Origin of the sequence: Streptomyces sulfonofaciens, from assembly GCF_014656295.1 — a bacterium.
Lineage (GTDB): Bacteria > Actinomycetota > Actinomycetes > Streptomycetales > Streptomycetaceae > Streptomyces > Streptomyces sulfonofaciens.
Window position 1 is genome coordinate 1 of sequence record NZ_BNCD01000023.1, and the last position, 57,671, is coordinate 57,671.

Sequence of the window (57,671 nt, forward strand, 5' to 3'; positions counted from 1 at the left end):
GCGTCGTCGTCATCGACTGCACCGACACCGGCGCATCCCCACCCACGGCGACCGACCCCACCTGGATCCGCCGGCTCTTGCGGCGCTCTGCGAGCTTGGTCGGAACGGACGGCATGCCGAGAGAAATCGCAGTCATCTGCTGTGCAACCCCAAGGTGTGGATCAAGGCCCCGTCATGGGCGGGCTCGGGGTCCGAGATTACGGCACAGGCGTACACCGGAGCACATCCGGAGCTCATCCCGGCCCCTGCTTCACTCCTGCGGGGCGGCCGGGCGCCATAGTGCCCGGCCGCCGTGAACCCGCGGCGATCAGGAGATTTTGACCGGGTTAACGACGTCGGCGATGAGCACCAGGATCGTGAAGCAGACGAAGATCCCCGCGACGACATAGGCGACGGGCATCAGCTTCGCGACGTCGAAGGGGCCCGGGTCGGGCCGCTTGACCAGCCGGGCCGTGTGCCGGCGCAGTGCCTCCCAGAGCGCACCCGCGATGTGCCCGCCGTCCAGCGGGAGCAGCGGGAGCATGTTGAACAGGAACAGGGAGAGGTTGAAGCCCGCGACGAGGAACAGCATCATCGCGATCTGGTTCTGCGGCGGGATGTCCAGGGTGAACACCTCGCCGCCGACCCGGGCCGCGCCGACCACGCCCATCGGGGAGTCGGGCTGGCGCGGCGCGCCGCCGAAGGCCGAGTCCCACAGAGCCGGGATCTTGGAGGGCAGCGAGATCAGCGAGTCGACGCCCTGCTCCATCATGTCGCCCATCCGGTCCACCGAGCTGCCGAAGGACTGCTTGACGATGCCGGAGGCGGGGCTGAAGCCGAGGAAGCCGGCGTAGACGTACTTGCCGTTCACGTAGCCGCCATGCCCGTCGACCTTGCTGACCTGGTTCTTTATCAGGTCCGCATGGAGCGTCTCACGGACGCCGTGGCGCTCGACGGTGATGGTGGCGGGGCCGATCGTCCTCCGGATGGTGTCCTGGAGGGTGGACCAGTCCTTCATGGGTTGGCCGTCCACCGCGACGATCTTGTCACCGGCCTTGAGCCCGGCGGCCCTGGCGGGGGCGGGCCTGTCGTCCTTGTGGCAGGTGGAGCGGTTCTCGCTCTGCTGGATGACGCAGTCCGACACCTTGCCGACGGTCGTCGTCTGGGTCTCGACGCCGAAGGTCATCATCACGCCGAGGAAGATCGCGACGGCCAGGACCAGGTTCATGAACGGGCCCGCGAACATCACGATGACCCGCTTCCAGGGCTTGCGGGTGTAGAAGAGGCGGTGCTCGTCGCCGGGCTGCAACTCCTCGAAGGCCGCCGAGCGGGCGTCCTCGATCATGCTGCGCCAGGGCGAGGTGGAACGGGCCTCCACCCTTCCGTCGGCGCCCGGCGGGAACATGCCGATCATGCGGATGTAGCCGCCGAGCGGGATGGCCTTGATGCCGTACTCGGTGTCGCCCTTCTTCCTGGAGAAGAGGGTCGGCCCGAAGCCGACCATGTACTGGGGCACCCGGATGCCGAAGAGCTTGGCCGTCGAGAGGTGCCCCAGCTCGTGCCAGGCGATGGAGATCAGCAGCCCGATCGCGAAGACGACTATCCCGAGGATCATCATCAGTGCCGTCATGTGCGGGCCTCCGCGGTCGCCTTCGCCGAAAGTTCACGGGCCCGGGCGCGCGCCCAGGTCTCCGCTTCGAGGACGTCCGCGACGGTGAGTGAAGTTCCCGTACGGGGGGTGCCGTGTTCGGCGACGACCTCGGTGACGGTCTCCATGATGCCGGGAAACGGCAGCGCCCCGTTCAGGAACGCGTCGACGCACTCCTCGTTGGCGGCATTGAACACCGCCGGAGCCGTGGACGCGAGCTGTCCGACGTGCCTGGCGAGCCCGACCGCCGGGAACGCCTCGGTGTCCAGCGGGAAGAACTCCCAGGTCGAGGCCTTGGTCCAGTCGAAGGCGGGGGCCGCGTCCGGGATGCGCTCCGGCCAGCCGAGCCCGATGGCGATCGGCCCCCGCATGTCCGGCGGTGTGGCCTGCGCGAGGGTGGAGCCGTCGGTGAACTCCACCATCGAGTGCACGTACGACTGCGGGTGGACGACGACCTCGATCCGCTCGAACGGGATGTCGTACAGCAGGTGCGCCTCGATGACTTCGAGGCCCTTGTTGACCAGCGTCGCGGAGTTCACCGTGATCACCGGGCCCATCGCCCAGGTGGGGTGCGCGAGGGCGTCCTCGGGGGTGACGTGCGCCAGCTCCGCCTTGCCGCGGCCGCGGAAGGGCCCGCCGGAGGCGGTGACCACCAGCTTGCGCACCTGGGCGCGGGTACCGGAGGCGAGCGCCTGGAAGAGCGCGGCGTGCTCGGAGTCCACGGGGATGATCTGGCCCGGCTTGGCCAGCGCCCTGACCAGCGGGCCCCCGACGATCAGCGACTCCTTGTTCGCCAGCGCCAGCGTCCGCCCGGCACCGAGGGCGGCGAGGGTGGGGGCGAGGCCGATGGAGCCGGTGATGCCGTTGAGCACCGTGTGGCAGTCGGAGGCGGCGAGCTCGGTGGCCGCCTCGGGTCCGGCGAGGATCTCGGGCAGCGACTCCCCCGCGCCGTAGCGCTCCGCCAGCGCCTCGCGCAGCGCGGGCACCGCCTCCTCCTGCGCCACGGCCACGGTGCGCACCCGCAGGCGGTGCGCCTGCTCGGCGAGGAGCGCGACCCGTCCGCCGGCCGCGGAGAGGCCGGTGACGCGGAAGCGGTCGGGGTTGCGCAGCACCAGGTCGATGGCCTGGGTGCCGATCGAACCCGTGGAGCCGAGGACGACGACGTCACGGCGGGCCGAGGGGCCGCCGCCCGGGTCGAAGACGAGATGCGGGTCCGCCAGGGGGGATGGGGATGGGCTGTCGCTCATGGACCCATTGTTGCCGCTCCGGGTGCGGGGCCCGACAGGGGCCGCCGGCAGCGCGCCGCCCCCCGCCCGATGCCCCGGCGCCCCCGGTACGGCGCGGGTCAGGGGCGTGGGGGCGCATCGAACTGCCGCCATTGCGCTGGCATATGACACTTTTTCAGGTGAGAAATGCCGCTGCCTGCGATTTCTCCCACGCGACCGAAAGGACTTCCTGTTTACGTGACGATAGGTTCGCTCTGCGTCATACGACCGGTTAAGGTCGGCGAACACAGCGCGACCCCGGGAACACGGTCTGCCAACCACCCGGGGCCCGCTGCTCATCAAATGACCGAGACAAGGAGCACACATGCCCCGTCGCCTCGCCGCCGTCCCGCCTCCACACGGGGGCCGGACCAGCGGTTACGCAACTTACATGTCTCCCTTCGGGGACGTCCAAACATCGGGGGTCGTTTGCGGCCGGGTCAACATCCGGCTCGGGGCGTTCCTCGCCCTGCCCGTGCTGCTGGTCCTGCTGATCCGCGACGTCCCGGCCGCCCCGGTGTTCGGCACCGCCGCGCTCGCGACTCTGACGGCGGCAGGCAGCGTCACCTACCGCTATGCCAGGAGCCACCGCTCCTGACCTGCCCGCCGGGCCGCGTCCGCACGGCCGCGACCCGGCACGGGCACCCCGCTGTCCCACCGGCCGGGCGGCCCGCCTTTCGTTGCGCCGACCCGCCAAACCGGCACGGACGACGTGACGAGAGAGCAGCAGCCGTCCGGGCACCCGTGCCGCCCGGGCGTCCCGAAGGAGTCCTCATGCCGAGCCGGCCCACCAGCGATCTGACGTGCTCCTCCTGCGGAAGCACCTTCCGGCGCCCCAGCAACCGGGGCCGCCTGCCCCTCTTCTGCAGTCCCTCCTGCCGCAGCTCCGCCTACCGCGCGCGGACCACCGTCCGGCCCGGGGTGCCACCCGAACACGACGAGGCCGCGGAGGCCCTCGCGGAGGAGACCCTGCGGGACGCCCGGGAACTGGCCGGCGCCGCCCACAGCGGTTCGCGCGACGCCCCCATCGAGCTGGTGCACCGGGCGGTCACCATGAAGCAGGACGCCGAGGACATGCTCGCCGTCGCCGTCCGCAGGGCCCGCAGCCACGGTGTCACCTGGGCGCAGATCGGGACGGCCACCAGCATGGCCGCCGGGTCGGCCCGCGGGCACTGGTCCAGCGATCAGGTCGCCCGGGTCCTCGAACGCCGCAGGCGCAGGGCCGCCGCCCGTAACCTGCCGACGCCCGCGCCGGCCGCGCAGGCGCTGGGCCCGGCACCCCGAACCGGGGCGCAGCGCGGCCCCGGCAGGCGTCCCGCGCCCCCGCGCGCCCCGGCCGGGGGCCAGGAGAGACACGCGGCGGGTCGGCTCGCCCTCGCCATGGGGCACCTGCGCGCGTCCCGCCGCACCTCGGCCCGCTCGCTGGCCCGGCGCATCGGTGTCTCGGCCTCGTACCTGTCGCTGGTCCTGGCCGGCAAGCGGCTGCCGTCGTGGGAGGTGACGGCGAGCTTCGCCGAGGCGTGCAGCGCCGACCCGGACGACCTGGCCCAGCTCTGGTGCCAGGCGCACGGCACCGCGCCCGCTCCGCCGCAGTCACCGGCCGAGGGGCGGGCGGTGATCCGCACCGCGCTGCGCGGCCTGTACCTGTCCGCGGCCGAACCCGATCTGCCGACGTTGGCCGGGCCGGCGCAGGGCCTCGGCCGCGACCAGTTGGCCTGCCTGGTCGACCCGGCGGCGCCGCCGCCGGCGGACTGGACGGTGATCGCCCGACTGGTGTCGGCGCTCGGCGGCCGGGAGGAGGACGTGCTGCGGCTGTGGTGCCAGGCGTCCGCACTGGTGAGCGGGGTGCAGGTGCCACCGCCCGGGACGGCGCCCCGCCAGCCCGCCATCCCCGCGGCCGCCTTCGGGTGACCGCCCCTTCCGGCCCTCGTCCGTCCCGATCCCCCAGCTCAGGAGCCCGTATGTGCCGCGACGATGTCGGTGGCGTCGACGCCAGCCCCCCACTGGAGTTCCACGGTATCGATGTGAGCCTTCCGCTGGAGTTCGGCGCGTTCTGCATGCTGCACGGCGCCCACTACCGCACCTACGCCCTGTGCCGCCTCGGGGATGGCACCGCCGCCCGGCACACCGTCCGCTGTGCCCTGGGGGAGCTGCTGGTGGCCTGGCCGGCCGCCCTCATGCTCAGTCCCGCGGCGGTGGGCTGGCGCCTGCTGCGCCGCGAAACGGCCATCGCGCTGCGCGGCCGCGTCCGCCCGCCCGCGGACGCGGTGCACCGGCTCGTTGCAGGGCCCGCGGCGGACGCGGGGCTGCTGCACCACGGGCTCGGGCTGCCCGCGAAGGACATCGCCGAGCTGATGGGCTGCGACGCCGAGTGCGCCACCTACTGGCTGCTCACCTTCCAGCGGCACCTCGCCCAGCAGTCCGGAGGGGAACTGCGGGCCGCGGTGGAGACGCTGCGGACGGGGCGGACGCCGGTCGGGGCCGGCGGCGTGAGCACGGGCACGGGCACGGGGAAGTAAGGACGGGGCGCTGGCATGTGAACGCGGGCGCGGGCAACGTGGGCGCGGGCGCGGAGTGCGGGGACGTGGGGTACGGCGGGCGGTGCGCAGTGCGCGCCTCGCCTCGCGCCCGCCGCGCGTTCCTTTCGCGCGTGCGCCTCGCCCCGCGCTCACACCTCGCGGCCCGTCCTTGCGTGCCAACGCCTCGCGGCCCGTCCTTGCGTGCCAACGCCTCGCGGCCGTGCTCGCGCCCCGCAGCCCGGGGCTCAGCGGATCCGGCGGTGCACGTTCTCCTTCTGGGACGGGCCGGGGGCGGCGTCCGCGATCCAGGGGCCCTCGCCGCTGGGGTCGACCACACCCTCCTCCAGCCAGCCGTACGCACCCTCCATGACAGCCCTGACCAGGTCCCGGTCCACGGCGTCCGTGTTGGTCCACAGCCGCGCGAAGAGCTCGTCGGCGCGCAGCCTGGCCTGGCGGCAGAAGACGTCGGCGAGCCGGTAGGCCTCATGGCCGTGGTCGCCCTGGGAGCGCAGCAGCTCGGCGCGTACGCAGGCGGCGCTCATCGCGAAGAGCTCCGCGCCGATGTCGACGATGCGCCCGAGGAACCCCTGCTTGGTCTCCATCCGGCCCTGCCAGCGGGACATGCCCATGAAGGTGGCGCGGGCCAGTCGGCGGGAGGCGCGTTCGACGTAGCGCAGATGCGCGGCGAGGTCGGCGTGGCCGGCGGGGTGGAACTGCGGGTAGGTGCCTGGAAGTTGTCCGGCACCGGCGACGAGCCTGGGCAGCCAGCGGGCGTAGAAACCGCCCGCCCTCACACCCGCCCTGGCCTTCTCCGTGAGGGATTTTCCGGGGTCGATGAGGTCGCCGGCCACGGACAGGTGGGCGTCGACGGCCTCCCGGGCGATCAGCAGGTGCATGATCTCCGTGGATCCCTCGAAGATCCGGTTGATCCGCAGGTCGCGCAGTATCTGCTCGGCGGGGACGGCGCGTTCGCCGCGGGCGGCGAGCGAGGCGGCGGTCTCGAAGCCCCTGCCGCCGCGGATCTGCACCAGCTCGTCGGCCATCAGCCAGGCCATCTCGGAGCCGTAGAGCTTGGCGAGCGCGGCCTCGATGCGGATGTCGTTGCGGTCCTCGTCGGCCATCTGCGAGGAGAGGTCGAGCACCGCTTCCAGCGCGAACGTGGTCGCCGCGATGAAGGAGATCTTGGCGCTCACCGCCTCGTGCCCGGCCACCGGCCTGCCCCACTGCTCGCGAGCGCCGGACCACTCCCGGGCGATCTTCAGGCACCACTTGCCGGCGCCCGCGCACACCGCGGGCAGGGAGAGGCGGCCGGTGTTCAGGGTGGTGAGCGCGATCTTGAGGCCCGCGCCCTCGGGGCCGATGCGGTGGGCCGCCGGGACGCGCACCCGGTGGAAGCGGGTCACACCGTTCTCGAGGCCGCGCAGGCCCATGAAGGAGTTCCGGTTCTCGACCGTGACGCCCTCGGCTGCCGCCTCCACCACGAACGCGGTGATACCGCCCCGGTGCCCCTGCGACTCGGGCACCCGCGCCATGACGACCAGCAGGTCCGCGACCACCCCGTTGGTGGTCCAGAGCTTCACCCCGTCCAGTAGGTAGTGGTCCCCGTCCGGTACCGCGGTGGTGGCCAGGCGTGCCGGGTCGGAGCCGACGTCCGGTTCGGTGAGCAGGAACGCCGAGATGTCCGTGCGGGCGCAGCGCGGCAGGAAGGCGTCCTTCTGCTCCTGGCTGCCGAAGAGCTTCAGCGGCTGGGGCACGCCGATCGACTGGTGGGCGGAGAGCAGGGCGGCGACGGCCGGGCTCGCGGAGCCGACGAGCGCGAGGGCCTTGTTGTAGTAGACCTGTGTGAGGCCGAGACCGCCGTACCTCTCGTCGATCTTCATGCCGAGCGCGCCGAGCTCCTTGAGGCCGATGATCACCTCGTCCGGGATGCGCGCCTCGCGCTCGATCCGGGCGGCGTCGACCTTGGTCTCGCAGAAGTCGCGGAGCGCGGCGAGGAAGGCCTCGCCGCGGCGCACGTCCTCCTCGTCCGGCAGCGGGTGCGGGTGGATCAGGTCGAGGCGGAAGCGGCCGAGGAACAGCTCCTTGGCGAAGCTCGGTTTGCGCCAGTGCTGTTCGCGGGCTGCCTCCGCGACCTGCCGTGCCTCCCGCTCGCTCACGGGACGGCCGGTGGCGGATGCGGTCTCGGATGTGGTCGGTGCGGACATTGAGGGCTCACCTCGCCGCGGTCTCGTGACGGCCGACCGGTGGTTACCGGCCGGTTCTACTCGGTCGTATACCCCCGATCGGCTGCGGCTATCGGGTCACGCCGGTTTGCGACACGAGCGGGTGAGCCGACGGCTCGGCACGGCTGCCGCCGCCCCCTGTGCCCCCTCGCCCGGGGGCCGTCGGAGGCCGGGGCCCCGTGGGAGACCAGGAACCCGTCGGAGCCCCGGGGGTCCGGCGGAGGCCCGTCCGACGGAGGCCCGTTGCAGAGGTGAACGGCCTACGGGCCGCTCGGGAAACGCACGCGGACCGCTCCGGACACCCGCGGGCCGCCGCCCCGGAGGGAGACGCACGCGGGCCGCCGCCCGCTCCGCCCGCCGGAGGGCGGGGGAACCGGGCGGCGGCCCGCGGCGGACCCGGAGGGGCCCTAGAGGTCGATGCCCGTCAGCACCATGACCCGCTCGTAGGTGTAGTCGTCCATCGCGAAGCGCACGCCCTCGCGGCCCACGCCGGACCGCTTGACGCCGCCGTAGGGCATCTGGTCCGCGCGGTAGGAGGGGACGTCACCGACGACCACGCCGCCGACCTCCAGCGTCCGGTGGGCGCGGAAGGCCGCCTGGAGGTCGTGGGTGAAGACGCCCGACTGGAGGCCGTACTTGGAGTCGTTGACGGCGGCGAACGCCGCGGCCTCGTCCTCGGCCCTGGCGACCGTGAGGACCGGTCCGAAGACCTCCTCGCAGGAGACCGCCACGTCGGAGGGCACGTCCGCGAGGACCGTCGGCGCGTACGCGGCACCCTCGCGCTTGCCACCGGTGAGCAGGGTGGCGCCGGCGGCCGTGGCCTCCTCCACCCAGGACTCCACGCGGCGTGCGGCGTCCTCGCTGACCAGCGGGCCGACATCGGTGGCGTCGTCGGCGGGGTCGCCGGTCACCTGGGCCTCCACGGCGCGCACGATGCGCGGCACCAGCCGCTCGTAGAGCGAGGCGTCGGCGATCACCCGCTGCACCGAGATGCAGGACTGCCCGCCCTGGTAGTTGGCGAAGGCCGCGATGCGCTGCGCGGCGTGGTCGAGGTCGGCGTCGGAGGCGTAGTCGGCCAGCACCACCGCCGCGCCGTTGCCGCCGAGCTCCAGGGTGCAGTGCTTGCGCGGCACCGAGTCCATGATGGCGAAGCCGACCTTGTCGGAACCGGTGAAGGAGATCACCGGCAGCCGCTCGTCCTGGACCAGCGCGGGCATCCGGTCGTTGGGCACCGGCAGCACGGACCAGGCGCCCGCGGGCAGCTCGGTCTCCGCGAGGAGCTCGCCGAGCAGCAGACCGGACAGCGGAGTCGCCGGGGCGGGCTTGAGGATGATCGGGGTGCCGACCGCGATCGCCGGGGCGATCTTGTGGGCGCACAGGTTCAACGGGAAGTTGAACGGCGCGATGCCGAGCACGACGCCCTTGGGGAAGCGCCGGGTGAAGGCGAGCCGGCCCACGCCGCTCAGGTCGGCGTCCAGACGCTGCGCCTCGCCGCCGTTGTACCGCCGGGCCTCGTCGGCCGCGATCCGGAAGACGGAGATGGCGCGGCCGACCTCGCCGCGTGCCCACTTCATGGGCTTGCCGTTCTCGGCGGAGATGAGCGCGGCGATCTCCTCGCTCCGCTCGGCGATCCGCCGCGACACGTGGTCGAGCGCCGCGGCCCTGACGTGCGCGGGCGTCGCCGCGAACTCGTCCCTGACCGCGTACGCGGCCGCCACCGCCTCCTCGACCTGCGCATCCGTGGGCACGGCCGCCCGGCCGACCAGGCGCCCGTCCCACGGGCTGGTGACGTCGATGGTGGCCTCGCCGGTGGCCTGTCGCCCGGCGAGCCAGAAGGCATGCGTGGAAGTCATCGTGGGGACCCGGCCCTTCCGCGGTGGGATGTCTCTTGGCCTCCACGGTAGGGGCGCGTGCAACCGTTGCCGTTTGTCCGCTGCGTAGCATTGGCGGGCGCCGGCGCACCGGTTTGGCGGAAGGACGACGGTGTTCGCGGGCCTTCGGCGGGTGTGTGGCGGAACAGCCGGGGCGGTGCGCGGCGGGCGGCCCGTGGCGCGCGCGGCGCGAGTTCCGCACGGTGTGCGGCGGGCGGCCCCTGGCGCCCGTGGCGCGAGTTCCGCACGGTGTGCGGCGGGCGGCCCCTGGCGCCCGTGGCGCGAGTTCCGCACGGTGTGCGGCGCAGGGTTCCGCGGGTGTGGGTGTGGGTGTGCGGGGTGTGGGTGTGCGGCGGCCGCCGCTACTCCGCGCCCGCCGTCGCCTTGAGGGCCAGCCAGAGCTCCATGCGCACGTCCGGGTCGTCCAGGGAGCGGCCGAGGATCTCCTCGACCCGGCGCATCCGGTAGCGCAGGGTGTGCCGGTGGACGCCGAGGTCGGCGGCGGCCGCGTCCCACTGGCCGTGGTGGGCGAGCCAGGCGCGCAGCGAGGCGACGAGGTCGCCGCGGCCGTGCGCGTCGTGCTCGCGCAGGGCCCGCAGCAGGCCGTCGGCGAACGCGAGGACCGCGTCGTCGGCGAGCAGCGGCAGCACGGATCCGGAGGCGAGTTCGGCGTGCTCGACCAGTGCGCGGCCGCGCCGCCGGGCCACGGAGAGCGCCTGCTCGGCCTGCCGGTACGCGGCCGGGGCACCGCTGAGCCCGGCGGGCGCGGAGACCCCGGCGACGAGCTCGGCCGTGTCCGCGGGTGCCGTGTCCGCGGCGGCGCCGCGGGCCGCCTCCAGCGCCTCGGCGTACTCGGCGCACGCCTCGGCCGCGGCACCGCCGTCGGCGGCGAGCAGCACCATGCGCCCGCCCTCCGGGACGACGAGCACGGCCTCGCCGGCCCGGGCGGCGGCCGCCTCGACGACGTCGACGAACGCCTCGATCGGGTCGGTGCCCGGCGCCGCCGCGGCGGCCAGCGCGGCGGCGGAGGGCTTGGCCTGGGCCGGCGGCGCGGCGGTCTGGAGGCCGTGCGCGGCGGGTGGGGATGCGGACTCGGCGATGACCATGCGGTAGGGGGCGTCGAGCAGGTTCCCGTACAGGTCGCCGGCGACCGCGCGGGCGTGGTCGGGCTCGCCGGCGAGCAGCATGCGCAGCACCGCCCCGCCGATGCGCAGTTCGGCGGCGTGCAGCGAGCGCGAGCGCTCGGTGGTGAGGGTCAGCAGGGCGATCGCGGAGTGCACGGCGTAGCGGTCGGCGGTGCCGAGCGCGGCGGCGGTGCCGACGGCGAGCGCGGCGCGGGGGCGGCGGCCGGTGCCGAGGGTGTGCAGCTCGACGCGGTCCTCGGCGCCGCTCCTGCGGTCGGTGGTGCCACCGCCGACGACGGCGCTGGCCGGTGCGGGCCTGCGACGCAGCCGCTCCACCTCGGGCGTGAGCCGGGCGGCCCTGCGTGAGGACCACTCCGGTGCCGCGGCGACCACGGCGCCGGACGCGTCGTACAGCGCGGCCCAGCCGTCGACCTGGGCGGCGAGCGCGGTGAGCAACCGCTCCGGGCCGTCGGCCAGCGCCTGCTTGGTCAGCTCGCGCTGCGCGGCGAAGCCGGCGGTGACGGCGCGGTACTGCTCGGCGGCTATGGCGGCGGAGACGGCCTTGCTGATGGCGAGGAACGGGGTGCGGCGGGGCACTTGCAACAGCGGCAGGCCCTCCGCCGCCGCGGCGTCCACCAGGGCCTGGGGGATGTCCTCGTAGTGCACGCCGACCGCGAAGCCGATCCCGGCGACGCCCGCGCGCACCAGGCGGTGCACATAGCGGCGCATCGCGTCGTGGTCCTCCGCGTCCAGCTTCAGCGCGGTGATCAGCAGTAGCTCGCCGCCCTCCATGTACGGCACCGGGTCGGCGAGCTCGCTGGCGTGCACCCACCGCACGGGCACGTCCAGCCGGTCCCCGGCCGCACGCACGGTGAGCTTCAGGGCGGAGTGGTGGACGAGCGAGGCGAGGGTGGGAGGCATGGGGCCAGGGCCTTCGGGGTCTGTGACGGGCCGTGCGCACCGGCGGACCTCGCCCTGGACGCTGACGGGGCCGTACCGGCACGGTGACGCGGTGAACGCCGACGAGGACGTGCTGCCCGGACCTGACACCATCCGGACGCCCGCGCGGCCCTCACTGATCACTTGGCCGTCTCGTATGAACGGTCCCTATCAATTCTGCCTCAGTGTAGGGGGCGGATGCGACGCCCGACGCGGGGCATCCACGCCAACCGATCACCGCATTCGCCCGCTCCGCGGTACCGGAACCGCGCCGCACATGGGGGTGGAGTACGGGAAGCCCCGACACACCCGCGGCGGCCCGGGGCCCGGCCCGGCTCTCCGGCGTATCGGGGCGGGGGGCGTGTACGGGGGCGTGTACGAGGTGCGGCGGGGCGCGGGGGCGTGCGTCGGGGTGGGTGTGCGGGGCGCGCGGGGGGCGCGTGCCGGGGACGGCGCGCGGGGCGTGCGTAGCGGGGCCCCGCGCGGGAGGGGGCGCGGGGTGGGAGGCGCGGTCGGCGCCCTCCCGTCTCCCGGGCGGGGTCAGCCGCGCAGGTCGACCAGGAGCGGCGGGGCATGCTCGCCGTGCACGCTCGTGAGGGAGAGCACGGCGTGGCCGGGCGGCAGCTCGTGCGCCAGTTCCGAGGCGGACCAGCGCTCCCGCTCCACCTGCCGAACGGTCACGGCGTCCGTCGTCACCGCACTTCCGGTGACGAGCTTGCGCAGCGTGTGGATGGCGCGGGTCATCGGCTGGTCGGCGAAGACGGTGTGCTTGGCGACCTCGCGGGTCTCCACCCACTGCGTGCCCCATGCCTCGGCGAAGCGCCGCCCGTCCCAGGTGGTGACGCCCGAGAACGCCATCCGGCAGCCGACCGCGCTGTGCAGGGCGCCGTGCAGCGCCTCCGGAACGTCTCCGATGGTGCGCAGCGCGAGGACCACGCCCGCGTTCACCGACCGCAGCCGCTGGATGCTGCGTACCGTCTCCGTGGTCAGGGCGCGCGTGGCGTCGTCGAGGACGAGGCAGGTGAAGTACCTGCGGTCGGTACGGGCCGCGGCGATCGAGGTGAACTGCGCCAGCACCAGCCGCGTCAGCAGCCGGGCCGCCTCCTCGTGCCGGTGCTCCGGGAGATCGATGCGGACCCGCAGCGGATGGTGGGCCACGGCCCGCATCGAGAAGGTCCTGGCAGCCTTCTCGCCCGCGCCGAAGAATTCGGCGAACGCCGGCCGGTCGAGAAGCGCCAGCCGGTCCGCCAGTGCGAGGCCGGGGTCGGAGGGGCTGGCGGCCTGTCGCAGCCGGGCGTCGAGCTCACGCAGCATCGCATGGTTCCCGGCGGCCGCGAGCGCCTCGCGCAGGGCCGTCAGGGCAGGCGTCGCGCCGTGCAGCAGCTCGGTGAGTCCGGGCACGGAGGGGAAGCGGCCGTAGGCCGCGCGGTACGGGCCGAGGAGCTGGGCCAGGGCGGTGGCGGCGCGCCTGCTGTCAACCCCCTCCAGGTCGCCCACCAGGCCCTCCGCAAGGAAGGCGGCCGCCTCATCGGGGTCCGTGGCACCGGCGTAGAGGTCGAGGTCGTGCACGGACGCGGGATCGCCGGGCCGCACCACGACGTCGAAGGCGGTGTCGGGCCCGAGCGGGGTGCCCGCGGCACAGACGGCGACGACGGCGCACCGGCCGGCGAGCGCCTGGAGGGCGAGGGTTTCGACGACCGGCCTGACCAGGTGCGCGGTCTTGCCGGCTGCCGGCGGGCCGATCGCGAGCAGGGATGTGGAGAGCACCGCGGGCTCGAGCGCCGCGCCCGCTCCGCGGTACTCGAAGGGGTTGCGTTCGCTGTCGGCGCAGCCGCCGATGCGGACCTGGCCGGTCAGCAGGTCGTGCCGGGCGGCACGCTCGGGCAGGTCCCGGCTGCCCGAGGGGTGGGCGAAGGCGCCGGCACCCTGTTCGAGGACGGTGGCGGTGAACGCGGCGAGCTGGTCGGGGGTGCGCTGCGCCGTTTCCCAGCACCGGTTGATCCGCGCGTAGTCGACGTCGTTCATCCGCCCGGCGCGTATCTCGGCGGCGAGCCGGTCCGCGGCTTCGGTGAGGCCCGCCGCGCGCAGCTCGGGCCACTCGCCGGGAGGCAGCACGGCGGCCGGTGCGGCGGAGGACGGGGGCACCGGACCGCCGGCCCCGCCGGGCGCCCTGCGCAGCACCGCCCTCCAGTCCCCGAGCACCGCGAACGGCACCAGTACGGCCAGTGAGGTCAGGCGGGAGACCAGGTCTCCGACGGTCTGCGACTGGAAGAGTTCGCCGCCCGCCACCAGGGCGACCGCGCCGAACACGAGATCCACGACGGGCACCGCCCGCGTCGAGACGACGAGTACCACCAGGACCGCGCAGAGCAGGGCGATCAGACCGCGCTGGGGCTGCGGGCGGCGGGTGACGTACTGCCGGATGCCCTCCGGCCAGTTGCCCAGCCTGCCGAAGACGACGACATCGGCCAGGAAGAACACCCCGTCGACGACGGCGTGGGCGGACTTGGCCTGGATCTGGAACTCCGGCCTCGGCGAGAGCGTCGCCACGTACCACCATGAGTCGGGCCAGAAGAACTTGATCAGTTCTGCCTGGTAGGGGACCAACCCGTTGAACCACAGGGACCACACCAGCCAGCCCAGCAGGAACGAGATGAACATGCCCGTGAGCAGGGCCCTGCCGGAGGCGCGGCCGGTCTTCTCCTGGGGCTGCCGCGGCAGGTGGCCGTGCCGCCACACACCGGGCGCGGCGGCCGGCCGCGGGCCGCTCAGCCATTCGGCGGTACCTGCCGCGGGCGGCGCCAGGGGCGGGTACCCGGGGCGCGGCGGGACGCCCGGCGGCCCGGCCGGTCGCGGCACCGGTACGGCGTGCGTGCCCCGTGTCTCCTGTGTGCCGTCCCTGTCCATCGCCCCTGTCCCCCTGACCGGCCGCTCTCGCTTCGCGGGTCAATCTAGTGCCCGTGCGGGGGGAGTTCACCGGCGACGGCCCCCGAGCCGTGGTGATCCGCCACCGCCCCGGACCGCCGGCCCGCTCGCGCGGGAGGCGGCACCGGGTGGTACCGGGGTGGTACGAGGGGGGTGCGCGCCGGTGCCGTGGCTATGTCCACCACGGACAACCCCTACTCCCGACAACTCCCCCGTGGAGCATGCCTCCACCCCGCCCCGGGCCCTAGCCTGCGAAGGAAACCGGAAGACGACAGCGCCCACAGAAGCAACGGCAACCAACGACGGCAACCAGAGCAACGACTGCGGCACGGCGGGACGACGTCCCCGGGCCGCGGTTCCGCGGGACCCCGGACTTCCCCGGGCGCTAGAGCCGGGGAACCCCCTGCATCCGGGGAACCCGGAGAACAGTGGTACGACGGAACCCGGGGAATCCGGGGAACAGGGATACGACGGGTCGTGGTGGGCCCCCGGACCGTACCGGCGGATCCGGCCGGCCTGCCGGCACCCTGCCGGGCCGGCGGACACCGTCCGCCCCACCGGTACACGCCCGACCGGTGGACCGTCCGGACCCGGCGACCGCCGGACCGCCGGACACCAGTCACGGAGCCGACCCGCCCGCGAGCCGACCGACCAGTGACCGACCGACCGGCCGACCGACCGACCGGCCGACCGACCACGAGCGACCGACACCAGCCGACCGACACCAGCCGACCGACCACCAGCCGACCGACCACGAAGAAGCACCAGCAGTCCACAGCGTCCGCACCACCCCCACAGGAGCCCCTCATGACCGCACTTCCGCAGGAGCGCCGCGTCGTCACCGCCATCCCCGGCCCCAAGTCGCAGGAGCTTCAGGCCCGACGTACCGCCGTGGTCGCGGCGGGCGTGAACTCCGTGATGCCCGTCTTCGCGGCCCGCGCCGGCGGCGGGATCATCGAGGACGTGGACGGCAACCGGCTGATCGACTTCGGTGCCGGCATCGCCGTGACCTCGGTGGGTGTCTCCGCCGAGGCCGTCGTGCGGCGCGCCACCGCGCAGCTCGCCGACTTCACGCACACCTGCTTCATGGTCACGCCCTACGAGGGCTACGTGGAGGTCGCCGAGCGGCTCGCCGAGCTGACCCCGGGCGACCACCCGAAGAAGTCGGTGCTCTTCAACTCGGGTGCCGAGGCGGTGGAGAACGCCGTCAAGATCGCCCGCTCGTACACCAAGCGCCAGGCGGTCGTCGTCCTCGACCACGCCTTCCACGGCCGTACCAACCTGACCATGGCGCTGACCGCGAAGAACATGCCGTACAAGGACGGTTTCGGCCCCTTCGCACCCGAGGTCTACCGCGTCCCCGTCGCCTACCCCTACCGTTGGCCCACCGGTCCTGAGAACTGCGGCCCCGAGGCCGCTGCGCAGGCCATCGACGAGATCACCAAGCAGATCGGCCCGGAGAACGTCGCCGCGATCATCGTCGAGCCGCTGCTCGGCGAGGGCGGCTTCATCGAGCCGGGGAAGGGCTTCCTGCCGGCCCTGCGGGACTTCGCCACGCAGCACGGCATCGTCTTCGTGGCCGACGAGATCCAGTCCGGCTTCTGCCGTACCGGCCGCTGGTTCGCCTGCGAGGACGAGGGCATCGTGCCGGACCTGATCACCACCGCGAAGGGCATCGCCGGCGGCCTGCCGCTGGCCGCGGTCACCGGCCGCGCCGAGATCGTGGACGCCGCGCACAGCGGCGGCCTGGGCGGCACCTACGGCGGCAACCCGGTGGCCTGCGCGGGCGCGCTCGGCGCCATCGAGACCATGAAGGAACTCGACCTGCCCGCCCGCGCCCGCCGGATCGAGGAGGTCATGAAGCCGCGGCTCACCGCGCTTCAGGAGAAGTACGACGTCATCGGCGACGTCCGCGGCCGGGGCGCGATGCTCGCCATCGAGCTGGTGAAGGACCGCACCACCAAGGAGCCGGCTCCCGAGGCGACGACCGCGCTGGCCAAGGCCTGCCACGCGGCGGGACTGGTGGTGCTGACCACCGGGACCTACGGGAACGTGATGCGCTTCCTGCCTCCGCTGGTCATCCCCGAGAACCTGCTGAACGAGGGTCTCGACATCCTGGAGCAGGCCTTCGCGGAGCTCTGAGGGCCGGATGGGCGCACGGGCGGTTCGCGGGCACCGCGAACCGCCCGTGGCATCCCCGGCGTCCGCCCCTCGGCCTCCACCAGCGACGTCCGTCCAGGGGCCCCGCATCCGACGTCCGACCGCGGCCTCCGCATGCGGCGTCCGTCAGGGGCCTTTAACCGCGACGTCCGCCAGGGGCCTCCACCTGCGGCGTGCGCCCGCAGCCGGCTTGCCGCCGCTGCCGCCCGCATGCCGCTGCCCGCCGCCGCACCACGGGACGTCGGTCAGAGGCTGTGAAGATGGTGTGCGAGGGCAATGACGGGCCGCCCGTCGCACTGTCGGACCAGCCGCCCGCTGTCGTAGGTTCTCTGCAGATGAGAGAGACACCCCGTCCACAGGGGACTGCGGACGGTTCCGGATCGTGGCCTCCCCAGCCGCGTTCCGGCTGTGCCCTCGCGCACACATCCGGAGCTTTCGGCTCCGGAACTCCTCACCGATCGGACGGCCGCTCGCCCCAAACCCCCCGGGGCGCGCGGCAAACCGATCAGAACGGCCACCCCGGAACCATCCCCCCTGTTCCGGGGTGGCCGTCCGCATGTCTTGGCCTGCTGCTGTTCGTGGTGCTCACCTGGCAGGTGGCCGCCGACGGCCCACTGCGCCACCTCGACGAACGCCTCGGCCGTGCCGCCCGCGGGAGCCTGCCCGGCCCGCTCGCCGAACTCCTCGCCGACCTCGGGAACGCGACGGTCGCCGTGCCGTTGCTCGCGCTGGTCCTGGTGGGTGCGGCGCTGCGCGACCGCGGCCGCGGGCTGCCCCGCTGGTGGCTGGCGCCCCTGGCCGCTGCCCTGGCGATGGCCGCGGTGCCCGCCGTCGTCGTGCCGCTGAAGGCACTGGTCGACCGGCCGGGCCCGCCGCACTCGGTGCCCGGCGGGTACTTCCCCTCGGGCCATGCGGCCACCGCCGTGGTCGCCTACGGCGCGGCGGCGCTCCTGCTCCTGCCGTCACTGCGCAGCGCCCTGCTGCGCCGGCTGCTGCTCGCGGGCACCGCCGTCCTGAACGCGGCCATCGGCGCCGGCCTGGTGGTACGGGGCTACCACTGGCCCCTGGACGTACTGGGCAGTTGGCTGCTGTGCGCGGCCCTGCTCGCGGTGTGGACGCACACCGCGGGACGAGTCCCCCGCGGCCCGCGCTCCGGCCTGGGCGGAACCGCACTCCGGTGCGACGGGCCCCGGCTTCCCGGTGGGCTCCGCACGGCCGACCGCTCGGCAGGCGGCACGGCCGACGGCCCGGCAGGCGGTCCCGCCGGTGGCTCCGCGGACGGCACCGCCTACAGCTCGGCCGAGTAGCCGTAACCCCCGTCGCCGCTCTGGTCGTCGTCGTGGACGGCCGCGGATATCCCTATGCCGATGAGGATCATCACCACCACACCGAGGATGATCCCGATGATCCCCAGCACGAACCCGGCCTGCGCCTGGCCCCCGTTGGTGGCCTCGCCCCGTTCCGCGCGCCGGCGGGCCTTCACCCCGAAGGTCACGGCGAGGATGCCGAGGACCAGCGGGACGATCCCGTAGAGGAAGAACAGGCAGACGGAGAGGATGCCGAGGACCAGCGCCGAGGTGCCCAGGCCGTTCTGGGGCACGGCCATGCCCGCCCACCCGTATCCGGGATACCCGGCCGGGTAGCCGGGACCGCCCGGATGGCCCGAACCACCCGAACCGCCGGGATAGCCGGGGCCGGCCGGGTGCCCGGGGCCTCCGGGGCCCGGGTAGCCCGGCGCGCCCGCTTCGCCGACGGAACCCGAGGGATAGCCGGGGTAGCCGGGGTAGGCGTAGCCCGGGTAGGCGTAGCCGCCGGGCCCCGAAGGAGCGATCGGCGGGGGCGGTACGGCGCCGGGCGCACCACCGGGCGCGTGCGGCGGCGGGAAACCGGGCGCGGCCGTACCGCTGTCGGAGGGCAGATGCCCGGCGATCGTCTGCTGGTCGTGCACCGCGGCTCCGGGCGCGGCGGGCTGCTGCGCGGGCGGCGGCCACGCCGACGCGTGCGCGGCCCCGGACTGCTGCGGGACGCCGAACGGCTGCGCCGCCGACGGCGCCGCGGCGGACGGCGCCTCTCCGGGCACGGACGGTGCGGATGGTGCGGATGGCTGGTGCGGCGCCCCCGTCCCCTGCGGCCCTGCCCCCTCGGGGCCCGGGGGTTCCGTGCGGTCCGGGCTGCCCGCACCATGGCCCGCGGTTCCCGCCTCATGGCCCGCGGTTCCCGCATCGTGCCCCGGGGGGCGCGAGTAGGGACCGGGGGCGCCCGTGTCGCTGCCGGGGCCGCCCGGCGCGCTGCCGTACGGGGACGGCGGGGCGGTGGAGGGCGGTGCGGCGGGTGGCTGCTTCTCCAGGGACGCCCGGTGCTCCGGCGGCGCCCAGGGATCGCTCCGCTCCCCCGGCTCTCCGGCCGGCTGGTCTCCCTCTGGCATGGACAAACCCCCCTCTCGTTCGTCCCGCCATGCTACGGGCCGCCCCCACCGCGGGTGACCGGCCGCCTACGATGATCCCGCACCACCGATCAGCCGATCACCGCGCCCTGACCGGGCGCTCTGTCCCGGGAGGGGACCTTGACCGACCTGCACGCCTTCATCGCCGGCCTGCCCAAAGCCGAACTGCACGTCCACCACGTGGGCTCCGCCTCCCCGCGCATCGTCTCCGAACTGGCCGCGCGCCACCCCGGCACCAAGGTGCCCGCCGACCCCGAGGCGCTCGCCGGCTACTTCACGTTCACGGACCTCGCGCACTTCGTGGAGCTCTACCTCGGGGTGGTGGACCTGATCCGCACTCCGGAGGACGTCCACCTGCTCACCTACGAGATCGCCCGTGACATGGCCCGGCAGAACGTGCGCTACGCCGAGCTGACCGTCACCCCCTGGTCGTCGACCCGCCGCGGCATAGACGAGCACGCCTTCATGGCGGCCATCGAGGACGCGCGGACGTCGGCCGAGGCGGACTTCGGCACCGTGCTGCGCTGGTGCTTCGACATCCCCGGTGAGGCGGGGCTGCCCGCCGCGGAGGAGACCGCGCGACTGGCGCTGACGGACGGGCTGCGACCGGAGGGCCTGGTGTCGTTCGGGCTCGCGGGACCGGACGTCGGCGTGCCGCGGCCCCCGTTCAAGCCGTACTTCGACCGGGCCATCGCCGCGGGCCTGCACTCCGTGCCGCACGCCGGGGAGACCGTCGGCCCCGAGGCCGTCTGGGACGCCCTGCGCGAGCTCGGGGCCGAGCGCATCGGGCACGGCATCGGCGCCGCACAGGACCCGGCCCTGCTCGCCCACCTGGCCGAGCACCGGATCGCCCTGGAGGTCTGCCCGACCTCCAACGTCGCCACGCGCGCCGTGCGCACCCTGGAGGAGCACCCCCTCAAGAAGCTCGTCGACGCGGGTGTCCTGGTCACCATCAACTCGGACGACCCGCCGATGTTCGGCACCGACCTCAACAACGAGTACGCGGTCGCCGCCCGGCTGCTCGGCCTCGACGAGCAGGGCGTGGCCGGGCTCGCCAGGAACGCGGTCGAGGCGTCGTTCCTCGACCCGGCGGGCAAGGCCGCGCTCGTCGCCGAGATCGACGCCTACACCGCGGCGTGGCCGGGTACGGCGAACGCCTGAGCCGACGCCCGCCCGCGTCCTCCGCGGCCCGGGCGCGGATCACAATGGAGCCATGCACACCGTGACCGCCGTCGCCCACCGTGGCGATCCGTACCGCTTCCGCGAGAACACCCTGCCGTCCCTGGGCTCGGCCCTCGACCGCGGCGCCGACGCGGTCGAGGTCGACGTCCGCCTCACCCGCGACGGCGTCCCGGTGCTGCTGCACGACGCCACCCTGGAGCGGCTGTGGCGGCACGACGCGCCGCTGGCCGCGCTGCGCGCCGCCGAGGTGGCGGAGCTGACCGGCGGCGGGGTGCCGACGCTGGCCGCGGCCCTGACGGCGGTGGCGGAGCGGGACGCCGCGGGCGAGGGGGCGCGGGTGCTTGTCGACCTGCCCGACGCGTCGTCCGCCACGGCGCGCAGGGTGCTCGGGGTGGTGCGCGACTGCGGGGCCGCGGACCGGGTCTACTACTGCGGGGGCGCGGAGGCCATGCTGGCGGTGCGCGCCGCGGACCCGGGCGCCGAGATCGCCCTCACCTGGACCAGCCTGGCCCCGCCGCGCCCCGTGCTGCTGGACGCGGTGTCCCCGCGCTGGCTCAACTACCGCTTCAGTCTCGTGGACGGGGCACTGGCGGCCCGGGTGCACGCCCACGGTCTGCTGCTGTCCGCCTGGACGCCGGACACCCGCAGGTCGATGCGCAGGCTGCTCGCCCTGGGCGCCGACGCGCTCACCACCAACCGCGTCGAGATCCTCCAGGCGCTGCGCACGGGCCGGGACGGGGCCGGCCCGTCCCGCGCGCGCGACGCCGGTTAGCCGCCCGGGGAGGACGCCTGGTGCACCGGCTCGGCGGCCGGGCGGGCACCGGTGTGCCCCGGGGGCGGCTTCGCCCGGGCGTCCACGACCTCGCCGGGCCACAGCCCGATGCACAGCGCCGCGGGTGGCCCCCGCGGGCGCGGCGCGGTCCGGGCCGCCGGCCGCGTACGGGACGCGGCCGAGGGCGACGCTGCGCAGGCTCCGGCACCACGGCCTGGTCGAGCGCCACGCCTGCGCCGAGTCCCCGCCGCGTGTCGGGTACGCCCCCACCGCGCCGGGCATCTCGCTCCTCGGCCCGATCGGTGAGTGGGCGCCTGGGCCTCCGCGCACGGGGACGAGGTGATGGCGGCTCAGACGTCGCGGAGGAGCGCGCCGCACACGTGGCGCACGCCTCGCACAGGAGGCAGGGGGCGGACGGGACGCAACACGACGCACGCGACGGACGCGACGGACGCGACGGACGCGACGGACGCGACGGACGCGACGGACGGACCCTAGGGGACTCCCGGAGAACAACTCCGCACCGCTGCCCCTTCGTCCCCGAGTGGCATCGGGGGCGGCGCCCTCCGTGGTGAGGATCCGCGGAGTGGCGCGGCTCAGCAGGATGGGTGCGCCGGGCGCGGACTCCGTGACGCGCCGCCAGGGCACCGCCGCTCCGCCCCCGTGCCGGTTCAGGGCGGGCTCGACGACCAAGGTCGTCACGGCGGCGGTGGTGCTGCAACTCGCCGCCGAGGGCCGGATCGACCTCGGGGCACCGGTCCAGCGCTACCTTCCCGGGCTGCTCACGGGCGCCTTCGCGCCCATCGCCGTACGCCAGTTGCTGAACCACACGAGCGGAATCCAGGCGGGCGACGGGCTCGGCGACACCTTCGACGAGTTCTACGCGCACCGCTTCGAGAGCCTGCCGCCCGAGCGGGTGGTGGCGTCGGCCGTCGCCAAGGGACCCGCGTTCGCCGCGGGGACCCGGCAGCAGTACCTCAACATCAACCACACGATCCTGGGCCTGCTCGTCGAGAAGGTGACGGGCCGCTCCTTCGCCGCGGAGGCCGAGCGCCGCGTCCTCGCGCCGCTCGGCATACGGAACACCTGCTTCCCCGGCGCCGACCCCCGCATCCGGGGCCCGCACAACCAGGGCTACCAGGCCGTCACGCGGCCGGACGGTACGACCGCGTTCGTGGATGTGACCGACTGGAACCAGACGGACCGGTTCGCGGCGGGCGACATGATCTCCACCACGGCCGATCTCGAACGGCTGATCGTCGGCCTGTTCCGCGGCCGTGTCGTACCGGAGCCGCAGTTGTCGGAGATGTTGTTCCGGACCTCCCCGGCACCACGATGAGCGCCGGTCTGGAGCGGTTCGTGACCCCTGACGGGCGTCGGTTGCGGGTGAAGTCCGGCGCCCGCTACGGCTTCAGCGCGGCCGTCGGCGCCACCCGCGACCTGTCCAGGACGCTGGTCTACTCGGTCGGCGCGACCGACGCGAAGGGCGACGGGATGAATCCGGTGGCCGAGCGGATCGTGATGGCGGCCCTGGAGCGCTGAGGCGGGTCCGCGGCGGCGGCGGGCCCGCACGACCGCCGCCACCGTCCGGATCACCGCGTCCCGGTCGTCCCGGTGGCCACGGTGGCCCCGGTGGCCCCCGCAGGGCGCACGCGCGCGGGGCACGCACGGACGGAGGGCGCCCGCGAGGGGCGCACGCAGGCGGGGCACACGCGGAAGGCGCCGCGCCCCGCCCGTGTGGCCCTCCTCACACCTCCAGCGACGTCATCACGTGCTTGACGCGCGTGTAGTCCTCGAAGCCGTAGGACGACAGGTCCTTGCCGTAGCCGGACTTCTTGAAGCCGCCGTGCGGCATCTCGGCGACCAGTGGGATGTGGGTGTTGATCCAGACGCAGCCGAAGTCGAGCGCCTTGGACAACCGCATGGCGCGCCCGTGGTCCTTGGTCCACACCGACGAGGCGAGCCCGTACTCGACGCCGTTCGCGTAGGCGATGGCCTGGGCCTCGTCCGTGAAGGGCTGCACGGTGATGACCGGCCCGAAGACCTCCTTCTGGATGATCTCGTCGTCCTGCTTCAGCCCCGAGACGACGGTCGGAGCGTAGAAGTAGCCCTTGTCGCCGATCCGGTGGCCGCCGGCCTCGACCTTGGCGTGCGCGGGCAGCCGCTCGACGAAGCCCTCGACCTGTGCGAGCTGGGCGGCGTTGTTGAGGGGGCCGTAGAGCACGTCCTCGTCGTCGGGCTGCCCGGTCCTCGTCTCGGCGGCGGCCTTGGCGAGTGCCCGGACGAACTCGTCGTGGACGGCCTCGTGGACCAGGACGCGGGTGGCGGCCGTGCAGTCCTGGCCGGCGTTGAAGAAGCCCGCCACGGAGATGTCCTCCACGGCCTTGGCGAAGGCCGCGCCGTCGAGGTCGTCGAAGACGACGACGGGCGCCTTGCCGCCGAGCTCCAGGTGGACCCGCTTGAGGTCCTGCGCCGCGGCACCCGCGACCTCCATGCCGGCCCGTACGGAGCCGGTGATGGAGGCCATCGCCGGGGTGGGGTGCTCCACCATCAGACGACCGGTGTCGCGGTCGCCGGTGATCACGTTGAAGACGCCCTTGGGCACGATGGAGCCGATGATCTCGGCCATCAGGACGGTGGAGGCCGGCGTCGTGTCGGACGGCTTCAGCACGACCGTGTTCCCGGCCGCGAGCGCCGGCGCGAACTTCCACACGGCCATCATCATGGGGTAGTTCCACGGCGCGACCTGTGCGCAGACGCCGATGGGCTCGCGCCGCACGAACGACGTCAGGCCCGCCATGTACTCGCCGCCCGAGCGCCCGTCCAGCATCCGCGCGGCGCCCGCGAAGAAGCGGATCTGGTCAACCATGGGCGGGATCTCTTCGGTGCGGGTGAGGCCGATCGGCTTGCCCGTGTTCTCCACCTCGGCGGCGATCAGCTCCTCGGCGCGCTCCTCGAACGCGTCGGCGATCTTCAGCAGGGCCTTCTGGCGGTCGGCGGGGACCAGGTCGCGCCAGGCCGGGAACGCGGCCTCGGCGGCGGCCATGGCCGCGTCGACGTCCGCCCGGCCGGACAGCGGCGCGGTGGCGTAGGCCTCACCGGTGGCGGGGTTGACGACCTCGGTGGTGCGTCCGTCCGCGGCCTCGCGGAACTCCCCGTCGATGTAATTGCGTAGCGTGCGCAGCGGACGCACCTCGGTGGTCATTGCCGGCCCTCCTGTCGGATGTCCAGATCTCCAGATGTCCAAAGGGTGAGACGCCCTCGGCCTCCACCCTAGTCCGTATGGTCCCGGGGCCCCCGGGGCGCGGGCGGCGCACATGAGAGCGGCGGGTGCCGCGCGGTCCCTACCGCTCCCCACCGGTCCGTGACCGGACGGCCTCCTCGCCCGCGGCCCCCTCCTCCCTTCGGGTGAATCCGGTGTCCCCCCGATTGCCCGGCGCGGGCCCGTGCGGGCTGGGCCGGACGGGGGACGGGCGGCCGCGGAGCTGCCGGGCGGGGCGGCGGCCGCGTGTTAAGTTCACGCCGTTTCGGGGGGACTGACGGCTCTGCGCGGAAACTGAGGTGTTCGTCATGGTGGCCCCGCCGGACAACGACGTGCTCAAGGCGCATGCCCTGACCGTCGCGTACCACGGCTCCCCCGCCCTCGCCGAGGTCTCGCTCGCGGTCCGGGACGGCGAGGTCCTCGCGGTCAGCGGCCCGCGCGGCAGCGGCAAGACCACCTTGCTGCGGTGCCTGTCGGGGCAGCTTGTGCCGGACCGGGGCGAGGTGTGGTTCCGCACCACGGGCGTGCACACCCTCGGCCGCCCTGCGCGGGAGCGGCTGCGGCGGGAGCGGTTCGGCTGGGTCGGCCCCCGGCACGATCTGGTGCCCGAATTGACGGCCTGGGAGAACGCCGCGCTCCCGCTGCTGCTGTCCGGCATCGCGCACCGCACGGCGAGAGCCGCCGCACTGGAGTGGCTGGGCCATCTGGACGTCGCGTCCTGCGCACGCAGGCGCCCCGCCTCCCTCACGCAGGCCCAGCGGCAGCGGGTGGCCGTGGCCCGCGCCCTGGTCGCGGGCCCCTCGGTACTCTTCGCGGACGAGCCGACCGCACCGCTGCACCACTCCGACCACGACCATGTGCTGCGCACCCTGATGACCGCGGCCCGTGCGCGCGGCATCACCGTCGTGCTGGCCACCTCCGACCAGGAGACAGCAGCGCTCGCCGACCGTGCGGTGGCCCTGCTCGACGGGCGCGCCGCCGACGCGGTGCCCCATGGTGCCGGGGCGGAGGGCGAGGCCGCGTGCTCGCTCTCCGTCTAGCCCGCGGCGCCCGCCCCGCCGTCCAGCTCCGCAGGCTGCTGGTGGCCGTGGCCTCCGGCGGCACCGGCTTCCTGCTGCTGTGCACCCTCGGATATGCGCTCGGGCATCCGCAGGCCCCGGCCAACGCGCTCTTCCGGTTGCTGTGGTGCCTGGCCCCGCTGGTCGCCACCGTGGACTTCGCGGTGGCCGTCGCGCGCAGCGACCCCGGCACCCGCCCCAGGGCCTCCCTCTTCGCGGTCGGCCTCGGCCCGGTACGCCTGATGGCGCTCTCCGCGCTCTCCCTCGCGCTCACCTGCGCGGCGGGCTCGGTGCTTGCGCTGCTGCTCTTTCTCCAACTGCGCGGCAACCTGACCGGTCTGCCCTTCGACGGGGCCGCCGACGTGCTGCTTGCCGCGGACCGGCCCCTGCCGGCGGCCGCCGTCCTCACCCTGCTCGCACTCGTCCCGCTCGCCGCCTCGGTCGCCGGTGCGCTGGCGCTGCGGCCCCGGCCCGGCCCCGCACGCGGCAGGGGCGGCAGCAGCGGCGACAGCGGCAGGGGCGGCGGCGAGGACCCGGACGCCGAGGACCGCCCGCCGGCGCCCGCCTCCCGACCGGCCGGTCTCACCACCGGCGTGGCACTGCTCGCTGCGGGGCTCGCGGTCGAGGCGTACGCCGGCGGCACGGACGGGCGGACCGGCGGCACCCCGCTGCCGAACGGCCTCGCCCACGGCTCCCTGGGCGTGCTGCTCGGCTGGGGCCTGACGGCGCTCGGCCTCGCCCTGGCCGGGCCGGCCCTCACCCATCTGGCCGGGCGGCTGCTCCAGGCCGCCCGGCCCAGCGCGCTGCGGCTGCTCGCGGGCCGCATCCTCCAGCAGGAGGCGCGGCGGCTCGGCCGACCGCTCGGTGTGGTGTGCGCCGTGGCCTCCGGCGGTTACGCGGCCGCCACCCTGTACGCACGGGAACAGCCGGGCACCGGACCGATGAGCCTGCTCGGGGCGGGGCTCGTGGCCGGGTGCACGCTCGCCACCCTGCTGATGGCCGCGGTGGAGGTGCGCCGCTCCAGGGCGGACACCACGGCGGCCCTGCTCCGGCTCGGCGCGCCCGCCGGTCTGCTGCGCACCGCGGTCGCCCTGCGCGCCGCGGCCCTGCTCGCCGTGTTCCTCCCGCTGACCTGGGGGGTGTCGGCGCTGGCCGCGCTGCCGCTGGGCGGTTGAGCGGCTTCAGCGGGGCAGCGGGGCAGCGGCTGAAACCGGTTCGGCCGGCCCGGGCACGTGGCGCCGGGGCCCGCGAGTCGGATCGGGTACTGGCGACCTGGAGCGGTGCCCGAGCGCCCCGGGCACGGCTGCGGGCTGCGGGCTGCGGGCAACGAGGCCCCTGGCGCTGGCGCCGGGGTCGGACTGCGGGGCCCGGGAGGCGAGGGCGGACTGCGGGGCCTGGTACGAGGGGCCTGAGGTGCCCGTCGCCGGCGGCTGACACGAGCCGGTGCTCACCGGGGGCCTGGTGCCGGGATGCCGGCTCCCGGTGCCGGGCGGAGGCGGCCGGGTGCGGGGGCCGCGGCCCGTTTCCCGCGCCCCCTGCGGACGTTCCCCGGGCGGTGCTGTCCGTGACGGCAACCGCTCCCGCCGAGGCAACCGCTCCCGCCGAGGCAACGGGTCCTGGCAAGGCGATGGATCCGCGGAGGCGACGGGTCCCGCGGCAAGGATGAGTTCCGCGGCAGCGATGAGTTCCGGCCGGCTCCGCGGTCTACAGGTCTGCAAGGCCGTACCGCACCGGCCGCGCGGCGTGTCCCTCGCCGCCGCCGGTGCATCGACACACGTCCGGGAGGACCCCGTGTACCAGCAAATGATCTTCGTCAATCTCCCCGTGGCCGACCTCGGTGTCACCAAGAAGTTCTTCACCGAACTCGGCTACACCCTGAACGAGCAGTTCACGACCGATGACTGCGCCTGCGTCATGATCAGCGACACGATCGTCGCGATGATGCTCGCCAAGGAGCGCTACCGGGACTTCACCCACAAGGAGATCGCGGACGCCACCAGCACCTCGGAGGTGCTGCTCTGCCTCAGTTCCCCGAGCCGCGAGAAGGTCGACGAACTCGTGGACCGCGCGATCGCGCTCGGCGGCACCGCCAGCGGCCGCACCCAGGACATGGGCTTCATGTACGGCCGCGCCTTCGACGACCCGGACGGGCACACCTGGGAGGTCATGTGGATGGACCCGGCGGCCGTCGAGGGCTGAGGACGCCGGTTCCCGCACGGGCGCGGCGCCGGCGGGGCCGCCGCGCCCCACAACCGGCCACAGCAACCGCGCCCCGGCACCTCGGCGCCTGCGGGCCGGTGACGCCGCTACGGCGCCGAAGCCCCCGGATCCGCACGCCGGCCGCCGGAGGGGGGAGCCGCCGTGTGGGGGTTCCGCCAACCCCGCGCCGGGCCGCTGCCTAGCATGGGCGGGTGCAGCCGACTCCCGAGACCAGCCCCGCCGCCGCGCCGTCCGCCGCGCCCCGCCCGGGCACCGCATACGAGACCGACCGCGAGATCGAGACGCTCACCGAGTTCGACTCCGTGGTGGCCGAGCGCACCGCCCTGACCGGCTACCGCGTGCAGGCCGTCGACCTGACGGAGCGCACGGACGTGCTGCTGTCCGCGGACGTCTCGGGCGCCGTCTTCCTCGGCTGCCCGATGGACCCGCGCGCGGCGGCACAGGTGCGCGGCGCCGGCGCGCTCGTGTTCCCGCCCGTACCCGGTCTGCCCTTCGACCCGTACCGCGGCCTGCTCTACACGCCCGACGAGCTGTTCGAGGGCCTCTCGGACGGGTACGAGGCGACGCCGGACGCGCGGGCGTACGCCTGGTTCGGGCGCACCAGCTCCGACGGGGACATCTTCTCGTCGATGCTGCGCGCCGTGCACGACGACTCCGTCTCGGACGCGCTGGACGAACTCGTCGTGGGCGCCCGGGTGGTGGGTGTGATGGGCGGGCACGCCATGGCGCGCGGGACGGACGAGTACGCCGGTGCGGCGCGTCTGGGCAGGACCCTCACCAGGGCCGGGTTCACGGTGGCCACGGGCGGTGGACCGGGTGCGATGGAGGCGGCGAACCTCGGCGCGTACGCGGCGCCCTTCGACGACACGATGCTGGCGGAGGCACTGGAGCTGCTCGGCAAGACGCCCTCCTTCACCCCTTCGGTGGGCGACTGGGCCGCGGCCGCCTTCGAGATACGGTCCCGCTGGCCGTCAGGCGGCGCCTCGATCGGCATTCCCACCTGGTTCTACGGGCACGAGCCGCCGAACGCCTTCGCGGCGCACATCGCCAAGTACTTCGCCAACGCCGTCCGCGAGGACGGCCTGCTGGCCCGCTCGAACGCGGGCGTGGTCTTCCTGCCGGGCGCGGCGGGCACCGTCCAGGAGATCTTCGACAACGCCACGCCGAACTACTACGAGTCCCGCGGCGAGCCCACCCCGATGGTGCTGGTCGACCGCTCGCACTGGACCGAGCGGCTGCCCGCCTGGCCCCTGCTGCGGGCCCTGGCGCGGGAGCGGTCGATGGAGCACCGGATCGCGCTGGTCGACTCGGTGGACGAAGCACCCCTGGCACTGGCGCGGATGGCCTGAGGCGGCTGCGGAGCCGGCCGGTACGGCCCGGTCGCGCGGCGCCACCCGCCCGCTGACGCCCGGCAGGCGGCAGCCGGTACGGCGACGACCCGCCTGCCCGCAACGGCAGGACGAGGGCGGGCGGGGGTTGAGGCCCGGCGAGCCGCGGCGGCTCACTCGAACGATGCCCGCGCCAGCCAGAAGTCCAGCAGGTCCCGCTCGCCGAGCACGGTGACCGGGCCCGTGTCGGGGGACCGTCTTCGGTAGAACGCGAGCAGCACCTCGGTGAGCGGGCCCCGCAGTGTGACGGTGGCCGTGCCGTGGCCGCGGCGCCAGGCGAAGCCGTCCTCGTGGAGGTCGATCAGCCATTCGGCGGCCAGGCCGGGCGGCGCGTCGGTGGCGTGCAGGTGCAGGGAACTGCCCGCGCCGCCCGCCGGGACCACGCTCCTGCCGTCTCCGGGCACGGCGGTCATCTGGACGAAGCGCACGATGTCCAGCCACTCGTCGAGTGCGTCCGCGGCCACCTCGGGCGCCAGGGCGTACGGGAGCCCCGCGGCGAGGGTGGCGTCGGCCCGGTGCAGGGCCAGTTCGTGGGTCGTCCGGCGGGCCCAGAACCCTGCCGTGCGGTCCGGGGACCAGCTCCACACGTCCGCGTCGGCGCCGGCGGCGCGCAGGGTCTCCGCGGTCATCTCCGCGGACTCGGCGAGCCAGTCGTCGAACGCCTCCGGCCCCTCCTCGTCCGGGCCGTGCGCACCGGGCACGTCCCCCGCCTCGATGTCCCCGGCGGCCTGGGTGCGGACCAGGACCTCGACCCGGCGGACGGCGGCGCCGGTGTGCCGCGCCAGTTCCCCGATGGTCCACGCCGGGCAGGTCGGCACCGGTGTGGACAGGTCGACGCCGCTGGTCAGCACGGCCCGCAGCAGCCGGGTCTGTTCGACCACCTCGGCGCAGTAGCGCTCGTGCCCGAGCCCGTGCCGCAGGCGCCCGGCGCGCAGTCCACCGTCCGGAAATGTCATGCACGCACCTTACGCGGACGTTCAGGACGGCACGACGAGCCGGTGCACGGCGGCACGGGCCCTTCAGGGCAGGACGACGACGTCCTCGCCGTCGAAGACCACGCCCACCTCCGCCCCGGTCTCCGGCGCGTCCCGCAGCGCGCAGGCCGCGTCCAGGCGGGGGCCGTCGTCACACGGGGCGAGGCGGAGGGCGACGTGGCTGCCGCGGAAGGTGCGGGCCGTGACCGTACACGCAAGGCCCGCGGCGGCCGGTACGAGCCGGACGCCCGCGGGGCGCACCAGCAGCCGGCACCCGCCGGACGGGGTGCCGGCCGGAACGGGCAGCTTGCCCCAGGCGGTGTCGGCGACCTCACCGGTGACGGTCGCGTCGATGACGTTGTCGAAGCCGAGGAAGCGGGCGACGAAGGCGTCGGCGGGCCGCCGCCACACCTCCAGGGGGGTGCCGGACTGGGCGACGCGGCCCTGGCGCATCACCACGACCCGGTCGGCGAGCGCGAAGGCCTCGCCCTGGTCGTGGGTGACGGCGAGCACGGTGGTGCCGAGTTCGGCGAAGAGCTCGCGCAGCTCCACCACGAGGCGTTCGCGCAGGGTGCGGTCGAGCTGGCCGAGGGGCTCGTCGAGCATCAGCAGCCGGGGCCGCGGGGCCAGCGCCCGGGCCAGCGCGACCCGCTGCTGCTCTCCGCCGGAGAGCGTGGCCACGGCGCGCCGTTCCGCGCCGGCCAGGCCGACGAGCTCCAGCAGCCGGGCGACGCGCGCGGGGCGCTCCCGGCGCGGGACGCCGTGCATCCGCAGCCCGAAGGCCACGTTGCCGCCGACGTCGTGCTGCGGGAAGAGCTGGTGGTCCTGGAACATCAGGCCGACACCGCGCCGGTGCGCAGGCACCGCCCCCTGGTCGCGGCCTTCGAGCAGTACCCGTCCCGCGTCCAGCGGCTGGAGTCCGGCGACGGCACGCAGCAGGGTCGACTTGCCACTGCCGCTGGGCCCGAGCACGCACACGACCTCGTGCTCGGCGACCGTGAGGTCCACTCCGTCCAGGGCTGTGTGGGCCCGGTCCCGGCCGAAGCGCACGGTGGCGCCGTCGAGTGTGAGCATCTAGAACTCCCCCGTGTTCTCGGTCCCGGCGCGTTCGAGCAGCAGCAGCGCGAGGGCACATACCACCATCAGCACCACGGAGAGCGCCATGGCCTGTCCGTAGTTGAGGTCGCCCGCCCTGCCCAGCAGGCGTGCCACGGCCACGGGCAGCGTCGGACGGTCAGGGCGGGCGATGAAGACGGTGGCCCCGAACTCGCCGAGGGAGACGGCGAACGCGAAACCGGCGGCCGTCAGCAGGGCCCGGCGCACCATCGGCAGGTCGACCTCGCGCCAGGCCCGCAGCGGTGACGCGCCGAGCACGGCCGCGGCTTCCCGCAGCCGGTCGTCCACGGCACGCAGCACCGGCAGCATGGTGCGCACCACGAAGGGGGCGCCCACCAGGGCCTGGGCGAGCGGCACCAGGATCCAGGAGGACCTGAGGTCGAGGGGCGGCCGGTCGAGCGTGACGAGGAAGCCGAAGCCGACGGTGACGGCGGAGACCCCGAGCGGCAGCATGAGCAGCGCGTCGAACCCGCGCAGCAGCGCGCCGGCGCGCCGGCTGAGGGCCGCGGCGGCCAGCCCGCCGACCAGCAGGGCGATGGCGGTGGCGGCGAGGGCGTACTGAAGCGAGTTGGCGACGGCGTCGATCGGCGGCACCAGGAAGGCACCGCCGTCGGCCGAGGCCAGCGCGCGGTAGTAGCCGAGGCCGTAGCCGTCCGTGGTGCGCAGGGAGCGCTGCACCAGTACGCCGAGCGGCAGCAGGAGCAGGATCCCGGCGGTGGCGAGGACGCCGCCGAGCAGGGTCCACTGCGCCGCTCCCCGGGGGCGGCGCGCGGTTCCCGCGGCGTCGACGAGGTGCAGGGCCCTCTCGCGGCGGCGGACCGTGCGCGCGTGCACGGCCAGGATGGCGCCGACCGCGACGAGTTGGAGCAGGGTGAGCACGGCGGCGGTCGGCAGGTCGAAGACCTCCGCGGTCTGCCGGTAGATCTCGACCTCGATGGTGGAATGGGCGGGGCCGCCGAGGATCTGCACGATGCCGAAGGACGTGAAGGTGAACAGGAACACGATGAGGGCGGCGGCCGCCACGGCGGGCCCCAGCGCGGGCAGGGTGACGGTGCGCCAGGCCCTCCGCCGCGAGGCGCCGAGCACCCGCGCTGCCTCCTCCTGACGGGGGTCGAGCTGCGCCCACAGGCCGCCGACGGTGCGCACCACCACGGCGTAGTTGAAGAAGACGTGGGCGAGCAGGATGGCCCACACGGTGGTGTCGAGACGGACGCCCCACAACTGGTCGAGGAGCCCGCCGCGGCCGAGCAGCGCGAGGAAGGCGCTGCCCGCCACGACCGTGGGCAGCACGAACGGGACGGTGACCAGCGCGCGCAGCAGCCGCTTGCCGGGGAAGTCGAGCCGCGCGAAGACGTAGGCGGCGGGCAGGGCGAGCAGCAGTGTGAGGGCCGTGGAGGCGAGGGCCTGCCAGACGGTGAACCAGAGCACGTGCCCGATGCCGGACTCGGTGAGCACGGCGCCGATCCACCCGACGTGCCAACTGCCGCCGGCCCGTAGACCTCGTGCGACGATCCCGGCGACCGGGTAGGCGAAGAACACCGCGAAGAACGCGGCGGGCACCGCCATCAGCCCGAGGCCGGCGGCGGTGGACCGGTGGGAGCGCCGCCCTCGCGCACCGGACCGGCGGAAGCGGTGCGCGCGCCCACCGGACCCGCGGGGACGGTGCTCGCGCCCACCGGGCCGGCGGCCGGGTGCGCCCGCGTCAGGCCGGCCGGCGCTCCCGCCGGTCACTTCAGGAGGAGCGACGTCCATGTCCTGACCCACTGGTCGCGGTGCGCGGCGATCTTCTCGGGCGCCATGGTCTGCGGGGTGTCGACCTGCACCGCGTACTTGCGGTACAGCGCCGGCGCCTGGGCGGTCTCACGTACCGGGTCGACGAACATGTTCAGGGGCATGTCGTCCTGGAACTCCTTCGATATCAGGAAGTCCAGGAGGGCCTTCGCGCCCTTGGGGTTCTTGGCGTGGCTGAGCAGGCCGGCGTACTCGATCTGCCGGAAGCAGGTGCCGGTGGCGACACCGGTCGGGGCGGTCCTGGGCTGGGGCGAGGCGTAGATGGCCTCGGCGGGCGGTGACGAGGCGTAGGAGACGACGAGGGGACGGTCACCGCCCGCCTTCCTGCCGCCGGCGGAACCGGAGAACTCCTCGTTGTACGCCTGTTCCCAGGTGTCGACGACCTTGACGCCGTTGGCCCTGAGCTTCTTCCAGTAGGCCGGCCAGCCCTTGTCGCCGTACTGTGCGGCGCTGCCGAGCAGGAAGCCGAGGCCGGGCGAGGAGGTGGAGACGTTCTCCGTGACGAGGAGGTTGCGGTAGGCGGGCTCGGCGAGGTCGGCGAAGGTGTTCGGGGGCTTGAGGTGGTGGGCGGTGAAGTACCTCTTGTCGTAGTTGACGCAGATGTTCCCGGTGTCGATGGGGGTGACCCAGTGCCGGTCGTCGCCCGCCCAGAACTCGGGGCGGACGAGGTCGAGTCCGCCGGCCCGGTACGGCTGGAAGAGGTGGTTGTCCAGCGCGCGGCTCAGGAGGGTGTTGTCGACGCCGAAGAACGCGTCGCCCTGGGGGTTGTCCCTGGTGAGGATGGCCTTGTTGACGGCCTCGCCGGCGTCGCCGTCCTTGAGCACCTTGACCCGGTAGCCGGACTTCTTCTCGAAGTCCTTCAGCACGCCCTTGGAGACGGCGAAGGAGTCGTGGGCGACGAGGGTCACGGTCGTGGGTCCGGGGTTCGACGAGGCGTCACCGGAGTCGGAGCAGGCGCCGAGGGCGGCCATGCCGAGCCCGGTGGCCAGGGCCACGGTCGCGGCCTTCTTGATGGTGCTCAAAGCATTCCTCCTGGCCTGACCAGGAGAAGACGCGGCCCCGCCCGCGCCGGCCGCGGCCGGCGCCCCCCGGCTCGGGGGCGGTGGCGGGACGCAACGGCTGGAGTGGTGACCGAACTTCCTACCCGGGGCACGGGTTCGCTGGGGAACGCACCCTGGCCCCCGACGGCGAGGTTCAGAGGGTCTGCGGCAGTGCGCGCCGGGCACCGGAGGTGTCCGTGCGCGTGCCGCACTCTCAGCGCTGTGGCGCTCCCCTGTCGGAATGTGCAGATGTGTGCTGTGCGGATGTGTGTACGGGGCCAGCGTACAAGTTCAGCGTTCGGCGCCCGCGAGTTGTCCACAGGCCCCGTCGATCTCCTGGCCACGGGTGTCACGAACGGTGACGGGCACGCCGTGGGCCGCGATGGCGGCGACGAAGGCCCTCTCGTCCTCGGGGCGTGAGGCGGTCCACTTCGAGCCGGGCGTGGGGTTGAGCGGGATGAGGTTGACATGGGCCCGCTTGCCCTTGAGGAGCCGGCCGAGGCGGTCGCCCCGCCATGCCTGGTCGTTGATGTCCCGGATGAGGGCGTACTCGATGGAGACCCGGCGGCCGGACCTCGCGGAGTACTCCCAGGCGGCGTCGAGGACCTCGCGGACCCTCCAGCGGGTGTTGACGGGCACGAGGGTGTCGCGGAGTTCGTCGTCGGGTGCGTGCAGCGACACGGCGAGGCGGCAGGTGAGGCCCTCGTCGGCCAAGCGGTGCATGGCGGGCACTAGGCCGACGGTGGAGACGGTGATGCCGCGCTGGGACAGGCCGAGGCCGTCCGGTTCGGGGTCGGTGAGGCGGCGGATGGCACCCACCACGCGCGAGTAGTTCGCGAGGGGTTCGCCCATGCCCATGAAGACGATGTTGGACAGCCGCCCGGGGGTGCCTGGGCCGCCCTTCCCGGCATCCTGGCCGGTGCCGATCTCGCCGTCACGCAGGGCCCGTATGCCGTCGACGATCTGGTGGACGATCTCGGCGGTGGACAGGTTGCGCTCCAGACCGGCCTGGCCGGTCGCGCAGAACGGGCAGTTCATTCCGCAGCCCGCCTGTGAGCTGATGCACATGGTGACCCGGTCCGGGTAGCGCATCAGCACGGACTCGACGAGCGCGCCGTCGAACAGCCGCCACAGCGTCTTGCGAGTGGTGCCGTCGTCGCAACTGACGTGCCGCACCACACTCATCAGGTCGGGCAGCAGCACCTCCTGGAGCCGGCTGCGCGAGGCCGCGGGGATGTCGGTCCACTGGGCGGGGTCGTGCGCGAGGCGGGCGAAGTAGTGCTGCGACAACTGCTTGGCGCGGAACGGCTTCTCCCCGATCGCTGCGACCGCCTCCTTGCGCTGGGCGGGCGTGAGGTCGGCGAGGTGCCGCGGGGGCTTCTTGGCCCCGCGGGGGGCGGTAAAGGTGAGTTCTCCGGGTGCAGGCATGGTGCCGTCCAGTGTCGCAGATCCGGCCGGGTGTCCGGGATGCGCCGGACCGGGGGCCGCCGGTGCGGGCGCGGGTCAGCCCGGCTGTTCGGGGGCGTCGGAGGGCGGGCGCCCCGGTGGGACGGGCGCGGCCGGGGTGCCCGCCGGGCAGCGGGCCCCTCTACCGGTGCACCGCCTGAAGCACCTGCTGCCCGCGCCGGTCGGCGTAGTCGGTGGACAGCTCGTGCGGGTAGCCGAAGACCGCCGCCCAGGCGATGGTCTGCGCTCGCGGGCGGCGTTTAAGTGCAGCCGGGCGCCGGTCAGGTGGGAGCCCGCGCCACCACGGTGGTGCCGGTCGGGGCTGATCACCGCTTCCGCGTTGTCCGGTTCCCCGCGGACGGCGGCGAAGAGCCGCTTCTCGCGCGCGGAGGAGTCCCGTGCCCTCCCCCGCTGCGGCCCGGTCCTCCATCGGCTGCTCCGTCTTCGCGGCGAGGGCCGCACTCAGCTTCTGGGGGTCGGCGCGGACCTCCGAGCGCCCGGGAGGAGCGCTCCCCGTGCCACATGCGGAGGCGGTCGCGGGGCCGGTCCGGGTGGGGCATGGTGGACATGGTCCGTGCATCCCCGCCGCACCCGGGTGTTCAGCGCCCGGTGGGCAACACGGAGTACGCGCGGGAAGGGCCCGCCGCCTCGCGGGCAACGGGCCTTTCGCCGGGGTCCGGGTCAGGCGGCTCCCACGAAGACCGCCATCAGCAGCCAGACCACCGGCGCGGTGGGCAGCAGGGAGTCCAGGCGGTCCATGATGCCGCCGTGGCCGGGCAGCAGGGTACCCATGTCCTTGATGCCGAGGTCGCGCTTGATCATCGACTCGCCGAGGTCGCCCACGGTGGCGCTCACGGCGACCGCGAGACCCAGCAGCAGGCCCTGCCACCAGATGCCGCCGTCGATCAGGAACTGCATGCACAGGGCGCCCGCGACCATCGCGAAGGCCACCGCGCCGACCAGGCCCTCTCGGGTCTTGCCCGGGCTGATCCGCGGGGCGAGCTTGTGCGTGCCGAAGCGCCACCCGACCGCGTAGGCGCCGGTGTCGCTGACGACCGTCAGGATGAGGAACGTCAGCACCCGCCGGGGCCCGTCGTCCGCGCTCAGCAGCATGGCCACGAACGTCGCGAGGAACGGCACGTAGAAGGCGGCGAAGACACCCGCGGTGACGTCCCTGAGATAGCCCTCGGGCGGCTGCGTCATCCGCCACGCGAGGACCGCGAGGGCGGTGAGGGCCACCGCCACCCAGGCGCCCTCGGTGTCACGGACGTAGCCGGCCACCACCATCGCGGTACCGCCGACGGCGAGCGGCACCAGGGGCGCGTGGATGCCCTTGCGCTCCCGCAGCCGTGAGGTGAGCTCCCACAGCCCCACCACGACCGCGACGACGATCACCCCGACGAAGACGGCCTTCACCACGAACAGCGCCGCGAGGATCACCACGCCGAGCCCGACTCCGACCCCTATGGCCGCACCCAGGTCACGGCCGGCGTTCTTCTTCTGGCGGCTCGGGGCGGGATCGGGGGCGCTGGGCATGGGCTCCTGCGGCTTCGGCATCGGCTGCGGCGGCACATCGCGGAAAGCATCGTAGGCAGGACCCGTCGGGGCCGCCCGTTCGGTGCTGCCGGGGTCGGGCGGGAGCCGTGGGCCGGCGTACCCGGGACCGGACGGTGCCCCGGACGGAGCCCCCCAGGAAGAGTCGTTCATCAGACCTCGAGCAGCTCGGATTCCTTGTGCTTGAGCAGCTCGTCCACCTGGGCGACGTACTTCGCGGTGGTGTCGTCGAGCTCCTTCTCCGCACGCCGCCCCTCGTCCTCGCCGACCTCGCCGTCCTTGATCAGCTTGTCGATGGCCTCCTTGGCCTTGCGGCGGACCGAGCGGATCGAGATCTTGGCGTCCTCGCCCTTGGTCTTGGCGACCTTGATGAACTCCTTGCGGCGCTCCTCGGTCAGCTCCGGGAAGACCACCCGGATGATGTGGCCGTCGTTGGTCGGGTTGACGCCCAGGTCGGAGTCGCGGATGGCCTGCTCGATGTTGCGCAGGGCGCTCTTGTCGAACGGGGTCACCACGGCCATCCGGGGCTCGGGCACGGAGAAGGAGGCCAGCTGGTTGATCGGCGTCATCGCGCCGTAGTAGTCGGCCACGATCTTGTTGAACATTGCCGGGTGCGCACGGCCGGTGCGGATCGCTGCGAAGTCCTCCTTGGCGACCACGACGGCCTTCTCCATCTTCTCCTCGGCTTCGAGGAGGGTCTCTTCGATCACCACTTGCTCCTGCGTGTCTTGAGCTGGCCCGGCTTCGCACGGGCTGCGGCCGGCTGCGTCGTGTCTGTCCCTGCACGGTGTCCTGACGGCAGGGGTTTGTCCATCCCCTCACGGGGCCGTTCCCCGGCCGTGCACCCGGCTGCCCGGGTTCGGCGCCGGGTACCCGGGCGCGGGCCGTCTCAGGCCCGCGTGCCCTGATCGCTCACGAGCGTGCCGATCTTCTCACCCCTGACCGCCCGCGCGATATTCCCTTCCTTGAGAAGCTCGAAAACCAGAATGGGGAGCTGGTTGTCGCGGCACAGGGTGACGGCGGTGGCATCGGCGACCTTCAGGTCGCGGGTGATGACCTCGCCGTAGCCGAGGGCGTCGAACTTCACCGCGTCGGGGTTGGCGTTGGGGTCGGAGTCGTAGACGCCGTCGACGCCGTTCTTGCCCATGAGCAGGGCTTCCGCGTCGATCTCCAGGGCGCGCTGCGCGGCGGTGGTGTCGGTGGAGAAGTACGGCATGCCGGTCCCGCCGCCGAAGATCACCACTCGGCCCTTCTCCAGGTGCCGCACCGCCCGCAGGGGGATGTACGGCTCGGCGACCTGCCCCATGGAGATGGCCGTCTGCACCCGCGAGACGATGCCCTCCTTCTCCAGGAAGTCCTGGAGGGCCAGGCAGTTCATGACCGTGCCGAGCATGCCCATGTAGTCCGAGCGCGCCCGGTCCATGCCGCGCTGCTGCAGCTCGGCGCCGCGGAAGAAGTTGCCGCCGCCGATGACGACGGCGATCTGCGAGCCGTCGCGTACGACGGCGGCGATCTCCCGGGCGATCTTGTGCACCACGTCGGGATCGACGCCTAGCCCTCCGCCGCCGGCGAACGCCTCACCGGACAGCTTCAGCAGGAAGCGGCCGGGCACTTTGCCGTCGTCGCTGTGCTCACCCTGGTCGGCCTTGGTGGTCATGGTGATCTCCTCGTGGTGCGCAGACGAAGAAGGCCACTGCCGGTGGGTGATCTTGACATCCCATGCGCGGCAATGGCCTCCTCGTCGGATCTGCGTTCGTCCGTCGCGTACGCCCTGGCTTGTCCGCCGTACGCGGGCGACTGCTGGGTCGACCCTAGCGGGGTCTTCCGCGTGTCGCGTGACGGACTCAGATGCCGACCTTGATGCGCGTGAAGCGCTTCAGGGTGACACCGGCCTCGTCCAGGACCTTCTGGACGGACTTCTTGTTGTCCTTCGCGAACGGCTGGTCGAGGAGGGTGACCTCCTTGAAGAAGCCGTTGACGCGTCCCTCGACGATCTTGGGGAGCGCCGCCTCGGGCTTGCCCTCGTTGCGGGAGGTCTCCTCGGCGACGCGCCGCTCGCTCTCCACGACCTCGGCCGGCACGTCCTCACGGGAGAGGTACTTCGGCGAGAAGGCGGCGATGTGCTGCGCGACGTCCTTGGCGACCTCGGCGTTCTCCTTGTCGAGCTCCACCAGGACACCGATCTGCGGCGGCAGGTCAGGCATGGTGCGGTGCATGTACGCCGCCACGTAACCGCCGGAGAACAGGGCGAAGCGGTCCAGGACGATCTTCTCGCCGAGGTTGGCGTTGGCCTCGTCGACGTAGGCCTGGACGGTCTTGCCGGGCTCGATCTCGGAGGCGAGCAGCGCGTCGAGGTCCCCCGGGGAGGTGGCCGCGACGTGCTCGGCGAGCGCGTTGGCGACGGACTGGAACTTCTCGCCCTTGGCGACGAAGTCCGTCTCGCACTTCAGCTCCAGGAGGACACCGGAGGTGTGGTCGTCGGCGATCCGGGAGACCACGGCGCCGTTCTCCGCGGAGCGGCCCTCTCGCTTGGCCACACCCTTCTGGCCCTTGACGCGGAGCAGCTCGACGGCCTTGTCGACGTTGCCGTCGGACTCGTCCAGTGCCTTCTTGCAGTCCATCATGCCGGCGCCGGTGAGCTCGCGGAGCTTCTTGACGTCGGCGGCGGTGTAGTTCGCCATGAGTCTGTGAGTCTTTCTCGAAGTCGGGGCGATCGGGGGTCCCGGTGCGGGCCGCACGGACCCGCGGGCCGGCGGCGGGGCGGTGGCCGGCGGTGCCACCGCTCCCGTCCCCGGTGACCGGACGGTCGTCAGGCCTGCTCGGCGTCCGCGGCCGGCTTCTCGGTCTCGGCAGCCTCGGCGGGCTGCTCCGCGGCGGCGGGCTGCTCCGTGGCGGGCTGGTCCGCGGCGTCCGCGGCCTTCGCACCGGCCTCGTCGGCCTTCTTCTCGCCCTCGAGCAGGTCGCGCTCCCACTCGGCCAGCGGCTCGCCCGCGGCCTTCTCGCCCGGCTTGCTGTCACCGGTGGCCACGCCGGAGCGGGCGATGAGGCCTTCGGCGACGGCGTCGGCGATCACACGGGTGAGCAGCGTGACGGAGCGGATGGCGTCGTCGTTGCCCGGGATCTTGTAGTCGACCTCGTCGGGGTCGCAGTTGGTGTCCAGGATCGCGACGACCGGGATGTTCAGCTTGCGGGCCTCGCCGACGGCGATGTGCTCCTTCTTGGTGTCCACGATCCACACGGCGCTGGGCACCTTGGACATCTCGCGGATACCGCCGAGGGTCTTCTCCAGCTTGGCCTTCTCACGGGAGAGGACCAGGAGCTCCTTCTTGGTGAGGCCGGAGGCGGCCACGTCCTCGAAGTCGATCTGCTCGAGCTCCTTGAGGCGCTGCAGGCGCTTGTAGACGGTCGAGAAGTTGGTGAGCATGCCGCCCAGCCAGCGCTGGTTGACGTAGGGCATGCCGACGCGGGTGGCCTGCTCGGAGATGGCCTCCTGCGCCTGCTTCTTCGTACCCACGAACATGACCGTGCCGCCGTGGGCGACGGTCTCCTTGACGAACTCGTAGGCGCGGTCGATGTACGACAGCGACTGGAGCAGGTCGATGATGTAGATGCCGTTGCGCTCGGTGAAGATGAAACGCTTCATCTTCGGGTTCCAACGGCGGGTCTGGTGACCGAAGTGGACGCCGCTCTCCAGCAGCTCCCGCATCGTGACGACGGCCATGGCCGTGTTCTCCTTGGTTCTCGGTTGTGCTTCCGCCGGATGGCGGTCGCGCCTGACGCCCCGGCGCGCTGTGCCACGAGGGACCGAGGAGCGCGGACATCGCCGGTGGAGGGCGGATGTCGGGGCGTGCGAAGTCGATCCGGTGGCCCGGATCGCCATCAGAAGTGTACGGGAACGGTGACGCGGCGGGTGACGCCGTTGTCCACAACCCGCGAGTAGTCCACAGATCCTGGCCAAGATCCACCGGCGGGGAGGCCGGGGTGGGACCTTGAGGGGGACCGATGCGGGGACGTGAGCGGGGGCGAGATCGGTGATGCGGGGTCGTGGGGCCGTGCGGGTCGGGGTGGTGGCGGTCGTGGTGGCCGCGGTCTGCGCCGGGGTGGCGGGGGCAGCGCCCGTGGGGGTGTGCACAGGAGCGGGCTCCGGAGCGGGGGCGCGTTCCGCGGCGGGCGCGGGGCCGGTCGTCGCGGCGGACGCCGGGCGGAGCGCGGAGGCGCAGAGGGCGCCAGAGCCGACGGGCACGCCCCAGCCGACGGGCACGCCCGAGCCCGTGCGCGCGGGCGCCGGTGCGGCGGATGTACCGGGCCGGTCAGGAGCGGGCACCGGGGCGGCGGACACAGCGGACCGGGCAGGGGCGGGCACCGGTGCGGCGGACGCACGGGGACCGCGCGGACCGGCGGGCGTGAGGGGCACCGGGGGCGTGACGGATGCCCCGCATCCGCCGGGTGCCGGATACGCGAGGGATACGGGGAGGGTGTCGCGGGCGGGGTCCGCCGAGACGTCGGCGCTCGGCACCGGGCCCCTGCTGCCGATCGAGGCGTCGGGTCCGGGCGCCAGGGCCGTGCCGCGGGCCGAGGCGTCGGCATCCGGCGCCGACAGTGCGCCGCACCTCGGCGGCGTGCCGCGCGTCGGCAGGGTGTGGCCGGTGGGGACGCGTCCCGTGGTGGTGCGGGGGTGGGAGCCGCCGGCAACGCCCTACGGCCCGGGCCACCGTGGCGTGGACCTCGGCGCGCCGGCCGGCTCCGCCGTCCGTGCCGTCGCGGCCGGCCGGGTGGCCTTCGCCGGCCGGGTCGCGGGGCACGGCGTGCTCTCGGTGGCGCTGGACGGCACGGGTGACCCGGCCCTGCGTACGACGTACGAGCCCGTGCGGGCGACGGTCCGCAAAGGGGACAGGGTCGCGGCGGGCCAGGTGGTGGGCGCCCTGGAGGCCGGCCCCTTCCACTGCCCGGCCGTCTGCCTCCACTGGGGCCTGCGCAGGGCGGACTCCTACGCGGACCCGCTCTCGCTGCTGTCCCCTTCGCTGCTGCACCCGGGTCCCTCCCGCCTGCTCCCGGTGATCGGCGTACCGGAACCGGCGCAGGAGGGCCCGGGCTGTCCCGGGACCCGTCCCCGCTCGCCGCGCACGCCGCCGAGCGCCATGCCCACCGCGGCCTCGGTGATCGCGCCCGGGTCCTCGCCGCGGGCGTGCTCGATACGGCGTACGGCGGCGTCGACGATGCCCTGCAGCAGCATCGCGGCCAGCCGGGGCTGCCCATGGCCCATGGCGTCCAGCGCCTCGACGATCATGGCGATCAGATCCCCGTGCGCGGCGCGGATCTTCTCCCGGGCCCCGTCGTCCAGCTCGCTGGCGGAGATCGCCACCACGGCCCGGTGCCGCTGGTCGCCGACCAGGGCGAGCTGCCGCCGGACGTAGGCCTCGATCTTGCCCTCGGGAGTGTCCGCCTGCTTCATGGCGGCCTCGATCTCGGCCGCCCAGACCGGGAAGTCGACGGCGCAGAGTTCCTCCACCACGGCGGCGCGGGAGCGGAAGTACTCGTACACGGAGGACCGGGCGAGGCCGGTGCGCTCGGCCAGGGCGGGGAAGGTCAGGGCCTCGGTGCCGCCTTCGGACAACAGGGACCGTGCGGCATCCAGCAGGGCGCTGTGCTGCATCGACCGGTGCTCGGCCACGGAGGCCGCTCGAATCCTTGGCACGCCGCACACTCTACGGACGCCCGCGCAGCCCGCCCGGCCCCGGTGCACCCTGCTCGCGGTCTGCGCCTCTCCGCCCCACCCGCCCCACGGCGGTCGTCCGATCCCACCCCGCAACGGGCCGCCCGGGCCTCGCACACGGGCCGCGGCGGAGTGGCGGAGCGGACGCCGGACCCGGCTCCCACCACCGCCCGCCTCCACGCCCTGGGTATCCGCGCCCCGGACCCGCGCCTCGTGCCCCGCACCTCGTGCCCGCGCCCCGCTTCCCCCGCCGCGGTGCCCGGCACCGGGCACCCGGCCCGCTGCCGATCCGTCGGCGACCGCCTCCGGCGCGCACCCGCACGGGCAGCCCGGGACGTCGCCGTCCGGTTCCGGCTCAGCGGCCGAAGCCGGCCAGCTTGGCCCGCAACTGGAGGACGGACTTGGTGTGGATCTGGCTGACACGGCTCTCGGTCACGCCCAGGACGTTGCCGATCTCGGCGAGCGTGAGGCCCTCGTAGTAGTAGAGGGTGACGACGGTCTTCTCCCGCTCCGGCAGGGTGTTGATCGCCCGGGCCAGGAACCTGCGCAGCTCCCGGTCCTCGGCCACCTCCACGGGGTTGTCGGCTGCGGTGTCCTCCAGGGTGTCCATCAGGCTCAGACGGTCCCCGCCCTCGCCGCCGACGTGCAGCAGTTCCTCCAGTGCCACCACGTTGGCCAGTGACAACTGGCTGAAGACGGCGTGCAGCTCCTCCAGCGGGATACCCATCTCCGAGGCGACCTCGCTCTCGGAGGGGGTGCGGCGCAACTGGGCCTCCAGGGTGGCGTAGGCGCGCTCCACGTTGCGGGCCTTCTGGCGCACGGACCGCGGGATCCAGTCGAGTGCGCGAAGCTCGTCGATCATGGCACCGCGGATACGGGTGATCGCGTAGGTCTCGAACTTGATGGACCGCTCGATGTCGAACTTCTCGATGGCGTCGATGAGGCCGAAGACGCCCGAGGAGACGAAGTCGGCCTGCTCGACGTTGGGGGGCAGCCCGACGCTCACCCGGCCGGCGACGTATTTGACCAGCGGTGAGTAGTGCAGGATCAACTGTTCGCGCAGGCGTTCGTCACCCGTCTCCTTGTACGACCGCCACAGCTCGTCAAGCGACGAGGGCGCGGGCGGCCGCTCGCTGCCGCGGGCAGCGGGGGGAACTGCCGCCCGGTCGGACCCGGAGGTGTGCTGGGGCATTCGTCGCCTTGTGCCGTTCTGCCGTGAGCTGGGTGGGACCGAGCTGGCTGCCGGTCCGATTCCGGGTGGTCGGTGCGGAGATGAGGGTCCTGTACCGGAATCCTTTGTGAGCGTAGCGTGACTGTAGCGTCGCGGTGCGCGAAGGCCAGGGGATTGCCTTGACGCAGATACGTTCCGCTGGACGCCTCTCGGTGACGGCCGGCGACCGTCAGCCATGGGCCCCGGGACGTCAACTGCGGGAACTGACAAGGCTGTCGGGGTCGGACCCAACGACGCCGTTCGTTGGATCACGGCCCGTCGCGGGCGGTGTTCGGCCCGGCGTGCTTCTGGCGTGTCAACTGCCAGCCATCGCCATGTCGTTCGACGAACCCCAGTGAGCGGAGTTCGTACAGTCGGGCGATGGCGTCATCCGGGGTGGTGGCGGCCGAACGGGCGATGTCCTGCGGTGCCGCCGCGCCCCGGGCCGGGAGTGCGGACAGCACACGGGCGACCGCGGGGGCGAGCAGGTCCCGGGGCCGGACGGGGCCGCACCGCGGCGGGGCCAGTTCGCCCATGTCGCCGACCAGCTCGGCCACTTCCGCGGCATCGGTGACCAGGACCGCCTCGCCGCGCAGCAGTTCATGGACGCCGGCCGAGAGCGTGCTGGTGGCAGGGCCCGGCACACCCATGGTGAAGCGGCCGAGCCGCTGTGCGCTGCGTGCCGTGGAGAGGGCACCGCTGCGCAGGGCCGCCTCCACCACGACGGTGCCGCGGGTGAGGGCCGCGATGACCCTGTTCCGCAGGACGAAGCGGCTGGGAGTCGGATGGTCCCCCGGCGCCAACTCGCCGATCACGAGCCCCTGTTCCGCGATACGGGTGATCAGTTCGGTGTGGCCGCGCGGATAGGCGCGGTCGACTCCGCACGCGAGCACGGCGACGGTGGCACCGCGAGCGCCGAGCACACCCCGGTGTGCGGCGCCGTCCACACCGTAGGCCCCGCCCGACACCACGACCCAGCCGCGCTCGGCGAGCTGCGCGCCGAGGAGCGCCGCCATGTGCGCGCCGTACTCGGTGCAGGCACGGGCGCCGACGACCGCGACCGAGCGCAGCGCCCAGATCCGCAGGGACGGCCGGCCGCGTACCCACAGGCCGATCGGGCGGGCGTCGCCGAGGTCGTCGAGCTGGGCCGGCCACTCCAGGTCGCCGGGGCAGACGAAACGGGCACCCACGGCACGGGCCGCGGACAGGTCGTCCTCGGGGCGTGCGCCGGCGGCCCTGGAGCGCAGGCCCGCCCATCGGGTGGCGCTCACGCCGGGCAGCGGATCCCTGTCGGCGCCGAGCCGCTCGGCCACGGTGCGGGGTCCGAGTTCCCTCAGCCAGCGTCCGGCCGTCTCGTCGCCGGGCTCCATGACGCGCGTGAGGGCGACTCGCGCCAGGCGTTCGGCGTCGCTCACGGCCGCCATGCCCCGACGCCCTCCGTGCGGGCGCCCCTGCGGACGCCGGTGCGCAGTTCCAGGGCCCAGTCGACGTCACGGGCCGTGGGGCGGTCGCGTCCGGCGAGGTCGGCGACCGTCCAGGCGACGCGCAGCACGCGATCGAGTCCGCGTGCGGTGAGCAGCCCCCGTTCAAGGTCCTCCTCGGCCTTGCCGAGCGCGCCCGGTGCCACCTGCCACCGGGTGCGCAGCTCGTGGCCGGGGACCTCGCTGTTGGTGGTCCACGGTGTGCCGGCGTAGCGCGCGGCGGCCCGCTCCCGGGCTGCTCCGACCCGCTCGGCCACCACCGCGCTGGGCTCGGCGCGGGCGTGCATCCGCAGCAGCTCGGAGCGGGTGACGGGCTGAACGGTGACTCTGAGGTCCACGCGGTCCATGAGCGGGCCGGAGAGCCGGGCGCGGTAGCGGCGGACGGAGGAGGGGCGGCACTCGCAGCCGCCGTCCGAGGAGCCGTACCGACCGCAGGGGCAGGGGTTGGCGGCGAGGGCCATCAGGAAGCGGGCGGGCAGCCGCAGCATGCCGGCGGCCCGGGCGACGACCACATGGCCGGACTCCAGGGGCTGGCGCAGTGCGTCGAGCGCGGTACCCGAGAACTCCGCGGCCTCGTCCATGAAGAGCACGCCGCGGTGCGCGAGGGAGACGGCTCCCGGCCTGGGCAGTCCCGTGCCCCCGCCGACCAGGGAGGCCATGGTGGCCGAATGGTGGGGCGCGCAGTACGGCGGCCGGTCCACCAGGGGCTGGCCCGCCGGCAGGGTGCCGGCGACCGAGTGGACGGCGGTGACCTCAAGGGCCTCCTTGGGCGTGAGCGGAGGCAGCAGGCCGGGCAGCCGCTCGGCGAGCATGGTCTTGCCCGCGCCCGGAGGGCCCTTGAAGAAGACATGGTGGCGTCCGGCCGCGGCGACTTCGAGGGCGGCGCGTGCCAGGTGCTGGCCCGCGACGTCCGCGAGGTCCGGTGGCTGGTCGCCGCGGTCCACCCCGGTGCCGAGGCCGGCGCCGGGGACGGCGAGACCGGCCAGGTAGGGGTCGGGACGGGCCGGCTCGATGGTCTCCTCCTCCTCGGGCACCGGCTCGTCGGTGAGGACGGCGATGAGCTGGCGCAGGCTGCGGACGCCGAGCACGGAGACGCCGGGGACGAGCGCGGCCTCCGCCGCGTTGCTCTCGGGGACCACCACCTGCTCGTATCCGGCGTCCGCCGCGGCGAGGACAGCGGGGAGCACGCCGCGGACCGGGCGGGCGCGGCCGTCGAGGCCCAGCTCGCCGATCATGACGATGTCCGCGAGCACCCGGGGGTCGATCCGCTCGGCGGCGCCGAGCACCGCGCAGGCCACGGCCAGGTCGAAGCCGCTGCCCCCCTTCGGTACCGATGCGGGGCTCAGACCCACGGTGAGCTTCTTCTGGGGCCACTCGGCGCCCGCATTGACGACCGCGGCACGGACCCGGTCACGGCTTTCTGTGAGGCTCTTGTCGGGCAGGCCCACGAGGGTGAACGCGGACACTCCCGGTTCCAGGTCGGCCTGCACCTCCACGACCACGCCCTCGACTCCGACCAGGGCGACCGAGCAGGTGCGTGCGAAGCCCATCACGCCACCCCTCGCACATGCTCGACCACGGGTGCGCCGCGGTCCGGCAGCAGGACGCCGACGACGTCGATGCGCAGGCCGCCCGGGGGTGGGCCGCCGTGCTCCTGCAACCAGCGCTCCGCCAGGGCGCGCAGGCGCTCCGCCTTGGCGGGTGTGACCGCCGCCATCGGGTGCTGGAAGGCACCGGCACGGCGGGTCTTGACCTCGCAGACCACCAGCGCGTCGCCGTCCTCGGCGACGATGTCGATCTCGCCGGTGCGGCCGGCTCGCCAGTTGCGCTCCAGGATCGTCATGCCGGCCTCGGCGAGCCGCCGCGCGGCCAGCGACTCCCCGTAACGGCCCATCGCGCCGCGTGCGCTGTTGGGTCGGGAGCCGCCCGGGACCGCGCCCGGGCCGCGCGGTGAGCCGCGCAGCGGACCGCCTCCCACCACACCCCGGGACCCCGCCTCGCATCCCTCGGCACCGGGAGCCGGAAGCTCACCCGCTCCGGCGGCACGGGGGCGGGAGCCGCGAACTCCGGTGGCGGGGGCCCCGACGCCACGGGTCCCGACGCCACCGGTCGGCGCGCCGTGGACCCCGGTGTCGCAGAAGCCCGTATCGCGGACCTCGGCGGCACGGACCGGGACGCCTTCAGCCCGGCCGGCCCCCGCGCCGCGCACGGGAGCAGCGCGCATCCCCGCGGTACCCACCGGCTCCGGCTCGCCAGATGCCCCGACCGCGCCAGGTGCTTCGGCCTCGCCCGGCCGCCACGCGACCCCCGGCTGCCGCGCCGGCTCCGTCCGACCCGCCCTCGCTGCGCCCCGCCGCGCTCCCGTGCCGGCGCTCGCCTTCGATGTCGGCTCCGTGTGCGCCTGCGGAATCACCTCGGCGTTCGCCTGCGGGGCCGCCTCCCGGCTGCTCCCCGGCTCCGCCCCGGGACACTCCTCCGGCCTCGCCCGGGCAGGCGCTCCCGGCTCCGCCTGGGAATACGTCCGCGCCTTCGCCTGGGGATTCGTCTGTGCGTGCATGTCGGCACCTCCTGGCGCCCACCCTCACGCATGCACCCGAACCGTGTTGATCTTGGTGGACAACCTCCGGCATGTGGATAACTCCGTCACCCGCCCGGGGGAACCAGGCCCACCGAACCCCCTACCGAAACCCGGCCGCGGGCGCCCGAGGACGCCGGGCGAGTCCAAGCACCCGGAAAGCCGGCGCCACCGGGCGCCGGGGACCACTCCACCCGGCGGAACGTTCCGGCGTCGGATACAACGCACGGCACCAGGCACAATGCCCCGGCACCCCGCACTTACCGGCCGCCACCCCAGCCACACCGCAGAGCACCCGGCAGGCGGCAGACGCCACACGCCACACAGCACACAGCACACAGCACACAGCAGCGACTGCAACGCGCGGCGTCGAGGCGGCCACCGCACGCCGCACCGGCCGCAAGAGCCCGCTCAGCCCCCCGGCAGTTCGAGGTCGCTCTTGTTGAGCTCCTCGACGTTCACGTCCTTGAATGTGAGAACGCGCACCTGTTTGACGAAGCGGGCCGGCCTGTACATGTCCCATACCCAGGCATCCGCCATGGAGACCTCGAAGAACACCTCACCCTGGACCGAGTGCACCTGCATCTCGTAGTCGTTGGTGAGATAGAAGCGTCGCTCGGTCTCGATCACGTATTTGAACAGACCGACGACATCGCGGTACTCCCGGTAGAGCTTCAGCTCCATCTCGGTCTCGTACTTTTCGAGGTCCTCGGCGCTCATGGCAGTTCCCCTTCAGCCGTGCGTCCCCTCATTGTGCGCCAGCTCTTACGAACCCTCAGACGATTTCGGTGTCGAGGATCAGGGGACTGGCCGGGGGACCCTCGTCGAGCAGTCTGCGCAGCAGCCCGGCGAGTCTGGTCGGATACACCGTCTCACGTGCTTCGGACAGTTCCCGGCACGTCCACCAACGCGCGCCCAGGACGCTGCGCTGCTCAAGGTGTGTGAGTTCGGTCGCACGGGTCACGGTCTGGGTCGTATGGGCGAGGTAGTACCACTCGTCCTGGTCCCAGCGGCGTCCCGCGAAGGGGAACGAACAGACCCTGCGCCACAGCACCGGGCCCAGATCGACGTCCGTGATGCCGGTCTCCTCCGCGAGTTCGCGCAGGGCGGCCTGCTCACGGCTCTCGTCGCCTTCCAGGCCGCCGCCCGGCGTGAACCACCAGTCGTCGGCCGGGTCGCCCGGCTCGTGTCCGTGCAGCAGCAGGATGCGGTCCCGCGGATCGAGGAGGACGACCCTCGCCACCCGCCGCAACGGACCACCTCCCGGCAAGCCCGACACGTCCGGCAGGCCCGCCGAACGCCCGGCCGGAACCCCGGCGGCACCGCCGGCCGGAACTCCGGCACCGCCGAGCGGGGCATCGGCGCCACCGGCCGGAGTATCCGCACCACCGGCCGGCGTGCCGGCGCCAGTCCCAGCCGGTCCGCGCGCCGCCTCCTCAGCGGACACCGGCCAGCTCCTCGCGGTTCGGCCTGCCGGTGCCGTTCCGCCCGCCCAGGCGGCCGGCGACGGGGCCCCAGGCGGCGCCGCCGAGGATCAGTACCGCACCCACCACGACCATGCTGAGCACGGTGGTGAGGGGCCCGGGCCGGGAGAGGCCGCCGGGGAAGCCCGCGAAGCCGGTGGGGCGGTCCAGCGTGCCGCGCAGCGGCCAGACCACGGCGTCCACCCTGGCGTCCACCGCACTGCGCGGCACGGAGCCGTTGCCGGCGTCCTGGAGGTGCACGCTGGAGTCCAGCGAGCCGCGGCGCTCGTCGCCGAGGACGAACAACCTGCCCTGCGGGACGGTGGTGGCCGGGATGCCGCTCACGGAGGCGGGCTGGCCCTTGGCGAGGTACGGCTCGGCGATCTCCTTGCCGTTGACCGTGAGCTTGCCGTGGGTGCAGCAGGCCACCTTGTCGCCGCCGACCGCCACGACCCTCTTCACCAGCGGGAGGTCTCCCCAACTTGAGTCGGTGAAGACCACCACGTCACCGCGGTGCACCTGGCTGCCGTCGATGCGCTGGGCGAGCACCCGGTCACCCGCGTCGATAGTGGGGGTCATGGAGCCGGTGGGCACGGTATAGGGCTGGTAGACGATGGCGCCCCATATGAAGCCTCCCAGGAAGAGCACACAGCCAAGGGCCACGGCAAGCCCCGACAGCGTGCTGCCGAGCCGTCCGTGGCCCTCGTGCGTACGACGCGTACCGCTCATCCCAGTGCTCCACCCAGTTCGGAGAATCGATCCCGCGGGCGCCGGGCGGCCGCGGGAGATCGGCGATCTGGGACGGCACCCTACCGGGCGGTACTGCCCCCAGAAACCCTGGTGTCATCGGTGGTCGCAGCCCCGCCGTCAGCCGCGGCCGGGGCCCCGGTGCCCCGGGAGGTCGTCCGGCGCCTGCGCCACAGCACCAGCGGCACCGCGCCCGCGAGACCCAGCGCACCGGGCAGTGCCGAGGCCGCGGTCCCGATGCCGGGCTGGTCGAAGGTGTCCGGAACCGGCAGCGTCGACCAGCGCTCGGGCGGCCAGGCGATGACGACGGCACGACCGACGACATTGCCCACCGGCACGAAGCCGTGGTTCTTGTCGTTCTGGTGGTACCGGGAGTCCAGGGAGTTCTGGCGGTGGTCGCCCATGACCCAGATTTTGCCCTTCGGCACCGTGACCTTGAACTGACCGCCCTGGTTGTCGGAGCTGCACGGGGTGTTGCCGGCATAGATGTACGAGTCGTCGAGCGGCTTGCCGTTGACCTTCAGCGGGCCGGTGCCGTTGCACTCGATGGTGTCGCCGCCGACCCCGATGACCCGCTTGATGAGGTCCTTCTCGTCGGCCGAGGGCATCAGGCCGATCCAGCTCAGGACGGTCTGCACGGCGTTCGGCTTCGGGGTGGGCTCGCCGCGCAGCCAGTTGTCGGGATCGTGGAAGACGACGACCTCGCCGCGCTGGGGCTCGGCGCCGAACCAGGGCGTGAGCTTGTCCACCAGCACCCGGTCACCGATCTGGAGGGTGTTCTCCATGGAGGCCGACGGGATCGAGAACGCCTGGACCAGGAACGTCTTGATCAGCAGTGCCAGTACGAGCGCGATGACGACGAGGAGCGGCAGCTCCTTCCAGAAGGAGCGCGGGGTGTTGTCCCTCTCACGGGCGTGCGAGCCCGAGCGGCGGTGGCCGTCCGAGCCCCCTTCGTCAGACGCGGGTGTCATGCCGCCTTCCCCGGTTCCCCCCGGTTCCCCGCCCCGTCCTGCATCGGGCGCGTCGAACGTACCCGGAGCTCCGTACGCGGGCCCGGACGGTCGCCCATCGGGTCCGTGCGGCTGCGGTCCGTGAGCACCCGGGAGTCCACCGGTGCCCTCCGGCCGCTCCTCGGGGCCTTCGTGTCCGGACCGTGTGCCGACCGCCACATCCCCCACATCCACTCCTCACTCCGTGCCGCCGCCTGCCCCGGATGCGGTGCAAGCCCACCACTCCCATAACGAGCGGGAGTTCCGCAGGGGTCGGGAGCGGGATCATTCCATCGGGATCCGCGGGGGCCACCTTATGCGACGTCCCTGTGGCCGCGGTCGATGCACCGCTCGCGTCGTGCACGGACGCGTAGGTGCGGGGTTCTTCCAGGCCACGCCAGTGGCCGACGGGCCAGGCGATGACCCTGGCGCGCCCCACGACGCTGTCCAGGGACACGGTGCCGCTGAAGGCCTCGCTGCGGTGGTAGCGGGAGTCGGCGGAGAGGGCTCTGTGGTCGCCCATCACGAACAGCCTGCCCGGGGGCACCTTCACGTTGAAGGCGAAGTCGGAGGGTTTGTTGCCGGGATGGAGGTACGGCTCGTCGAGGGGGAAGCCGTTGACGGTGACGCGGCCTTGCTGGTCGCAGCACCTGACGGTGTCGCCGCCGACCGCGACGACGCGTTTGATCAGGTCGTGTTCGTTGTCGGAGGGCAGCAGGCCGATGAAGGACAGGACCTGTTTGACCTGTTTGACGCCGACAGGGGCGTCCTTCTTCTTGCCCTGCTCCTGGTCGAGCCAGTGGCTGGGGTCGTGGAACACGACGACGTCGCCGCGCTGGGGCTCGGCACCGAACCACGGGGTGAGCTTGTCCACCAGCACCCGGTCGCCGATGCGGATGGTCTGCTCCATGGAGCCCGAGGGGATCACGAAGGCCTGGACGAGGAACGTCTTGAGGACCAGGGCTATGAGAACGGCCACTCCGACGAGGAGCGGTATCTCCGTGAGGGCCGAGCGGCGCCTGCGGCGTCTGACCTTGCGGGCGAGCTTGCGGCGCTCGGCCCTGCCGGGGCCCGGGGGACCGTCCCCCGCGCCCGTCCCGGTGGCCGCGGCGGTGCCCGAGTGGCGGCCGGGACGGGCCCGTCCGCGGTTACCCATGGACGCCGCCCCAGTGGCCTGCGGGCCAGGCGATCCACTCCGCCCTGCCGATCACGGCTCCCACGGGGAGCATTCCGCCGCCCGGCGCGCCGAGGCGGTCGCGGGAGTCGCTGGAGAGGCTCCGGTGGTCGCCGAGCAGGAACAGGGTGCCATCGGGGACGGTCACGTCGAAGGGCGCCCGTGAGGGTGCGTCTTTCGGGTACAGGTAGCCCCTCTCGTCCACCGCCTCGCCGTTCACCTCGATCCTTCCCTGGCTGTCGCAGCAGACCACGTGGTCTCCCCCCACTCCGACGACGCGCTTGACGTAGTCGCCGCCGCCGAAATATCCCGTGCCGTCGAAGACGACGACGTCCCCCCGCTGAGGCTCCGCACCGAAACGGTACGCCACCTTGTTGACGAGTACACGATCCCCGACGCGCAACCCCGGCTCCATGGAGCGGCTCGGGATCTCGAACGGCTGCAGGACGAAGGCGGTGGCCGACAGCAGGAGCAGCACGCACAGCAGGACGGCGAGCGTCCGGCCGCCGCCGGGCAGCCGTCCCGTGAGAGCGGCTGCGGACATACGCGCGAAGCGCGACCACTGCGCCGCCGGACCCTCTGAAGAGGGCGGGCGGGAGTGGTCGCGCTCCGCGTGGTGTGCCTCGGTGTCCATCGGGGCCAGATGGTATCCGGCCCGTCAGCGGGACTGCGGGGCCGCTCAGCTCTCGCGCTTCTCCTTGATCTTCGCGGCCTTGCCGCGCAGGTCACGGAGGTAGTACAGCTTGGCGCGCCGGACGTCACCGCGCGTGACGAGCTCGATCTTCTCGACGATCGGGGTGTGCACCGGGAAGGTGCGCTCGACACCCACGGAGAAGGAGACCTTGCGGACCGTGAAGGTCTCGCGGACCCCGGCGCCCTGGCGGCGGATCACCACGCCCTTGAACTGCTGCACACGGGAGCGGTTGCCCTCGATGACGCGGACGTGGACGTTCACGGTGTCGCCCGGGCGGAAGGCCGGGATGTCGCTGCGCAGCGACGCGTTGTCGACGGAGTCGAGCAGGTTGGACATGACCGTCTGCTTTCTTCGCCGATGCCACAGGTCATCGACGGGATTCGATGAGATGGTGAGTGCGGTGCTCGCCGCGGCGGACGTCGTGTCCCCCTGTGGCAGGGGCGCACACCCGGCGAAGTACAACAGCGTGCCATTCTTCCACGTGGCCGGGCTGCGCCCAAATCGGAGCTACCCGGGCCGCGCCGCGCCGCCGGCCGGCCCGGGACCGCCGTCCGCGGCGCCTGCCGGCCGGGGGGCGCGCACGTACCGCCCGTCGTCCCCCGGCCACCAGCCCAGGGCGGCGAGGGTGGCGCGGTCCTGCTTGTCGAACGCCGCGGGGTCGCAGCGCTCGACGAGGTCCGGGCGGTGCTCCGCGGTGCGGCGCAGGGCCTCGTCCCTGCGCCACCTGGCGATCCTGCCGTGGTGCCCGCTGAGCAGCACCTCGGGAACGCCGCGGCCGCGCCACATCGGCGGCTTGGTGTAGACGGGTCCCTCCAGGAGGTCCGCCATGGCGCCGGGTGCGAAGGAGTCGTCGCGGTGCGACTCGGCGTTGCCGAGGACGCCAGGCAGCAGCCGGGCGACGGCCTCCACCATCACCAGGACGGCGGCCTCGCCGCCCGCGAGGACGTAGTCGCCGATGGACAGTTCGAGTACCGGCATCCTGGTCCCGTACTCGTCGATGACACGGCGGTCGATGCCCTCGTACCGGGCCGGCGTGAAGATCAGCCACGGCCGCCGGGAGAGGCGGACGGCGGTCTCCTGGGTGAAGGGGCGTCCACTGGGCGTGGGTACGACAAGCGCGGGCCGGGCGGCACCCTGCTCGTAGCCGTCGGCGGTGACGGTGTCGATGGCCTCTCCCCAGGGGCATGTCTTCATGACCATGCCGGGGCCGCCGCCGTAGGGGGTGTCGTCGACCGTGTTGTGCCGGTCGTGGGTCCACCGCCGCAGGTCGTGCACGTGGACGTCGAGCGGGCCGCGCGCACGGGCCTTGCCGACGAGGGAGACGTTCAGGGGGTCGAGGTACTCCGGAAAGATCGTGACGACGTCGAGCCGCATCAGGTGCCGTCCGTCTCGCGCGAGGAGGCCGTTTCGGCGCGGTCGTCGACGAGCCCGGGCGGCGGGTCGACGACCGCCCTCTGCCGTTCCAGGTCGATCTCGGTGACGATCTCCTGGACGAAGGGGATGAGCACCTCGCCGCCGTCGGGCCGGGCCACGACGAACAGGTCCTGCGAGGGCAGGTGGGAGATCTCGGTGATCCGGCCGATCCCGGTGCCGTCCGCGGTGACGACGTCGAGGTCCACCAACTGGTGGTCGTAGTACTCGTCGGGGTCCTCGGGGAGTGCGTCCGGGTCGATCTCGGCGATCAGCAGGGTGTTGCGCAGCGCCTCGGCGGCGTTGCGGTCTTCGACGCCCTCGAAGCGGAGCAGCAGCCGGCCGCTGTGCACGCGGCCCGTCTCGATGGTGAGGGGTCCTGTGCCGGGCGGGTCGGTGGCGAGCACGGCGCCGGGGGCGAGCCGCAGCTCCGGCTCGTCGGTGCGTACCTCGACGGTGACCTCGCCCTTGATCCCGTGGGCGCGGCCCACCCGGGCGACTACCAACTGCACGTGTCCGGATCTCCTGATCGTGTGCCTTGCGGCCCTGCTTCGTGGACGGCTGCGGACGACTGCGGGCCGGGGACGGCCACAGCGGCCCGTCCCCGGCCCGAGCCGGTGCTGCCTTGTATCAGTGAACCTGGTCCACATCGACGAGGTCGACACGGATGCCACGGCCGCCGATGGCGCCCACGACCGTGCGCAGCGCGCGTGCCGTGCGGCCGTTGCGGCCGATGACCTTGCCGAGGTCGTCCGGGTGCACCCGGACCTCCAGGACGCGCCCGCGGCGCAGGTTGCGGGAGGCCACCTGTACGTCGTCGGGGTTGTCGACGATGCCCTTCACGAGGTGCTCGAGAGCCTCCTCAAGCATGCTCAGGCCCCGGTGGACGCGGTGCCGGACGGGGCCTCGGACTCGTCCGCCTTCTTGTCGGCCTTCTTCTTCTGCGTGATGGCCTCGCCCTTGGCCTCGTCGTCACCGCCGAGGGCCTCGAAGGTGGGCCTCGCGGCCTTCTCCGCGGGCTGGAGCAGCGGCGCGGGGGCGGGCTCGCCCTTGAACTTCTGCCAGTCGCCGGTCTTCTTCAGGATGGCGAGAACGGGCTCGGTCGGCTGGGCGCCCACGGAGAGCCAGTACGCCACGCGGTCGGCGTCGACCTCGATGCGCGACGGGTTCTGCACCGGGTGGTACAGGCCGATCTCCTCGATGGCCCGGCCGTCACGGCGGGTACGGGAGTCGGCGACGACGATGCGGTAGTGAGGCGAACGGATCTTGCCCAGACGCTTCAGCTTGATCTTGACTGCCACGGGAGTGGGTTCTCCTGGTTTGACGTGGTGGGGCACAGCGGGATGCCGCGTGGGGCTGCGGTACCCGAGTAACCCGATGGACGCGTCAGCCGGAGGAGAGAGGGATCCTGTGCGACTGTCGAGTACAGCCAGCCATTGTGCCACACGCAGCGGGACCGCCGAACCGGCGGGCGGTGCGGCACCGCGGCCGCGGCACGGGCCGCGGGCGGCCCCCGGCGACGCCGGGCGACGCCGGCCGGGGCGGCCCTCGGTGAGCGGGGCAGCCGTGGGGGAAGCTGCCGCCGCCGCACTCGGCGGAAGCACGGGGAGCTCCGCCGGGTGCCGTCAGCGCGCGGAGGCGCCGACCACCTCCGGGATCCGGAAGGGCTTGCCGCAGCCACCGCAGACGATGGGGGCCTGCGCCAGCACGGACGGGACGACGCGGACATTGCGCCCGCAGTCGCACACGGCCTTGACCCGCACGCCGCCACCGGACGAGCCGTGCCGGCCGGCGGGACCGCGGAAGCTGCTCGCCGAGTCGCGCTCGGTGGCTGCCGAGTGGGCCTTGAGGGCGCGCTGGAGCCGCTCCATTGTCGGGCGGTAGCGCCTTCTCGCCTCGGGTTTGAGGCTCACCAGGGAGAAGCCGCTGCTCGGGTGGGGCTCCTCCGGGTGGTCGAGGCCCAGTTCTTCTGCGATGGCCAGGAATCTGCGGTTGTGATAGCGGCCGGCGCGGGAGGTGTCACGCACCCCGCGGGCGGCGGCGATGCCATGGACTGCCTCATGGAGCAGTCGCTCGAAGGAGAGTTCGGCGCCGCAGGCGGACGACGACTCTCCGATCAGTGATTCGGGCGCGGCAAGATCTGGCAGCTCGGGATGGTGCCGCTGAATTTCGGCCCATGCCCCTGCCAGCTCTGCGGCGAGAACAGGTGGTGTCGTGCTCACGTCGTGAGAACGATCCGAAGTGCCTCTGTGTTCCGATTCCGGGCCATCCCAAATATTTTGCACGTACCACTCAGTATGTGTTGATGCGCAGCGACGGGGGCGGGCGCTTTGATCTGCGGATATGTCGCACAGCTCGTACTAAGGCCGTACGTAGTGAGACGTAGGAAGCAGCGCATGGGCAAAGTCCGGGCGCCGGGACGTTCGACACCGGGCCCACGGAACGGGCATGGCTGTGGCGTCGCAGCACGCAACCGCGGCCCAATCAGTAGGCGCGTCCCACAGGGGACCCTACCGGGCTCCCCATCGGCGTCCGGAACCGGCCCGTCCGCCCATCCGGAACCGACCCGTCCGCTGCCACCGGCCACCGCGGCGGAGTCGGCGCGCGCCCTTGTGCGGGGCATGACGATTCCGGCCGACGGGGGGTGGCCCGGACGGGAACGCGGGCGGCGGGGGGCCGGGGTGTGGCCGTCAGTGCCAGTGGGCGGGGCCCGTGCCGGGGGCGCGGCCGGCAGCGGGGTGCGTGTTGGCGGCACCGGGGTGCGTGTGGCGGCACGAGAAGGAGCGTGGGCATCGACGGGGTGGGTGGCACAACACCGGGAAGGAGGGCGTGGGACCGGGCGAGCCCGGTGCCCGGACCGGTTTCCGGTTTCCGCCGGCGGCCGCCCTCCGGGCCGCCGGCCGTGCGCGTCCCGGGGACGCGCGGGTTCAGCCCATGAACTTCTTGAACTCGTCGGGCAGTTCGAACTGCTGGTCGTCCTGGTCGCCGGGCAGCCCGAGGGCCTGGCCCTGTGCCGCGGCCTCGCGGCGCGCGGCGGCTTCCTGTTCCTGCTGCTTGCGCTTCATCGGGTTGCCGGAGCGCTGCTTGCCCTTGGCCTGCTTCTGCTTCTTGCGCTGCCTGCCGGGCCCGCCGCCCATGCCCGGCAGCCCGGGCATGCCCGGCATACCGCCCTGCGCCATCTTGGACATCATCTTGCGTGCCTCGAAGAACCGCTCCACCAGGTTCTTCACGGCGCCGACCTCGACACCGGAACCGCGCGCGATACGGGCGCGCCGCGAACCGTTGATGATCGTGGGGTCCTGGCGCTCCACGGGCGT

Annotated in this window: 46 protein-coding genes and 4 pseudogenes (1 of these 50 running past the window's edge); 13 read left to right on the forward strand and 37 right to left on the reverse strand. The window is 73.5% G+C overall.

Annotation, left to right across the window (positions count from 1 at the left end):
* The 3 genes and pseudogenes from IE313_RS28480 to dxr form a co-directional block, all read right to left on the reverse strand.
* A pseudogene (locus tag IE313_RS28480) lies at positions 1-136 on the reverse strand (flavodoxin-dependent (E)-4-hydroxy-3-methylbut-2-enyl-diphosphate synthase); the annotation flags it as partial.
* 171 nt (positions 137-307) lie between these two features.
* On the reverse strand, positions 308-1,609 hold the full coding sequence (locus tag IE313_RS28485; protein ID WP_189937238.1) for a M50 family metallopeptidase: 1,302 nt from the start codon (positions 1,607-1,609) through the stop codon (positions 308-310).
* Positions 1,606-2,874, reverse strand: a complete 1,269-nt coding sequence (gene dxr, locus IE313_RS28490; protein ID WP_189937240.1) for a 1-deoxy-D-xylulose-5-phosphate reductoisomerase — start codon at positions 2,872-2,874, stop codon at positions 1,606-1,608. The genes IE313_RS28485 and dxr overlap by 4 nt, the downstream gene beginning before the upstream one ends.
* Positions 2,875-3,283: 409 nt before the next feature.
* Between dxr and IE313_RS28495 the strand changes: the two genes are divergently transcribed.
* The 3 genes from IE313_RS28495 (at position 3,284) to IE313_RS28505 (ending at position 5,411) form a co-directional block, all read left to right on the forward strand.
* Entirely contained in the window at positions 3,284-3,490 is a 207-nt protein-coding gene (locus IE313_RS28495; RefSeq protein ID WP_189937242.1) for a hypothetical protein, read from the forward strand.
* A gap of 176 nt (positions 3,491-3,666) precedes the next feature.
* A complete protein-coding gene (locus tag IE313_RS28500; protein WP_189937244.1) occupies positions 3,667-4,803 on the forward strand; it encodes a helix-turn-helix domain-containing protein in 1,137 nt (378 codons plus the stop codon).
* 50 nt (positions 4,804-4,853) lie between these two features.
* Positions 4,854-5,411 carry a hypothetical protein gene (locus IE313_RS28505; protein ID WP_189937246.1) on the forward strand — a complete coding sequence of 186 codons (558 nt, stop codon included), beginning with the start codon at positions 4,854-4,856 and terminating at the stop codon, positions 5,409-5,411.
* 245 nt (positions 5,412-5,656) lie between these two features.
* On the opposite strand, the gene IE313_RS28510 is transcribed toward IE313_RS28505, so the two are convergent.
* The 4 genes from IE313_RS28510 to IE313_RS28525 form a co-directional block, all read right to left on the reverse strand.
* Positions 5,657-7,615, reverse strand: a complete 1,959-nt coding sequence (locus IE313_RS28510) for an acyl-CoA dehydrogenase family protein (RefSeq protein ID WP_189937248.1) — start codon at positions 7,613-7,615, stop codon at positions 5,657-5,659.
* Positions 7,616-8,040: 425 nt separating this feature from the next.
* A complete protein-coding gene (locus IE313_RS28515) occupies positions 8,041-9,486 on the reverse strand; it encodes an aldehyde dehydrogenase family protein (RefSeq protein WP_189937250.1) in 1,446 nt (481 codons plus the stop codon).
* Between the two features lie 380 nt (positions 9,487-9,866).
* Positions 9,867-11,549 carry a PucR family transcriptional regulator gene (locus IE313_RS28520; protein WP_189937252.1) on the reverse strand — a complete coding sequence of 561 codons (1,683 nt, stop codon included), beginning with the start codon at positions 11,547-11,549 and terminating at the stop codon, positions 9,867-9,869.
* 558 nt (positions 11,550-12,107) lie between these two features.
* Positions 12,108-14,474, reverse strand: a complete 2,367-nt coding sequence (locus tag IE313_RS28525; protein ID WP_189937253.1) for a type IV secretory system conjugative DNA transfer family protein — start codon at positions 14,472-14,474, stop codon at positions 12,108-12,110.
* 825 nt (positions 14,475-15,299) lie between these two features.
* Here IE313_RS28525 and gabT point away from each other — a divergent pair.
* Together gabT and IE313_RS28535 are read left to right on the forward strand one after the other, a co-directional pair.
* Positions 15,300-16,634 (forward strand): 4-aminobutyrate--2-oxoglutarate transaminase, encoded by a 1,335-nt coding sequence (gene gabT / locus IE313_RS28530; protein ID WP_189937255.1) that lies wholly within the window; start codon positions 15,300-15,302, stop codon positions 16,632-16,634.
* Between the two features lie 596 nt (positions 16,635-17,230).
* Positions 17,231-17,959: a phosphatase PAP2 family protein gene (locus tag IE313_RS28535; protein ID WP_308439222.1), complete on the forward strand. Its 729-nt coding sequence runs from the start codon at positions 17,231-17,233 to the stop codon at positions 17,957-17,959.
* Here IE313_RS28535 and IE313_RS28540 read toward each other — a convergent pair.
* Entirely contained in the window at positions 17,941-18,732 is a 792-nt protein-coding gene (locus tag IE313_RS28540) for a DUF4190 domain-containing protein (protein ID WP_229925040.1), read from the reverse strand. The genes IE313_RS28535 and IE313_RS28540 overlap by 19 nt on opposite strands.
* 483 nt (positions 18,733-19,215) lie before the next feature.
* Here IE313_RS28540 and IE313_RS28545 point away from each other — a divergent pair, with 483 nt between their 5' ends.
* From IE313_RS28545 to IE313_RS28555, 3 genes and pseudogenes are all read left to right on the forward strand, one after another.
* Positions 19,216-20,256 (forward strand): adenosine deaminase, encoded by a 1,041-nt coding sequence (locus tag IE313_RS28545; RefSeq protein ID WP_189937261.1) that lies wholly within the window; start codon positions 19,216-19,218, stop codon positions 20,254-20,256.
* 52 nt (positions 20,257-20,308) lie between these two features.
* The gene (locus IE313_RS28550; RefSeq protein WP_189937263.1) at positions 20,309-21,049 is read left to right on the forward strand and encodes a glycerophosphodiester phosphodiesterase; all 741 of its coding nucleotides are present in this window, start codon (positions 20,309-20,311) and stop codon (positions 21,047-21,049) included.
* A gap of 556 nt (positions 21,050-21,605) precedes the next feature.
* Positions 21,606-22,591, forward strand: a pseudogene (locus IE313_RS28555) (serine hydrolase domain-containing protein); the annotation flags it as partial.
* 205 nt (positions 22,592-22,796) lie between these two features.
* On the opposite strand, the gene IE313_RS28560 reads toward IE313_RS28555, so the two are convergent.
* Positions 22,797-24,254, reverse strand: a complete 1,458-nt coding sequence (locus IE313_RS28560; protein WP_189937265.1) for a gamma-aminobutyraldehyde dehydrogenase — start codon at positions 24,252-24,254, stop codon at positions 22,797-22,799.
* A gap of 365 nt (positions 24,255-24,619) precedes the next feature.
* Between IE313_RS28560 and IE313_RS28565 the strand changes: the two genes are divergently transcribed.
* The 4 genes from IE313_RS28565 to IE313_RS28580 all read left to right on the forward strand — a co-directional run bounded on the left by IE313_RS28565 (position 24,620) and on the right by IE313_RS28580 (position 28,938).
* Positions 24,620-25,351 (forward strand): ABC transporter ATP-binding protein, encoded by a 732-nt coding sequence (locus tag IE313_RS28565; RefSeq protein WP_189937268.1) that lies wholly within the window; start codon positions 24,620-24,622, stop codon positions 25,349-25,351.
* The gene (locus tag IE313_RS28570) at positions 25,333-26,544 is read left to right on the forward strand and encodes a hypothetical protein (protein ID WP_189937269.1); all 1,212 of its coding nucleotides are present in this window, start codon (positions 25,333-25,335) and stop codon (positions 26,542-26,544) included. Before IE313_RS28565 ends, IE313_RS28570 begins: the two co-directional genes overlap by 19 nt.
* A 616-nt stretch (positions 26,545-27,160) precedes the next feature.
* Positions 27,161-27,568, forward strand: coding sequence for a VOC family protein (locus tag IE313_RS28575; protein ID WP_189937271.1), 408 nt, complete (start codon positions 27,161-27,163; stop codon positions 27,566-27,568).
* Between the two features lie 212 nt (positions 27,569-27,780).
* Positions 27,781-28,938 carry an LOG family protein gene (locus IE313_RS28580; protein ID WP_189937273.1) on the forward strand — a complete coding sequence of 386 codons (1,158 nt, stop codon included), beginning with the start codon at positions 27,781-27,783 and terminating at the stop codon, positions 28,936-28,938.
* Positions 28,939-29,090: 152 nt separating this feature from the next.
* Here IE313_RS28580 and IE313_RS28585 read toward each other — a convergent pair whose 3' ends face one another.
* The 10 genes from IE313_RS28585 to rpsB form a co-directional block, all read right to left on the reverse strand.
* Positions 29,091-29,933, reverse strand: coding sequence for a maleylpyruvate isomerase family mycothiol-dependent enzyme (locus tag IE313_RS28585; RefSeq protein WP_189937275.1), 843 nt, complete (start codon positions 29,931-29,933; stop codon positions 29,091-29,093).
* A 63-nt stretch (positions 29,934-29,996) separates the two neighbouring features.
* The gene (locus tag IE313_RS28590; RefSeq protein ID WP_189937278.1) at positions 29,997-31,025 is read right to left on the reverse strand and encodes an ABC transporter ATP-binding protein; all 1,029 of its coding nucleotides are present in this window, start codon (positions 31,023-31,025) and stop codon (positions 29,997-29,999) included.
* The gene (locus tag IE313_RS28595; protein WP_189937280.1) at positions 31,026-32,633 is read right to left on the reverse strand and encodes an ABC transporter permease; all 1,608 of its coding nucleotides are present in this window, start codon (positions 32,631-32,633) and stop codon (positions 31,026-31,028) included. It lies immediately after the preceding gene.
* A 161-nt stretch (positions 32,634-32,794) separates the two neighbouring features.
* Positions 32,795-33,829, reverse strand: a complete 1,035-nt coding sequence (locus IE313_RS28600; protein ID WP_189937387.1) for a thiamine ABC transporter substrate-binding protein — start codon at positions 33,827-33,829, stop codon at positions 32,795-32,797.
* Between the two features lie 360 nt (positions 33,830-34,189).
* Positions 34,190-35,326: a dual-specificity RNA methyltransferase RlmN gene (rlmN, locus tag IE313_RS28605; RefSeq protein ID WP_189937281.1), complete on the reverse strand. Its 1,137-nt coding sequence runs from the start codon at positions 35,324-35,326 to the stop codon at positions 34,190-34,192.
* Positions 35,327-36,025: 699 nt separating this feature from the next.
* On the reverse strand, positions 36,026-37,051 hold the full coding sequence (locus IE313_RS28610; RefSeq protein ID WP_189937283.1) for a phosphatidate cytidylyltransferase: 1,026 nt from the start codon (positions 37,049-37,051) through the stop codon (positions 36,026-36,028).
* Positions 37,051-37,608: a ribosome recycling factor gene (gene frr, locus IE313_RS28615; RefSeq protein WP_189937285.1), complete on the reverse strand. Its 558-nt coding sequence runs from the start codon at positions 37,606-37,608 to the stop codon at positions 37,051-37,053. The genes IE313_RS28610 and frr overlap by 1 nt, the downstream gene beginning before the upstream one ends.
* Positions 37,609-37,787: 179 nt before the next feature.
* Positions 37,788-38,555, reverse strand: coding sequence for a UMP kinase (pyrH, locus tag IE313_RS28620; RefSeq protein WP_189937287.1), 768 nt, complete (start codon positions 38,553-38,555; stop codon positions 37,788-37,790).
* A 187-nt stretch (positions 38,556-38,742) separates the two neighbouring features.
* Complete coding sequence (gene tsf / locus IE313_RS28625) at positions 38,743-39,579, reverse strand: translation elongation factor Ts (RefSeq protein ID WP_189937289.1); 837 nt, start codon at positions 39,577-39,579, stop codon at positions 38,743-38,745.
* A gap of 128 nt (positions 39,580-39,707) precedes the next feature.
* Positions 39,708-40,619 (reverse strand): 30S ribosomal protein S2, encoded by a 912-nt coding sequence (rpsB, locus tag IE313_RS28630; RefSeq protein WP_189937291.1) that lies wholly within the window; start codon positions 40,617-40,619, stop codon positions 39,708-39,710.
* 313 nt (positions 40,620-40,932) lie between these two features.
* Between rpsB and IE313_RS36505 the strand changes: the two are divergent.
* Positions 40,933-41,838, forward strand: a pseudogene (locus tag IE313_RS36505) (peptidoglycan DD-metalloendopeptidase family protein); the annotation flags it as partial.
* A 176-nt stretch (positions 41,839-42,014) separates the two neighbouring features.
* On the opposite strand, the pseudogene IE313_RS28640 reads toward IE313_RS36505, so the two are convergent.
* From IE313_RS28640 to ffh, 18 genes and pseudogenes are all read right to left on the reverse strand, one after another.
* A pseudogene (locus tag IE313_RS28640) lies at positions 42,015-42,569 on the reverse strand (TetR/AcrR family transcriptional regulator); the annotation flags it as partial.
* A gap of 397 nt (positions 42,570-42,966) precedes the next feature.
* Complete coding sequence (gene whiG / locus IE313_RS28645; protein WP_189937293.1) at positions 42,967-43,803, reverse strand: RNA polymerase sigma factor WhiG; 837 nt, start codon at positions 43,801-43,803, stop codon at positions 42,967-42,969.
* A gap of 287 nt (positions 43,804-44,090) precedes the next feature.
* Positions 44,091-45,245 carry a DNA-processing protein DprA gene (dprA, locus tag IE313_RS28650; RefSeq protein ID WP_189937294.1) on the reverse strand — a complete coding sequence of 385 codons (1,155 nt, stop codon included), beginning with the start codon at positions 45,243-45,245 and terminating at the stop codon, positions 44,091-44,093.
* Positions 45,233-46,852 (reverse strand): YifB family Mg chelatase-like AAA ATPase, encoded by a 1,620-nt coding sequence (locus tag IE313_RS28655; RefSeq protein ID WP_189937295.1) that lies wholly within the window; start codon positions 46,850-46,852, stop codon positions 45,233-45,235. Before IE313_RS28655 ends, dprA begins: the two co-directional genes overlap by 13 nt.
* Complete coding sequence (locus IE313_RS28660; RefSeq protein WP_268256801.1) at positions 46,852-47,265, reverse strand: YraN family protein; 414 nt, start codon at positions 47,263-47,265, stop codon at positions 46,852-46,854. Before IE313_RS28660 ends, IE313_RS28655 begins: the two co-directional genes overlap by 1 nt.
* A gap of 1,023 nt (positions 47,266-48,288) precedes the next feature.
* Positions 48,289-48,597 carry a DUF2469 domain-containing protein gene (locus IE313_RS28665; RefSeq protein WP_185034425.1) on the reverse strand — a complete coding sequence of 103 codons (309 nt, stop codon included), beginning with the start codon at positions 48,595-48,597 and terminating at the stop codon, positions 48,289-48,291.
* A gap of 55 nt (positions 48,598-48,652) precedes the next feature.
* Complete coding sequence (locus IE313_RS28670; RefSeq protein ID WP_268256802.1) at positions 48,653-49,165, reverse strand: NUDIX hydrolase; 513 nt, start codon at positions 49,163-49,165, stop codon at positions 48,653-48,655.
* Between the two features lie 148 nt (positions 49,166-49,313).
* A complete protein-coding gene (gene lepB, locus IE313_RS28675; RefSeq protein ID WP_189937298.1) occupies positions 49,314-50,069 on the reverse strand; it encodes a signal peptidase I in 756 nt (251 codons plus the stop codon).
* A gap of 80 nt (positions 50,070-50,149) precedes the next feature.
* Positions 50,150-51,058, reverse strand: coding sequence for a signal peptidase I (gene lepB / locus IE313_RS28680; RefSeq protein ID WP_229925042.1), 909 nt, complete (start codon positions 51,056-51,058; stop codon positions 50,150-50,152).
* Positions 51,042-52,232 (reverse strand): signal peptidase I, encoded by a 1,191-nt coding sequence (gene lepB, locus IE313_RS28685; RefSeq protein WP_229925043.1) that lies wholly within the window; start codon positions 52,230-52,232, stop codon positions 51,042-51,044. Before lepB (IE313_RS28685) ends, lepB (IE313_RS28680) begins: the two co-directional genes overlap by 17 nt.
* The gene (lepB, locus tag IE313_RS28690; protein ID WP_189937301.1) at positions 52,225-52,884 is read right to left on the reverse strand and encodes a signal peptidase I; all 660 of its coding nucleotides are present in this window, start codon (positions 52,882-52,884) and stop codon (positions 52,225-52,227) included. Before lepB (IE313_RS28690) ends, lepB (IE313_RS28685) begins: the two co-directional genes overlap by 8 nt.
* A gap of 45 nt (positions 52,885-52,929) precedes the next feature.
* On the reverse strand, positions 52,930-53,280 hold the full coding sequence (rplS, locus tag IE313_RS28695; RefSeq protein WP_189937303.1) for a 50S ribosomal protein L19: 351 nt from the start codon (positions 53,278-53,280) through the stop codon (positions 52,930-52,932).
* Positions 53,281-53,451: 171 nt separating this feature from the next.
* Positions 53,452-54,318, reverse strand: coding sequence for a tRNA (guanosine(37)-N1)-methyltransferase TrmD (trmD, locus tag IE313_RS28700; protein WP_189937305.1), 867 nt, complete (start codon positions 54,316-54,318; stop codon positions 53,452-53,454).
* Positions 54,318-54,866, reverse strand: coding sequence for a ribosome maturation factor RimM (rimM, locus tag IE313_RS28705; RefSeq protein ID WP_189937307.1), 549 nt, complete (start codon positions 54,864-54,866; stop codon positions 54,318-54,320). Before rimM ends, trmD begins: the two co-directional genes overlap by 1 nt.
* 118 nt (positions 54,867-54,984) lie before the next feature.
* Positions 54,985-55,224: an RNA-binding protein gene (locus IE313_RS28710; protein WP_018850017.1), complete on the reverse strand. Its 240-nt coding sequence runs from the start codon at positions 55,222-55,224 to the stop codon at positions 54,985-54,987.
* Positions 55,225-55,226: 2 nt separating this feature from the next.
* On the reverse strand, positions 55,227-55,655 hold the full coding sequence (rpsP, locus tag IE313_RS28715; protein WP_189937309.1) for a 30S ribosomal protein S16: 429 nt from the start codon (positions 55,653-55,655) through the stop codon (positions 55,227-55,229).
* A 324-nt stretch (positions 55,656-55,979) separates the two neighbouring features.
* Positions 55,980-56,576 carry a hypothetical protein gene (locus IE313_RS28720; protein ID WP_189937311.1) on the reverse strand — a complete coding sequence of 199 codons (597 nt, stop codon included), beginning with the start codon at positions 56,574-56,576 and terminating at the stop codon, positions 55,980-55,982.
* A 705-nt stretch (positions 56,577-57,281) separates the two neighbouring features.
* Positions 57,282-57,671: the 3' end of a signal recognition particle protein gene (gene ffh / locus IE313_RS28725; RefSeq protein ID WP_189937313.1), read on the reverse strand. It continues 1,158 nt past the right edge of the window; 390 of the gene's 1,548 nt are visible here — the last part of the coding sequence; its start codon lies off the right edge, out of view; the stop codon is at positions 57,282-57,284.

Excerpts from the sequence above, each read along its gene's own strand:
- IE313_RS28485 (WP_189937238.1), bottom strand. The coding sequence starts at position 1,609 with ATGACGGCACTGATGATGATCCTCGGGATAGTCGTCTTCGCGATCGGG.
- dxr (WP_189937240.1), bottom strand. The coding sequence starts at position 2,874 with ATGAGCGACAGCCCATCCCCATCCCCCCTGGCGGACCCGCATCTCGTC.
- IE313_RS28495 (WP_189937242.1), top strand. The coding sequence starts at position 3,284 with ATGTCTCCCTTCGGGGACGTCCAAACATCGGGGGTCGTTTGCGGCCGG.
- IE313_RS28500 (WP_189937244.1), top strand. The coding sequence starts at position 3,667 with ATGCCGAGCCGGCCCACCAGCGATCTGACGTGCTCCTCCTGCGGAAGC.
- IE313_RS28505 (WP_189937246.1), top strand. The coding sequence starts at position 4,854 with ATGTGCCGCGACGATGTCGGTGGCGTCGACGCCAGCCCCCCACTGGAG.
- IE313_RS28510 (WP_189937248.1), bottom strand. The coding sequence starts at position 7,615 with ATGTCCGCACCGACCACATCCGAGACCGCATCCGCCACCGGCCGTCCC.
- IE313_RS28515 (WP_189937250.1), bottom strand. The coding sequence starts at position 9,486 with ATGACTTCCACGCATGCCTTCTGGCTCGCCGGGCGACAGGCCACCGGC.
- IE313_RS28520 (WP_189937252.1), bottom strand. The coding sequence starts at position 11,549 with ATGCCTCCCACCCTCGCCTCGCTCGTCCACCACTCCGCCCTGAAGCTC.
- IE313_RS28525 (WP_189937253.1), bottom strand. The coding sequence starts at position 14,474 with ATGGACAGGGACGGCACACAGGAGACACGGGGCACGCACGCCGTACCG.
- gabT (WP_189937255.1), top strand. The coding sequence starts at position 15,300 with ATGACCGCACTTCCGCAGGAGCGCCGCGTCGTCACCGCCATCCCCGGC.
- IE313_RS28550 (WP_189937263.1), top strand. The coding sequence starts at position 20,309 with ATGCACACCGTGACCGCCGTCGCCCACCGTGGCGATCCGTACCGCTTC.
- IE313_RS28560 (WP_189937265.1), bottom strand. The coding sequence starts at position 24,254 with ATGACCACCGAGGTGCGTCCGCTGCGCACGCTACGCAATTACATCGAC.
- IE313_RS28565 (WP_189937268.1), top strand. The coding sequence starts at position 24,620 with ATGGTGGCCCCGCCGGACAACGACGTGCTCAAGGCGCATGCCCTGACC.
- IE313_RS28585 (WP_189937275.1), bottom strand. The coding sequence starts at position 29,933 with ATGACATTTCCGGACGGTGGACTGCGCGCCGGGCGCCTGCGGCACGGG.
- IE313_RS28590 (WP_189937278.1), bottom strand. The coding sequence starts at position 31,025 with ATGCTCACACTCGACGGCGCCACCGTGCGCTTCGGCCGGGACCGGGCC.
- IE313_RS28595 (WP_189937280.1), bottom strand. The coding sequence starts at position 32,633 with ATGGCGGTGCCCGCCGCGTTCTTCGCGGTGTTCTTCGCCTACCCGGTC.
- IE313_RS28600 (WP_189937387.1), bottom strand. The coding sequence starts at position 33,829 with ATGGCCGCCCTCGGCGCCTGCTCCGACTCCGGTGACGCCTCGTCGAAC.
- rlmN (WP_189937281.1), bottom strand. The coding sequence starts at position 35,326 with ATGCCTGCACCCGGAGAACTCACCTTTACCGCCCCCCGCGGGGCCAAG.
- IE313_RS28610 (WP_189937283.1), bottom strand. The coding sequence starts at position 37,051 with ATGAACGACTCTTCCTGGGGGGCTCCGTCCGGGGCACCGTCCGGTCCC.
- pyrH (WP_189937287.1), bottom strand. The coding sequence starts at position 38,555 with ATGACCACCAAGGCCGACCAGGGTGAGCACAGCGACGACGGCAAAGTG.
- tsf (WP_189937289.1), bottom strand. The coding sequence starts at position 39,579 with ATGGCGAACTACACCGCCGCCGACGTCAAGAAGCTCCGCGAGCTCACC.
- rpsB (WP_189937291.1), bottom strand. The coding sequence starts at position 40,619 with ATGGCCGTCGTCACGATGCGGGAGCTGCTGGAGAGCGGCGTCCACTTC.
- whiG (WP_189937293.1), bottom strand. The coding sequence starts at position 43,803 with ATGCCCCAGCACACCTCCGGGTCCGACCGGGCGGCAGTTCCCCCCGCT.
- dprA (WP_189937294.1), bottom strand. The coding sequence starts at position 45,245 with ATGGCGGCCGTGAGCGACGCCGAACGCCTGGCGCGAGTCGCCCTCACG.
- IE313_RS28655 (WP_189937295.1), bottom strand. The coding sequence starts at position 46,852 with ATGGGCTTCGCACGCACCTGCTCGGTCGCCCTGGTCGGAGTCGAGGGC.
- IE313_RS28665 (WP_185034425.1), bottom strand. The coding sequence starts at position 48,597 with ATGAGCGCCGAGGACCTCGAAAAGTACGAGACCGAGATGGAGCTGAAG.
- lepB (WP_189937298.1), bottom strand. The coding sequence starts at position 50,069 with ATGAGCGGTACGCGTCGTACGCACGAGGGCCACGGACGGCTCGGCAGC.
- lepB (WP_229925042.1), bottom strand. The coding sequence starts at position 51,058 with ATGACACCCGCGTCTGACGAAGGGGGCTCGGACGGCCACCGCCGCTCG.
- lepB (WP_229925043.1), bottom strand. The coding sequence starts at position 52,232 with ATGGGTAACCGCGGACGGGCCCGTCCCGGCCGCCACTCGGGCACCGCC.
- lepB (WP_189937301.1), bottom strand. The coding sequence starts at position 52,884 with ATGGACACCGAGGCACACCACGCGGAGCGCGACCACTCCCGCCCGCCC.
- rplS (WP_189937303.1), bottom strand. The coding sequence starts at position 53,280 with ATGTCCAACCTGCTCGACTCCGTCGACAACGCGTCGCTGCGCAGCGAC.
- trmD (WP_189937305.1), bottom strand. The coding sequence starts at position 54,318 with ATGCGGCTCGACGTCGTCACGATCTTTCCGGAGTACCTCGACCCCCTG.
- IE313_RS28710 (WP_018850017.1), bottom strand. The coding sequence starts at position 55,224 with ATGCTTGAGGAGGCTCTCGAGCACCTCGTGAAGGGCATCGTCGACAAC.